We start from the raw sequence: 55,149 nt of genomic DNA, 5'->3' as shown, positions 1-55,149 counted from the left end.
TTTGTTTAGGATGTTGTATTGATAGTATTGTTGACTGCGGTGTCGTCTTTTGTTTTTGTTTGTCGCGCGAAAAATCGCAAAGGTATATGGTTTTTTTTTCCAGGAACAGGCGGCATGAGAAAAAGGAGGCCGTTTCGTTGGATTTGCGATTTGTAAAAGAGACAGGAACAGAATGGCAGCAGCAAGCAGGTGGCGACGCATGGCACGATCCGTGAAAACAATGTGAAATGTTATAACGTCACTATTTGTATCGACAAGGGTGGAATGGGCCTTGCGGCAAGGGCTGGATATGAGAATGGTTCTCATATGAAAATGCAGGACGATCCCCGCTGGCCTCATCATGCTCAACCTCACCCTTGCCGACCTCGATCGCCTGGGCCGCAGCAGCGGCTTCCGCTATCGCCTGCCTGCGTCGGCCGCCGATCTGTCGGGTGAACAGTGCGTGGTGCAGGGCAGGGTGGAGCAGCGTCGCCTGCGCCCGGGCATGACCCTGGCGCTGTCGGACGTGATCGCCCATCAGCCGTTCGAGGCAACCTCGGAATCGCCGCCGGTCTTCTCGGCGATCGTGATGCTGGAGGGACGCGCAGGAGCGCGATTGGCCGGGCAGGCAGTGATCGGCATGAACCCGGGGGGCGGCGCGATGGTGCTGGCCGAGGCAGCACCGATGACCGCGATTCATCCCGCAGGGCAGCGGATGCGCAGCCTGAATGTCTCGTTGGATGCACCCGACGGGATTGACGACCCGATGATCAGTGAGCTGCTGTCCACCGCGCACCGCACCGGTCATCCGCGGTTGCGTGGCTGGCAGGTGCCTGGGCACCTCGAGCACGCCGCCGACCAGCTGCTGTCGGGCAGCTGGCACGGCGCGATGCATGCACTGCTGTGCGAGAGTATCGGCCTGCAGATGCTGGCCCTGGCGCTGGGGTCGCCTGCGCGGGAGGCATCGCCGGACCTGCGTGTTTCAGCACGTGACCGCCGCATGCTGCAGCGGGTGATGGATTGCCTGCAGGCGGCTCCGGCCGCCGACCATTGCCTGGAGGATCTGGCGCGCCTGGCCTGCATGAGCCCAAGCAGCCTGCGCCTGAAGTTCCAGCAGGTGTACCAGTGCTCGGTGTTCGGCTGGCTGCGCGAGCACCGCCTGCAACTGGCCTGCGAGCAGCTGAGGCAGGGCTGCAGCGTGCAGCAGGCCGCGCATCTGGTCGGCTACCGGCATGCCACGAATTTCGCGACCGCATTCCGTGCGCGCTACGGCATCGCGCCCAGCCAGCTGCGCTGACCCCGGATCAGCGCCGGCAGCGCGCATACATCTGCTGCGTTGGGGCATACGTGTGCTCACGCTCAAATGACAATAATTCTCATCCAGCCTTTCCCTCCTGCTGGATCTCCCATGCCCGCCTGTATCCGCCCGCGCGCCCTGGCAACCGCCATCGGCACGACCCTGGCGCTGTTCAATACTGCCCACGGCGCCGAGCGCGCCCCCGCTGCGAAGACCTCGCAGCTGCCCACCGTGCAGGTCACGGCCGACCTCGATGGCAGCACCGAAACCTCGCGTTCCTACACCACCGATTCCATGGGCACGGCGACGGGGCTGTCGCTGACCTCGCGGCAGACGCCGCAGTCGGTCAGCGTCATCACCCGCCAGCAGATCGAGGATCGTGGCCTGCTCAGCACCGCCGATGCGCTGGCCACCGCTCCGGGCATTTCGGTCACGCGCAGTGATGCCAACCGTTACTCATTCTCGGCACGCGGCTTCGATATCGACAACTACCAGTTCGATGGCGTGGTGATGCCGGTGCTGTCGCCATGGAACTTCGGCGAGAACAATCTGGACATGGTGGTGTACGACCGCATCGAGATCGTGCGCGGTGCCAATGGCCTGATGACCGGTGCCGGCAATCCGTCGGCTGCGGTGAACTATGTGCGCAAGCGCCCGCTGCGTGATTTTGCTGCCAGTGGCGGCATCAGCCTCGGCAGCTGGGACGCGCGCCGCGCCTGGGTGGATGTGTCCAGCCCGTTGAGCCGGGAAGGGCGTGTGCGTGGTCGTGTGGTCGCCGCGCAGGCAGAGGGCGACAGCTACACCGCTGGCCTGGACAGCACCGCGAAGACGCTCTACGGCGTGGTCAGCGTGGACCTGGGCGAGGACACTGGATTGATCGCCGGTATCTCTTACCAGGCCAACGACAATCGTGGCTTCGGCAGCGGATTCGCGCTGTTCAATGCCGATGGCACGCGTACCCGCTTCGATCGCTCGGTATCGGCCACCGCGCCGTGGGCACGGATGACCACCGACACCCGCAATGGCTTCTTCGATTTCAACCATCGCTTCGGCAACGACTGGCAGGCGCGCGTGTCCTACAGCCGCTCGCACACCGACATGGAGATGAAGCATCTCTACCGGGGCGGCTATCCCGATTCGGTTACCGGGGCTATGCCCAATGGCAACAGCTTCACTCGTTACGACGGCCCGGTGCGCCGCGAGGCGGTCAGTGTCAGCCTGACCGGTCCCTTCCAGCTGTTCGGCCGCCAGCACACTGCGTCCGTCGGCTGGTCGCGCTCACGCGACGAGATCGCGCTGGGGCAGTACCGCGCGCTGGCGCCGCTGCCACCGTTGGCCAGCTACCTGGACTGGCACGGGCCCGGTACGCCGGAGCCGGTGTGGGCCAGCAGCAAGACCCAGGCCGATGATCTGGACAACCGGCAGAGCGGTGCCTATGCGGTGGTGCGGCTGTCGCTGGCGGATCCGTTGCATGTGATCGTCGGTGGCCGCCTGAGCAACTGGGAGACCGACCAGGTCTACTTCGGCAGCAAGCGCAAGTACCGCTACCGCAACGAGTTCGTACCGTATGCCGGTGTGGTCTGGGACCTCAACGGCTACAGCAGCGTCTACGCCAGCTACACCGGTATCTTCAAGCCGCAGAACAACCGCAATGAATCCGGGCAGATCCTCGACCCGGTCAGCGGCCGCAGCTATGAGCTGGGCCTCAAGGGCAGCTGGCTGCAGGAGCGCTTGAATGCGTCGGCGGCGCTGTTCCGCACCCAGCAGGACAACATCGCCGAGGCCACCGGTGGCCTGGTCGAAGGCAGCACGCAGGCGGCCTACCGCGCGGTGAAGGGCGCAACCGTGGACGGCCTGGAACTGGAACTGGCCGGCGAACCACTGCCGGGCTGGAGCCTGGGCACCAGCTTCACCACCTTCATCGCGCAGGACGCACAGGGCAGGGCGATCAATACCGCCAAGCCGCGCAGCCTGTTCAAGCTGTTCACTACCTGGCGGCTGCCGGGTACCTGGGACCGGCTGACGATCGGCGGTGGCGTGGACTGGCAGAACCGCATGTACCAGACCGCCACCGCGCCCGGAAATCGCCGGGTGCCGGTGGAGCAGCCCAGCTACGCACTGGTGAACCTGATGGCGCGCTACCAGTTCAGTTCCAATGTGTCGGCGGCGGTCAACATCAACAACCTGTTTGACCGCCACTACTACTCGCAGATCGGCTTCTACAACCAGGGCTGGTACGGCGCACCGCGAAACGTGATGTTCACGGTGAAGGTTGGCTACTGAGGATGCCGTCGCGCGGGTCAGGGATCCAGCGGATCCATCGGGTCGATGCGCAGCGATTCGGGAGCCGGCACGAACGGGATCGCGTAGGGCGAGACGCGTGAACCGACCTTGCCCGGAACGTAACCCAGTTCATGGCGGTTGCGCTCGCTGAAGGCGCTGCTGGCGACCGAGTCGATATGCGATGGACTGCTGACCACCAATGCCGGTTGCCGCGGCGGTGCCTGCAGGGCCGCCAGCAACCGGGCTGCATTGCGCAGGTTGGTGGTGGTGTGGCGGGCATACGGCTCGATGATGATCGCATCTGCGGGAATGCCGAAGCGTGCCATCAGCGCTTCGCGCATCTGCGCCGCTTCGACGCTGCGGGTGCCGCGCGGATGTACCGCACCACCGGAGACGATGAGGAAGGGCGCATCACCTGCCGCGTAGCGCTGCGCGGCCGCCTTCAGGCGCAGCTTGCTGCCGGCGCTGAGCGGGGTGGTCAGTTCATCCGGTCCCTGGCCCAGCACGATGATCGCGGTGTATGGATGCGCATTCCAATCGAGCTGCCGCGCACGCGCAAACGGCGCGGCGTTCATCCCCGCGCTGATGGGCTCGAAACGGATCGCATCGAGGCGGTCATTGGCATCGAGCAGGCTTACCGCCACCGCGATGCTGCGATCGAAGGCGGTGTAGGCCGCGCTGGCGTCCACCTCGCTCATCTGCATGGCAATGGCGACGTCGCCGGCCAGTCGCGTGCTGCCCGCTGTGCCGACCGGGCCGTCGATGGCATCGTAGCGGGGCGGCTGGCCCTGGCCATAGACGGAGAGAATGTTGTTGAGGCCCGCCAGCTCCCGTTCGATGGCCTCGGCGTGCGCGGGAGTCGCGGCGGTCAGCAGGCCTGCCTGCGCGGGCGTCCAGCGTGCGGACGCGAGCGTGCAGGTGGCGGTCCGGCAGCGGGCCAGCTGCTGCGTGCGTTCAGCCAGGAGGGCGCGCGCATCACCGGGCAGCGTATCGGGCTTCAACTGCATGAGGGTCGGGAACAAGCGTGCGGCAAGCGCGGCGCTGTCGCGGTCGTCGGCCGCCGCCGCAAGCGGCAGCGCTGCCGTGGAGAGCAGGGCAAGGGACAAGGTAAGTCGTCGATGCATCACCAGCTCCTGCTGACCATCAGGCGGACGTTGCGGCCGAACAGCGGCCGTCCATAGATTGCCTCGGCCGAACCCTGTCCGGCCAGGGCATCGGTGCGGGTGTTGCCTTCGGTGAGTCCCTTTTCATTGGTGAGGTTGTCACCTACCAACTGTGCGCCCCAGTTGCCGCGCTTCCATGAAACGCCGAGGCCCAGGGTCTGGTAGGCAGGCAGCGCTGTCTGGTTGAACAGATCAACATAGGATTTGCCGACCACGTCATAACGCAGCCAGGTCTCGAACTGGTCCTGGCCATGCTGGAAGCTGAAGGTCGGGCGGAGGTTGCCGTAGAGCTTGGGCTCACGAACGATCTGCTTGCCGTTGACGGCAGCCGGGTCGGCGCCGGAATCGTTCTGCAGGCTGTCGTACTGCGGATCGCTGACCGTGATCGAGCCGGCGATGCTGAACCAGTCCAGCGGCCGGAACAGTCCATCCAGTTCGATGCCCTTGGAGACGGCGGTACCGATGAACGGAACCGACTGGTCATTGCGGCCGGTTGTCGGGTTGAAGGCCACGAACGAGGCGTTGAGCGGATCGAACTTCGTGTAGAACGCCGTCAGGTACAGGTAGGACCGGCCGAATCCGGCCTTCAGGCCAAGCTCGTACTGGTCCAGCTGGGTCTGCACGATGGTGGGATCGATCGAGCGTGCCACTGACGAGTTGGGAACGATCTCCATGTGCGAGACGCGGGCGTAAGCACCCACCGAAGGGGTGAAATCGAAGTTCGCACCCACGGTCCAGTTGGTCGCGGACGGATCCAGGCGATGGTTCTGGACGACGCCGGTGAACCGGCGCGTGGTGTTGTCGGCCAGTGTGTTGCGGTCGCCGAGGTCGACCTGGGCGGTCTGCTCTGCGTAGCCTTCATAGCGATAGCGTTCATGGCGGATACCAGCGTCGAGCTTGAAGCGGTCCGTCAGTGCCCACGTGTCATTGGCATACACCGCGAACATGCGGGCATCGACCTTGCCGCGATTCAAGGTAGTTGTGTAACGCAGCGTGCCTTTGTCGGTCACATAGCCCAGCGGGGTGCCATCGTTGCCGTAGGCCACCAGATCCAGCAGGCGTGGCTTGCCGCGCATCTCCATCAGCATGTCCTGGTACAGGCTGAAGGCCGTGGTGCCGAAGAAGGCCGTATATGCGCCGATGTTCAGATCGTGGCTGCCCCAGGCCGTTTCAAACAACCGCGTCGCACTGAAGTCCGCCTGGCCGGAGTAGAAGTCCGAATCTGCGGCCCGGTACTGGGCCGAGATCACCAGGCCGGAGTCGGCATAGGGATCGTAGGCACTCGTTCCGTTGCTGCCGGCCAGGGCGTAGCCCATTCGTGCGACGCCGGCACCGAAGACGGAACGGGCCGCGCCCAGATAGCCGTTGGCAAAGGTGCGTGCGTCGACCGGGTTGGTGGTCGAGTACAGTGCGTCGAAGGTGTTGCGACCCTTGGTGTAGCCGGTTTTCAGCGAGATCGTCCAGTCGCTGGCGGTATTCTCGTACTGGAAGCCGATGTTGCCGAAGCGCATGTGCCGGCCATCGGCCAGGTCGCGGTTCATGCCCTGCAGGACGCCGCCGCCATCGAGGTACTTCAGGTTCACGCTGCGCAGCGACGGCGAGTTCAGCGTACCGTCGAAGTAGTCGATGTACGGGTCCAGCGGAACGCTGGGATTGCGCGGATCGGCGACCGGGATCGGCAGGTAGAACGTATTGTGGTCATCGACGAAGGTACCGCTGACCTTGAACCAGCTGGTGTCGTCGAAGTAGTGCTTGATGTTGCCCCTGATCTGCCCGCCCTTGTCGTTCGGGAAGCCGTTGTCGCGGTAACCATCGTGCTGGCGCAGGAATCCACCGACTGCATAGAAGGTGTCCTTGCCGAGGGCGCCGGACTGGTACATCTCGCCGCGGTACAGCCCGGTGTCACCGACGGTCAGCTGGGCCTTGCCGTGAGTCTCTTCGGAGCCCTCGGCCAGGATGTTGTTGACGATGGCGCCGCCACTGCTCGCATAGATCGGTGCCGGGCCACCACGTACGATCTCCACCCGCTGGTTCATCACGTCGAACCGGTTCATGCCGTCGCCGGAATTGAAGAAGTGGCCATCCAGCTCCTGGTAGAGCGGCAGGCCGTCCTGCTGGAAGGCGATGAAGCCACGATCGGTGGGAATGCCGCGCAGCCGGGTGATGTTCTGCACCTCGCCGCCGGTGGCCTCGACATGGATGCCGGGCACGGACCCGAGCAGGTCGGCGTAGCTTTTCGGTGCGAGCTTCTGCACGTCTTCGCGGCTGAGTGAATTGACCGCGAAGGACGCATCGAAACGGCGCTGGGTGCGTGCCGCACCGGTGACCACCACCGCATCCAGCGTCGCGGCGTCGTTGCTGTCCTTGTTCGGGACGGGGGCGTCCTGCGCAGAAACGTTGCCGTGCAGGGATATCAAGGCCAGGGAGATTCCCAGGACCAGGGGGCTGATGTTCATCGGAGGGCGGCCATGCAGGGAAGGGGGACCGCTGCACGGTAGGTCCGGGCGATGACGGAATTGTTTACTTCGGCGGAAATAAACAATTAAGCGCTGGCATCGGCGCCCAGCTGGTGGATCGGCAGCAGCGCTGCGCCCACCGAGACCGCGGATCCTCCCAGCCTTGACACATGCACCTGCGGCAGGCGCAGGCTGTCCAGCGCACTGCTCCAGCGTGCTGGCTGCTGCAGGTGTTGCCCCAGGGCTTCCAGTACCTGGCGGGGCAGTGAACCGGACAGGATCACTGCGCCGGGATCGAGCCAGGCCACGCCGGTATTGGCCGCTGCGCCCAGCTGGTTGCCCGCGCGTTCGGCCCAGGCGCTGATGATGCCGGCATGGGTGTCCAGGCAGGCCTCCAGCTCGAACAGCGAAGGAATTCCGGCGCCGGCCTCGCGCAACGTGGCCAGCAGGTCGATGCCCGAGGGGCGCGGTGCGTCCATGCGGAACAAGCGACCGATGTCGCCGGCATTGCCAAATTCACCACGCATCACATCACGCCGATGGATCACGCCGCCACCCACGCCGTGGCCGACATACAGCAGCAGCGCCGAGGCGCAGTCGCGGATCAGCCCGCTGTCGTAGTACTCCGCCAACGCCGCCAGGGTTGCATCGTTCTCCACCCAGACCGGGAAGCCGAAGTAGTCTTCGAAGAACTGGTCGTTGTCGATATCGCGCCAGCCATGCAGCCAGTCCACCGCATGCCGGCGTGCCGGACCGGTTTCGACCACGGGCCCGGGGACCGCCACGCCGAGGCCGAGGAAACGGGCGCGCATGAGCCCGGTGCGGCTGGTGAGGCTGCGCAGGCGCTGGTCCACGGCATGCACGAAATCGCGTGGATCCGCGCTGTCGAACGCGGTGGCATCACGGGCGATGACCTGGCCGGCGAAATCCACCAGTGCGATCTCCAGCCAACCCGGATGCACCGTGGCACCGGCGGCATAGCCGCCCCGACCGGACAGCGCCAGTGGCACCGACGGACGGCCACGCTGGCCATCGGACAGCTGTCCCTGTTCCTCGATCACTTCCAGCATCAGCAGTTCCCGCGCCAGGCGGGTCAACGCGCCGTTGTGCATGCCCAGCTGGTGGGCGATGGTGATGCGGGGAACCGCGCCCATCGTGCGCAACAGCCAGATGATGCGCTTGTGGTCAGCCTCCAGTGCGATCAGCGGCTTGCGGCGCAGCCGCGATGTCGGGGCCAGGTTCACGGGCGCAGGTCCTCGGTGCGTGCTGGCGGGATGGGCCAGGCCAATGCGGCCAGCGAAAGCAGGCTGCCGATGGCGACCAGCGAGACCAGGGTGGCCGCGGTGCCCGGATCGCCCGCCTGTATACCGGGCAACACTTCGCCCAGCAGCAAGGAAGAGGCCGCGATGGATAGCTTCATGGTTCCGGTGAGCAGTGCAAAACAGCTGAGGTCATCGTCGCGTCCGCTATGGACGGCATGGCGATGGGCGATCAGCGCGGTGCGTCGCCACAGGACCAGGCCGACGCTGGCCACTGCCGTCCCGTGAATGGCGGCACATGCAATCGCGACAGGCGTGGAGGGGATGACCAGGTACACGCCAACGGCGGCGACGGCCAGCACCGACATCAGCGCGAGCATCCCGGTCTCGCTGTGCAGCCTTGAACGCAGGCGCAGGCAGAGCCAGGGGGCAACTACCATGCCTGCTACCATCGCGAAGGTCAGTGCTGCCCCGTGTTCGGCGAAGGGGAACAGACGCCCGGCCAGGCCTACCAGCGCCGTCTCTGCCGCTGCGGCCAGCAGAATCGGCAGCAGCGCAGGCAGGGGCAGGGCAACAGCACCGGACGTCCTGGTTGCGGAGGGTCGTGGGCGCGTTGCGACGCAGGCCAGGGGAAGCGCAGCGGCCGCGATCAGCACGCCCATGATCATGCAGATCAGCAACGCGTCGCCACTACCCTGGGACGCAGGCGCACCGACCACGCCGAACAGCGCCGAGGCGACGCACAGCTTGGAAATGGGTACCACCACGGCGCGCGTGGAGACATAGCGCATGGCCTCGTCCTCGTCACGAGGCAGCAATGAAGTCAACGCATTCTGCGCCACGTCGTAGACCGCATAGCAGCTACGGAACAGCAACGATGCGACCAGCAATGGCAGGAAGGCGGTCTCGGCTGCGTTGCCCGGGCTGAACAGCAGACAGGCGCTGGCGGCCGTGCCGAGCCCGCCGATGAGCTGCAGGCGCAGGGCGAGGCGCTGCTGGTTGCGCAGGCGGCTGAATACGGCGGCCAGCAGCAGATCGAGCAGGCTGCTGTAGGCCAATGAAATGGCCAGCAGCTGGCCGGTGTGGGCCGCCGACAGCCCCAGCCGGGCGTGCAGGTAGTAGCCCAGCACCAGATCCACGAACGACCAGACCAGGGTGCGGGCAAAGTGGCCGGCGGCATAGAGGTGCCGCGGCGAGGGCTGCGCGTTCAACGCCGTGTACTGGGGAAGAAGAGCCGGAGATGCTGGATCGTTCTACTACCCCTGTGTGACATGGTCCTGACATGGCGCGTGGCCGGGCATTCAGCGAGTGGCTTGCACCGCCTGCCGCAGGCGCGCAGCATTCGCCCTGCTGCCCCATCACGCGTCACGCAGCGCCTTCTTCACTGGAACGGAGCAACGTATGAAGCTGTTGTCCGCTGTGTTGTTGTCTGCGCTTTCGCTACCCGCCGTTCCGGCGCTGGCAGTGGAAGCTTCGCCCTCACCGCTGCTGGGGCGCTGGTCGCTGGATATCGCCACGTCTGCGCTACCCGAAGCGCAGCGCCCGAAGCACGTGGTGCTCGAGTTCAAGGATGCCGGTGCGGGGCGTTGGAGTTCACACGTGGACATCGTCCTGCACGATGGCAAGACCATGAAATCCGACGGCACGTTGGCGCTCGACGGTACGCCGGGGCCCTTGTCCGGCACCTATGGCGCGGACAAGGCCAACCTGAAACTGCCGGCGCCGAACACCCTGGTGATGCAGCTGGTGGACCACGGTACGCCGGCCTCCACCCGCATCTATACCGTGGCGGCCGATCGCACGACGATGACCGAGACCAAGGCGTTCTACGGTCACGACGGTACACCGATCCTGCAGACCAACCTGTTCAAGCGGATACCGTAGCGGCGCCGCCTGCGCCATGCCCACGGGGAGAAATCCGTGGGCATGGCATCGGCAGTCTTACACCGCGGCCGGGTCGCGCTTGCCGGTGTCGATGCCGTACTTGTCGATGGCCTCCTGCATCCGCGAGCGTTCGAAGCGACCGTCGTCGGCCAGCGACTTCAGGGCTGCCAGCACGATGAAGTGGCGATCCACTTCGAAGAACGTGCGCAGCGACTCACGCGTGTCGGAACGGCCGAAGCCATCGGTGCCGAGTGCGGTGAAGCGACGGTCGTTGATGAAGGGACGGATCTGGTCGCCGACGATCTTCATGTAGTCGGTGGCCACCACCACGGGGCCTTCGTGGCCCTGCAGGCGCTGCTGCACGTACGGCACGCGCGGTTCCTCGGCCGGGTGCAGCAGGTTCCAGCGCTCGGCGGCCAGGCCGTCGCGGCGCAGTTCGGTCAGGCTGGTGGCGCTCCAGACATCGCTGGCGATGCCGAAGTCCTGCTGCAGCAGTACTGCCGCGGCTTCCACTTCGCGCAGGATCGAGCCGCTGCCCATCAGCTGCACGCGAGGCTGCGAGGCAGCATCGGCGGCTGCTGGATGCAGCAGATACAGACCCTTCAGGATCCCCGCTTCCACGCCCTCCGGCAGTGCCGGCTGCGGGTAGTTTTCGTTGAGCACGGTGATGTAGTAGTAGATGTCTTCCTGCTCGACGTACATGCGGCGCAGGCCGTCATGGATGATCACCGCCAGCTCGTAGTTGTAGGTCGGGTCGTAGGACACGCAGCTGGGAATCACCGACGACAGCACGTGGCTGTGGCCGTCATCGTGCTGCAGGCCTTCGCCCATCAGCGTGGTGCGGCCCGACGTGGCACCGAGCAGGAAGCCGCGGGTACGCGCATCGGCAGCGGCCCAGGCCAGGTCACCGACGCGCTGCAGGCCGAACATCGAATAGAAGATGTAGAACGGAATCGTCGCCAGGCCGTGGTTGCTGTAGGCGGTGCCGGCGGCGATCCACGAACAGATCGCACCGGATTCATTGATGCCTTCCTGCAGGATCTGGCCGTCCTTGGCTTCCTTGTAATAGCTCAGCTGGCCGGCGTCCTGCGGGGTGTACAGCTGGCCCAGGTAGGAGTGGATGCCGATCTGGCGGAACAGGCCTTCCATGCCGAAGGTGCGCGATTCATCGGGCACGATCGGAATCACCAGCTTGCCCAGTTCCGGGTCCTTCAGCAGGCTGGTGAGGATGCGCACGAAGCCCATGGTGGTGGACTGGCCACGATCGCCGCTGCCCTGCAGCTGGGTGTTGAAGATGGACAGCGGCGGCAGCGGCAGCGGATCGACCTTGGCCAGGCGCGCCGGCAGCTGCCCACCCTGGATGCGGCGGCGCTCGGCGAAGTAGGCCGCTTCGGCGCTGCCCGGTTCCGGGCGCAGATAGGGCATCTCCTCCAGCTGGTCGTCGCTGACCGGCAGGTTGAAGCGGTCGCGGAAGGCGCGCACGGCATCGGCGCTCATCTTCTTCAGCTGGTGGTTGATGTTCTGGCCTTCGCCGGCTTCGCCCATGCCGAAACCCTTGACCGTCTTGGCCAGGATCACCGTCGGCCGGCCGCTGGTGTTCACCGCCTGCTGGTAGGCGGCATACACCTTCTGCGGATCATGGCCACCACGTGCCAGCGCCCAGATGTCGTCGTCGCTCATGTGCGCGACCAGCTCCAGCAGCTCGGGGTAGCGGCCGAAGAAATGCTCGCGCACGTAGGCGCCGCTCTGCGACTTGAAGGTCTGGTAGTCGCCATCCACGCATTCCATCATGCGCTGGCGCAGCAGGCCGCTGTGGTCGCGGGCCAGCAGGTCGTCCCAGCCACTGCCCCAGATCAGCTTGATCACGTTCCAGCCAGCCGCGTGGAAGGTGCCTTCCAGTTCCTGGATGACCTTGGCGTTGCCGCGTACCGGACCGTCCAGGCGCTGCAGGTTGCAGTTGACCACGAACACGATGTTGTCCAGCCGCTCGCGGCCGGCCAGGGAAATTGCCGCCAGCGATTCGGGTTGATCCATCTCGCCGTCGCCGAGGAAGGCCCAGACCTTGCGGCCCTGGTGTTCTTTCAGGCCGCGGTACTCCAGGTAACGCATATAGCGCGCCTGGTAGGCGGCGGTCAGCGGGCCCAGCCCCATCGACACGGTGGGGAACTGCCAGAACTCCGGCATCAGGCGCGGGTGCGGATACGAGGACAGGCCTTCGCGGCCGGCTTCGCGGCGGAAGTTGTCCATCCGTGCCGGATCGATGCGGCCTTCCACGTATGCGCGGCCATAGATGCCCGGCGCCGAATGGCCCTGGATGTAGATCATGTCGCCGTCGAAGGTGTCGGTGCGGCCACGGAAGAAGTGGTCGAAGCCCACGTCGTACATCACCGCTGCCGACTGATAGGTCGCGATGTGGCCACCGACGTTGGAATGCTTGCCGGCACGCAGCACCATCACCATCGCGTTCCAGCGGATCATCGCGTTCAGGCGGCGCTCGATGGCCAGGTCACCCGGGTAGGCCGGCTGGCGCTCGGGCGGGATGGTGTTGACGTAGGCGGTCCAGGCACGGGTATGCAGGTCGCCGTGCTGCTGGGCGTCCAGATCGCTCAGCTGGTCGATCAGGTAGTGCGCGCGTGGCCGGCCGCCGGCCTGCATCACCGCCTCCAGCGATTCACGCCACTCCTGGGTTTCCAGTGGATCGGTATCGAAGGGAATGAGGGCTTGGTTCATGGCTGTCTCCAGAGGGCGCCGGTCGGACTTCTGCCTGGGCGACAACACCGGCAGGGCGCACAGCACTGGAGCGGGGTCGCAACGGCGGGGGCCGTGACGCGAAGGGCGACCGTGGCGGCCACCGAGAAGACAAGCGTAGGCCTGCCCCCCACGCTTCGGTAGGCGGGCGGGGCTTGGGTCTCTGGCAAGCAAGGGTTGGTGCCGCGCGCCGTATCATGGGCCGATGCGCTGGGCGCGGCCGCTGATCAGGCCGGGGACAGCCCAGGCAGGAACACCGGGATGATCGCCACGCCGACACCCAGCAGGCACCAGGCGACGATGGGCAACCAGCGCGCCAGGCGTTGGGCGGGTTCCGGTGCACGACGGCCGCCGATCCACAGCAGCAGCGTGAGCACACCTAGCGCATAGGCGAGGACGACGATCACCGGATGCACATGGATGACCCGGCTGGGCGGCCACATCTGCTGCTGATAGGCGGTGGTGTGGGCGACCAGCAGCAGGAACAGCAGGCTGCTGAGGGTGTTGATGGCGGTGCGTGCGTTGATGGGAGCACTCCTTGTGCGGGCTGCCGGGACATTGCAGGGGCCGCATTCTAGCGGCTGCCTGCCGGTCGTTGAAACGCCACTGTCATCGATGGCGGTCACCCTGCGGGGCTTTCCAGCCTCGGGGTGGTTGGCCGGCCGTGAACAGCGTGAGGATCTGGGAGAAGAGCTACGAACTGCGGCGCCGGCTGCTGCGTGGCTTCTTCCTGCGTCGCGGTTCGGCCAGCGAGGATGCCGAAGACCTGGCGCAGGAGGTCTATCTGCGCCTGCTGCGCAGCACCGGCGAAGATGCCGATGCGGTCGAGAACCCGGAAGCCTACCTGTTCACCGTGGCGGCCAACCTGGCGCGCGAGCATGCGCGCGCGCGGTCGTCGCTGCCGCCGCTGGAAGACGTCGACCTGCTGGCCGAAGTGCTGAAAAGCGAAGAAGACATCGAAGGTGAATTCGAGCGTGCGCAGCGCTGGAATGATATCCGCAGCACCATCGCACGACTGCCGGCGACCACGCGGCGGGTGATGGAGCTGCACTACCGCGACGGGCTGGACTGCCCGGGAATCAGCCAGCAGCTGCAGGTGTCGGTGCACATGGTGCGCAAGCATATCGGCAAGGGTCTGGAGGCCTGCAGGAAGGCGCTGGGCGCCAGGGAGCTCACATGAACCGGAATTCATTGCCCGTGGCCGACGACACGATCGCCTGCGAGGCCATGGACTGGTTCCTGCGCAATCGCGAGGGGGCGTTGGATGAGGCCGGGCGCCTCGCGTTCCTGGACTGGATGAAGCGCTCGCCGGAGCATGTGCGCGCCTACATGCGCGCCCTCGCGTTGCACCGGCAGGTGGGTGAGGCGCTGCAATCGCCGTTGGCTGACGAGGCGGCGGTTCCACCGCGGCAGGTCGCTGCCAAGGTGGTGCCGCTGTTCGGTAGCGTGCACGCGCCGCCGCGCGCTGTGCCGCGTCGCGGCCGTGCGCGCTGGTGGGTGGCGGCTGCCGCAGCCTGTATCGCCCTGCTCGGCGTGGGCCTGGTTCCGCAGGTGATGCCCACCAAGCAGCTTTACAGTGCCGGACAGGGTGAACTTCGCGACCTGGTGCTGCCCGACCAGACCCAGGTGCGGCTCAACGCGGACAGCCGCCTGCGGGTACGCATGGGTTGGTTCAGCCGCAAGGTGGAGCTGCTGCAGGGTGAGGCCACATTCGACATCGCCCGCGACCGCCGTCCGTTCGAGGTGCAGGTGAACGGCCTGGAGATCCGGGACATCGGCACGGTATTCGATGTATCGCGACGGCTGCAGAGCACGCGCATCGGCGTGGTCTCCGGCGAGGTGGAGGTATGGAGCCAGGGTGCGGACGCCCGGCGTCTTGCGCAACTGGGCGAAGGCCGGGTGGTGCAGGTCGACGCGCGCAGCCATGTGGTCGAGTCATTGGACCTGCCATTGTCGATGCTGCTGGATTGGCAGCAGCGCAAGGTGTCCTTCCTGGATGAGCGGCTGGACGAGGTGGCCGCTGCCTTCAACCGGCACAACCAGGTGCAGGTGCGCGTGCTGGACGAAGGCGCGGCATCGGCACGGTTGTCGGGCAGTCTCGATGCGCATCGTATCGGTGCGCTGCAGGCCTTCCTCGAACGCGACCCGCGTTTCGTGGTGAGGCGCGAAGGCGACACCGTGCGGGTTGGCAGTCGCTGAGGCCGACGTGGCCGTTGACTGTCAGAAAAAATTCATCGAATCCGCGTTCTCTACTTCGGTGGATGCGGGCTCTTACTTGGGAGAAGCCGCTGCCGAGCCACGCAGCGGCGCCTGCTGCCTTCTCTCTTCCAAGGACCCGTGATGCGCAACACGCTCTACCTGTCGATCATCCTCGCCCTGTCTCCCTGCAGCGTGCCGCTGGCCTTCGCCGCCGGTGCCGATGGCCTGGAGGCGCGCGTATCCACGCCGATCGCGGCGCAGCCGTTGGCGCGTGCGCTGGAGCAGTTGTCGCGCAGTTCCGGGGTGCAGTTCCTGTACTCGGCCGGCGGTGATGCCCGCATGGCCGGTGCGGTGCCGCGCGGTGCCACCGTCAGGCAGGCGCTGGACGCGCTGCTGGCAGGGACCGGCCTGGGTTACACCGTGGTCGATGGCAATGTCATCGCCATCGATCCGGCACCCGTAAGCAACGCGCCGAAGCCGGCCGCGCCGAAGCCGCGCGAGGCCGAGGCGGTGGTGGCGCCGACCCTGGACACGGTGAAGGTGATTGCCGCACATGAGGTCATCGACCAGAAGAAGTCGTCGCCGGTGATCAAGGATTCGGTGGTGTACGACGAGATGGACAGCTATGGCGACGAGACCCTGGCCGAGAGCCTGATGGCCGCTCCAGGCCTGAGCGCGGTGGAGGATGCCGGTGAGCCACGTTACGTGACCGTGCGCGGCGTACAGGCCAACCTCAACTACACCACCATCGATGGCATCGCGATTGCCAGTGTGGGAGGCAGTGGCTCCGGTGAGCGCATGAACAACCTGCAGCTGATTCCCAGCGACATCGGCACCCGTACCGACATCTACAAGAGCTTCAGTGCGGAGCAGGCACCGGATGCGATCGGCGGCGTGATCGACATCATCAGCCGCAGTGCCTTCGACCGGTCCGGCAAGTACGTGTTTGCCGATGTGGCAGGCATCTATTCCACCGCCGAGACCAACGTCGAGCGCAGCGCAGGCGGCAACCACGAGACCCTGGGCCACTTCGGCAAGAGCGCCAAGATGGTGTTCTCCAACCAGTTCGGCGCCGACCAGGAGTTCGGCATCGTTGCGGTGGCACGCTATGAGCAGCGTTCGCGCAACAGCGTCAAGCGCTGGGTGGAGTCGAACTACTACTACAACGACGCTGGCAAATACCTCACCGACGGTACCACGGGGCCGGACGAGGCCAAGGGCTGGAACGGGCTGCGTGCGCCTGGCAACTTCAGCACCGGCACCTATACCAACTTCATCACCAACTTCGGTGGCTCCGCCAAGCTTGAGTGGAAGCCCTCGGATGATCCGTTCTACGCATCGCTGCTGCTGTACTCGTACCGGTTCTACGAGAACTCGACGATGAACAAGACCGATCTGTACGGCAACGCCAAGTTTCCGATCCGCAACCAGACCGAGGACAGCGGCACCACCCAGATCAACAGCATCTACATCAAGAACCGCCACGACCGCTGGGACCGCAGCAACCGTGGCGCCATCGCCAGCTTCAACTGGGACATGGGCGACCGTTCGCGGCTGACCCTGCGTGGCGGCCATACCGAAGAGACCTTCCACAACAACCAGGTCTACTGGGGTGTGCGCGCCTACCCAAGCGATCTGTTCGTCGACTACGAGAACGACAGCCACGGGTTCCCCAACGCGGTGGCGGTTTCCGATTCCAGCCTGCTGACCAGCTCGGCGTTCAAGCTCAACCCCGCGCAGGCCTATGTCTCCCCGCGCGATGCCAAGGAGAGCATCGACAACCTGCGCGCCGACTTCAGCTACAACATCGACGCCGATGCGCGCGGCTTCGGCCTGGCCGCCGGTGCCGAATACCGCCACCTGAAGATCTGGCAGGACATCGACTTCGACTACTTCAAGAGCAGTGCCACGCTCAACGATTACCTGTATCCGGGTTCGACACTGCTGGGCAGCGTGCCGGGCTTCCCGCTGATCGACAACCGCAAGTGGAACGAGGAACTGCTGCCGAAACTGGGCAGCAACAATGCGGCGTATCCGAATGCCAACTTCACCAGCGACTACAAGTACGTGGAGGACATCACCAATGCCTATGTATCCGCGCACTACGCCTGGGACCGGCTGCTGCTGATCGGCGGCCTGCGCTACGACCACACCCGCTTCGATGCCTACAGCCCGTTCAGTGATGATGGCGGCACTACCTATACCTCCGACTTCCGCAATACGAGTGGTGGCTACAACAACCTGCTGCCTTCGTTGAATGCGACGTTCAAGCTGAGCGAGGACCAGCGCCTGCGCTTCTCCGCCAGCCGCACGCTGGGCCGGCCGACGCCGAGCAACATCGCCCAGGCCACCAGCACCAGCTGTGGCGATGACGAGGAGGGCAGGGGCTTCTGCACCATCAAGCAGGGCAATGCCGACCTGCAGCCACGCCGTTCCACCAACATCGACCTGGCGTGGGACCTGTATTTCAACGGCAACAACGGCCTGGTCTCGGTGGCGCTGTTCGACAAGGTGATCAAGGACGACATCTACACCCTGACCACCTTCGAGAACGTGGGTGATACCCGCTACCGGGTGACCCAGCCGATGAACACTGATGAGTCCAAGCTGCGCGGCGTCGAGTTCGCGGTGGCCAACCGCAACCTGCAATGGGGCCGCCAGCGTTTCGACATGTACTTCAACGCCACGCGGCTGGAAGGCCAGACCAACTACCGCATCAGTGATGGCACCGAGCGCCGCCTGGACCGCCTGCTGTACCAGCCGGACTGGTCGCTCAATGGTTCGGTGATCTGGCGCATGCCGTGGAAGAGCGCGCAGCTGCGCCTGTCCGGCACCTACCGCAGCCGGATGCTGGTCGACTTCGGCGATACCCAGTGGCTGGATTCGTACTACGACCCGTACATGACCTTCAACATGGGCTTCAGCCACAAGGTCAGCAAGCACGTGACGCTGAAGTACGAGGCCAAGAACCTGTTCAACACCCAGCCGACCTACAGCACCGGCCCGAACGGGCGCTTCCGTACCGAGATCGACGACTACGGCCGCTTCTTCTACTTCCACATCATCTACAACTGAGGGCACAGCCGTGGAGACGATCAATCGCAGGCGATTCCTGGCCCTGGCCGGCCTGTCCGCTGCCGGTGCCTGGATGGGCACGGCACACGCGCTGGCCGCGCAGGCCGATGCCACCGCGCTGAACCCGCGCAACCTGCTGGCCAAGCCGCGCTTTGCCAGCACACCCTTCACCCTGGGCGTGGCCTCGGGCGATCCCTCGGCCGATGGCATGGTGCTGTGGACGCGCCTGGTGACCGAACCGCTGGCGTTCGGCGGTGGCATGCCGACCCGGCCGATGCTGGTCGATTGGCAGCTGGCAGCGGACGAAGGCATGCGCAAGGTGGTACGCCAGGGGTCGGCGATGGCGCATCCCGAGCTCGGCCACGCCGTGCACGTGGAGCTGGACGGATTGGTGCCCGGACGGCCCTACTGGTACCGCTTCACGGTAGGCGGCCAGGCCAGTGCGGTTGGTTGCACCCGCACGCTGCCCGCAGCCACGGCCGCGGTGGATCGCGTGCGCTTTGCGGTGGCCGGTTGCCAGCACTACGAAGAAGGCCACTACACCGCGTGGCGGCGCATCGCCGAGGAACCGCTCGATTTCGTCTTCCACTATGGCGATTACATCTACGAAGGCGAAAGCCAGCCGGGCCTGCGGAAGATGAACGGCCAGCCGTTCACCAACCTGCGCAACCACGTCGGCCCGCAGATCTACACGCTGGATGATTACCGCCGCCGCTACGCCCAGTACAAGAGCGATGCCGACCTGCAGGCCGCGCATGCGGCGGCACCGTGGTTCGTCACCTTTGACGACCATGAAGTGGACAACAACTGGGCCGGTGCCGAAGATCAGGACGATACGCCCAGCGAAGTGTTCCTGCTGCGCCGCGCACAGGCGTTCCAGGCTTACTACGAGAACATGCCGCTGCGACGTTCGGCATTCCCGCGCGATGGCCACATGCAGATGTACCGACGTGCACGCTACGGCACGCTGATGGATCTGCACCTGCTCGACACCCGCCAGTACCGCAGCAAGCAGGTGAACATGGCGCTGCGTGAGGAGGTGGAATCGCCGGAGCGCAGCATTGTGGGGGCGAAGCAGGAGCGCTGGCTGTTCGACGGCCTGGCCGATGCCGCACCGCGCTGGCATACCGTCGCCCACCAAGTGGCGCTAGGCAACTACATGCGCGAGAAGGACGGCGTGGTGCAGTCGTCCGACGACCAGTGGTCGGGCTATCTGGACAGCCGCCGGCGCCTGCTTGACCACATCCAGAAGGTGGGCTTCGGCAACGTGGTGACCGCCTGCGGCGACGCGCATCGCCACTATGCCAGCGATCTGGTGCAGGACCACCGTGACTCGGGTGTGGTCTCCAGCGAGTTCCTCGCCACGTCCATCACCTCCGGCGCCGATGGCCAGGGTGTGGACGCGTATGCCAGGAACCAGCTTGCGCACAGCCCCTATCTGAAGGCGACCACCGACAAGCGTGGCTACGTGCTGTGCGATGTCACCCGCGATGCGTGGATCGGCGACATGAAGACGCTGGATACCGTGATGCAGCCGAATGGCGCGGTGCAGAGCTGGAAGCGCTATGCGGTGGAGCACGGCCGGCCGGGGCTGCAGGAGGCCTGATCAGCCCAGCCCCTGTGCAGAGTCGAGCCGTGCTCGACTCTACAGCGGCTGGGTTGCTCAATCGTGCTCGAACCGCAATGGCTCGCTGCCCATCGCCGGGTCACTGGTGCCGGGGCGCCCGTCCTCGGCACGGCCGGCAAGGCGCAGGACATTTTCACCTGCGCTGACCTGTAGGTCATACCAGCCGGCGGTAGGCGTTGCATCCCACGCCAACGAAGTCTCTGCATGCGCCGGCAGTGCCACCGTCTGCTCCGGCATGTGTCCGGCATAGGCGCCCGCCTGCACACGCACTTGCTGCGCGCCGCCACCCAGGTTGCGCAGGTGCAGCCGCAGTTGGCCATCCGTGCGATCAATTGAAGCCTGCAGGGCCGGATCCTTGGCCGCCCCCTGGAAGTGACGGTGGAAGCCGTTTGGGCCCAGCAGCCACAAGTCATAGCGGCCCTGGGCATCGAGCGGCCAGCGCTCGCGCAGCGGCATGCCCGGCAGCAGCGTGTAGCGGCGTGGCACCGCATCCAGCCGCAGCCGGTCGTAGACATGCAGCACCGCCGCCGCACCTTCGCAGGCCAGCGCCAGATCTACGCCGGAGGCGTCGACCGCAGCAATCGATGCCTGCGGCCGATAGGGCAGGGCACGCGCCGGGCGTACGCCGCTTTCCTGCTTCGCTGGCTTCAGTCCGTCCGGCAACGCGGGCACGGTGCGTCCTGGCAGGGCGGCGGCACGCGCGGCTACCGCGCTCACGTCGGGCAGGCCGTGCACGAAAGGACGGGTATCGCGCTGGGCGAAGTCGAAGGCGTTGCTCAGGTCACCGCAGACCGCGCGGCGCCACGGCGAGATGTCCGGTGCCGCCACACCGAAGCGGCGTTCGATCAGCCGTATGACCGAGGTGTGGTCGTACACCTGCGAATCGACCCAGCCACCGCGGCTCCACGGCGAGATCACGTACAGCGGCACACGCGGACCCAGTCCATACGGGCGGCCGCGCAGCTCGGCGGCATCGTACTTCTCGTCTCCCGGTGCCGGATGGCGGTGGTACTCGCCCTCGGTGCTGGCCGAAGACGCACCCGCCCAGCCAGTGCCCACTGGTGAAGGAGGAGCCGGCGGTGGCATGTGGTCGAAGAAGCCGTCGTTCTCGTCGAACATCAGCAGCAGGGCGGTGCGGCTCCACACCTCTGGATCGGCGGTCAGCGCGTCCAGCACGCGTGCGGTATAGGCCGCGCCCTGGGCCGGGCTGGACGGGCCGGGATGCTCGCTGCCAGCCGCGTCGGCGATGATGAAGCTGACCTGCGGCAGGCGCCCACCGGTCACGTCCTGGCGCAGCTGCGCCAGGCCACGCGTGCTGACCCCGCGTGCGCGCAGCTGCGGGTCATGCCCCGGTGCAGCGCGATGGGCCTGGCGGAAGGCCTCGAAGCCGGCCAGCGGATTGTCAGTGAAGTTGTCGGCCATGTCCTGGTAGATCTGCCAGGACACGCCGGCGTTCTGCAGGCGCTCGACATAGCTGGTCCAGCGGTACGACGCTGGGTGCCCGCCCTGTTCGGGGAAGTTGTCGTGCGAGTTGGCGATCACCGGGCCGCCAGCACGCGCGTGTGCATCATTGTGGCCGGTCCACAGGAACACCCGGTTCGGGTTGGTGCCTGCCTGCATCGCGCAGTGGTAGGCGTCGCAGAGGGTGAAGGCATCGGCCAGCGCGAACTGGAACGGCAGGTCGCTGCGCTGGAAGTAACCCATCGAGTGGTTCTGCTTGGCCTTCGGCCAGTGCCCCATGCGCCCATGGTCCCAGGCACGCTGGGCGTCCGGCCAGGTATGCGGCGTGCCCTCCACCCGCATGTAGCCGAAGTGCGCGGCGGTATCCAGCGGGAACGGTGCGATCGCGCGCGTGCCGCTGGCATCGGGCTGCAGCCACAGGCTGCGCGCGCGGCCACCGGCCTGCAGCGCGGCGGCCGGGGCTACGAAGCGGTCGCCGAAACCACGTACACCCGGCAGCGTGCCGAAGTAGTGGTCGAACGAGCGATTCTCCTGCATGAACACCACGATGTGCTGCAGGTCTTCGAGGCTGCGCGTCTGCGCGGCGGGGGCGATCGCTGCGGCCCGGGCGATGCTGGGCAGCAGCGGGGAAAGGCCGGCGGCAACGCCGGCCTGCAACAACCGGCGTCGGCCGATATCAGTCACGGGCTCACTCACAGGTCCACACGGAAGGAGATGCCGACAGTGCGCGGGGCGCCGATGAAGGCGTTGTCGCGGCCGTCCACCCCTGCAAGATACCGCTTGTCGGTGAGGTTGCTCACCACCAGGTTGGCACCCATGCCCTTCAGGCGCGGCGACAGCCCCTGCAGGTCGAAGCCGATGTTGGCATTGAACACGGTGGCCGAGGGCAGCTTGTTGACGTTGGCGGCGTCGAGGTAGCGGGTGCCCAGGTAGCGGCCGGACAGGCCGAAGTTCCAGTTCTCGCCCTGCCAGTCGGCCGACAGCACCAGGGTCTGTTCGGGTTGGCCGATCACCTTGGCACCGTCGACGATGCCGAGCTGCGTATCGCGTGCGGCATCGCCACTGCCCAGGTACTTGGAGCGGTTGTAGGTATAGGCGGCGTTGAGCCGCCAGCCGTTGTCCCAGCCGTAGCCGAACGCGGCTTCCAGGCCGTTGCTTTCCACGCCACCGAAGTTCTCGTAGACACCATCGGTCTCGCCCAGGTAGTCGATGCCGCTGACGAAACCGGCCGGCAGGTAGACGATGCGGTTGTCGAACTTGATGTTGTAAAGCGTGACCGAGGCGGTCAGTGGCCAGCGGCTGATGCGCATGCCCACTTCAATGTTGTCGGCGGTCTCCGGTTCGACATTGCGGAAGCGCTGCGGATCGGTCTCGCCAAGTACGCCGGAAGGAATGGCGGCGAAATTCTGCGAGAAGCCGGCGAACAGCTCCATGCCTTCCACGCCCGGTGCCCAGGTGAAGCCGGTGGACAGCAGTGGATCGGACCTGGAATCGGATTTGACGTGCTCGCTGGCGCCGATCACGCGCCGGCGCGACTGGTCGACGAAGAACTGCTTCACGCCCAGGCGGGCACTGAACGGCCCGAAGCGGGCCACGTCCTCGACGTAGTACATCTGCTCGTCAACCTTGTACTTGTCCTCGAACTGCACCCAGTACGGCTGATGGTCGAAGGCGATGTCCTGGCCGACGTTGAGCAGGCGGTGCCAGTCACGGCGTGCCGAACGGTCCAGCTTCTCCACCCACAGGCCACCACGGATGGTGTTGTCGATCGCACCGAAGGTCTGCCGCCATTCGACGTCGGCGGTCACGCCCATGCGGTCGTTGTCGTAGTGGGTGTGGCGGTAGGACTGCGCGCCCAGCACGTTGCCCGCGTAGCAGTTCGGATCATATTCGGCGGTGAAGCCCAGGCGCGGGTTGCAGCTGGCCAGACGCTGCGCGGCGCTGCCATCGGGATTGACGAAGAAGATCTGGCCACGGTTGCTGCCGCCGTACACGGTTTTGCCACCGAGATATTCCGATTCGGGGCGGCCCGCACCCTCATCGCTGACCTGTGCCAGGTAGGGTGGCAGCCAGTCGCCACGACCTTCCATGCGGTGCCCGTAGGCGGCCACCGAGGCCTTGAACCCGTTGCCGCCGTCAAAGGCCGCACGCAGGTAACCGAAGGTGTTCTCGCGCAGCGCACGCGAGCCGGAACGGTAGTTCTGGTCAAGATACGGAATGCCGGTGAGGGTGCCGACCAGGTTGTCGCGATCCGGATTGGTGGCAAAGCCCTTCGGTGAGACGCTGGTGTATTCCGGCTCGTCGGCATCGTTGTAGGACAGGTAGCCGGTCAGGGTCCAACGGTCCAGTTCGGTGATGAACTTGCCGGCGATGTGGTCGTTGCTGGTCTTGCCGCTGCCATCGATCCAGTCATGCACGCGCGCCGACGAGGCACTGACCCAGGCGCGGGTGTGGCCGCCGAGCAGGCCGGTGTCGTAGCGCACGTAGTACTTGCGCGCCTCGTTGTCGCCGGCGCCGACCACGAAACGCAGGCGGCTGTCCTGCAGCGGATCGCTGGTGAGGAAGTTCAGGGTGCCGCCGAGGGCCTCGTTCGAGCGCGAGGAGATATCGGCAGTGCCCTGGCTGACTTCCACCGTTTCCAGGTCCAGGGTGTCGATGTAGCGGTTGGCCAGCGAGCCGCCGCCATAGCCTGAGCCGCCATTGGGCAGACCGTCGATGGTGGTGCCGATCTGCTGGGTATCACGGTTGGTGACGAAACCGCGCATGCTGATCTGCGTGCCCCACACCGACGAGCCGGTGGCATCGGCCTCGCTGACCACCACGCCAGGTACCTCGTTGAGCGCGTCGTTGACGCTGCTCATCACCGTCTGCCGATTCAGTGTTTCCGCACGCACCGAAGTCTTCGCATAGCTGGTGGCCTGGCCGATCACCTGTACCTGGTCGAGGGTACGCGCATCGCTGCTGCGCGCTTCGCCCGTATCGCCCTGCGGTGCTTCTGCGAGGGCGTCCAGGGCGGGGGCGATCACCAGAGCCAGCAGCGAGACACGGGGAAAACACGCAATCGTTCGCATCGAAACCGGACCTTCAGAGGGAGGAAACCCCGGAGTGTCGGCAGCGCCAATGACATCGGCATGACGTGCCGGCGCAGGAACGATGGCACCGTGTGGGCGGTCACGGCCTTCGGGTATGCTCGGCGCTTCAATGGACCTGAGGTGGTGGCGATGCAGAAGCGATCGAAGATCTGGCTGGGCGGTGCAGCCCTGGTGCTGCTGGCAGGATGCAACCGGACGCCCTCGGATGGAGGAGTGGCACCGCCTGCGCCAGCCACGGCAGACGAGGCCGCAGCAGCGGCCGCCGCCCCAGCCGGTTCAACAGCCGCCGCCGATGGCGCCGCACTCACCGACCGTGAGGGCAAGGCTGTGCCGCTGGTGCCCTTCGACCCAGCCAGCGTGCCGCTGAGCGACGCCCCGCTGGGCAAACTGCCGTTCTTCAGCCTGCCGCAGGGCTATGCGTCGCAGAACGCCCACCCACGCGCCTGGGCGCGCTTCCCGTTCCGGATGGGCAACGGTGTGCATTGGGTGGAAGGCCCGAGCTGGTCGGCACGTATCGTGACCGACGGCGATGGCGCACCGGACAAAGCGTTTTCCGCACTGGAAGTACAGCGCAACTTCGACGGCGTGATCACCGCCGCCGGTGGCCGCAAGGTCTTCGAAGGCGCGCTGCTGCGCGACATCTACTACGGCCCGCAGCTGGAAGGCGAGATCGGAGGTGGTTTCATCGATGCGGTGAACGGTGAGCAGGAGGCACCCACCACGGTGTACGTGCTGCGCCAGGCCAACCGCACCGTGTGGGTGCAGCTGGCAGTGGACAGCAATGGCGCTGGACTGGTGGTCGTGGACGAAGTGCCGTTCAAGGCCACCGCACAGTGGTCGGACAGCTTCCCGCACCTGTCCCTGCCGGCCGGATACCAGGACCGCAACACGTCCCAGCAGCGGGATTTCGATGCCTTCCCGTTCTGGACCGGTGATCACTTCGAACAGGTCGAAGGCCGCACCTTCGCTGCCGATTTCGACAAGGGCGAGCGCGAGTACTCGATGCATGAAGTACGTCGCAACCTGCAGGCGATGATGGCCCAGGTCAACGGCACCAAGGTGTTCGAGGGGCGCATTCCGCACGAGGCGGCCGAGGGCGTGCCGAAGCAGGTGCAGTCGTCCTACGGCAACGCGGCCAGCTACAGCTGGGACAACTACGACACCGTGGTCTACCGCGTCGATCTGGCTGATGGTCGCCAGGTGTGGGTGCACGCGCGCCTGGAATACCTCAGCGCGGGCTGGGTGGTGGCCGAGCGCAAGGGCTTCACCCAGACCGCGGCGCTGCTGCCGGCCGATGCGCTGAAGAAGAAGCTGGACAGCGATGGCCGCGTGGCGATCCAGGTCAACTTCGCCACCGACAAGGCGCAGATCCTGCCGACGTCCGAGCCACAGCTGGCGCAGGTGCTGGACCTGCTGCGTGCCGATCCCTCGCTGAAACTGTCGATCGAAGGTCACACCGACAACAGCGGTGCCGCGGCACGCAACCGCAGCCTGTCGGAGGATCGCGCGGCCTCGGTGGTGGCCGCGCTCACCGCAAAGGGCATCGCCGCCGACCGCCTGCAGGCGGCCGGATTCGGCGCCGACAGGCCGGTGGCTGACAACGGCAGCGAAGAAGGCAAGGCACGCAACCGGCGGGTCGAGCTGGTCAAGCGCTGACCCACGGGGTGCTCAGTACCGCGCGTCCTTGGGTTTCGGGTCGCGCGGCCAGTCCTTGGCCTTGTTGGCGAAGTCCGGGCGGGGCTGGTTGATGAAGTAGCTGGCGATGTCCACCGCATCCTGGTCGGGCATCGCCTGCTGGCCCAGTGGTGGCTCGCGGGTCACCGCCGGTGGCATGTTGTGCTTGACGAAGCCGGCGGCCTTGTACAGGCGCGCCATGCCGGCGCCAATGTTGAAGCTGTGGTCGCCCCACAGCGGCGGGAAAGCGATGTCACCGCTGGCGTCGCGCCGCCCTTCGCCGTTGTCGCCATGGCAGGCGGCGCACTGCACGGCGTACAGCGCCTGGCCGCGGACCGGGTCCGGGGTCAGCGTGCTGTCGATGGGCCCCTCACTGGGGGCGGCCACCTTTGCACCCTCTGGCACAGGACTGCTCAACCACGCCATGTAGTCGAGCATCGCGCGCATCTGCGGCGCATCCTTCGGTAGCGGCTTGCCGTTCATCGAACGCTGCAGGCAGCCATTGATGCGCTCGGTCAGCCCGATCACCTTGCCCGGGCGCGGCATGTAACGCGGATAGGCGCCGCCGCCGGTATTGAAGTAGTGGTTGCCGAACGGTCGCTTGCCCTCGGCCATGTGGCACGAATTGCAGTTCAGATCGTTGCCGACGTTGTCCGGAAGCAGGCGCGCGGTCTCGTTGAGGATGCGGCGGCCGAGCATCACCGATTCTGCATTGCCGAGCCCGGCGATCTCCTCGGCACTCGGGGCGTGGTAGTGCCCGACCACCTTGCCCTGCGCATCGAGGATATCGATCGTGCTGGCCACGGCGGCATCCAGGTCCGGGTACAGATGACGGTAAGCGAGGGTACCGGCGCCGGCCAGCACCACGAGGGTGATCGCACTGCCGATCAGCAGGCGGGAACGCGTGCGCGAACGCTTCATTGTGCGGCCTCCTGCGGAACGTAGTGCACCGGCTTGTCGCGCACCACCCGGCGCATGCGCGCCACGTCGACCTCGCTCACCGCGCTGGCCTGGTTGCCCCAGCTGCTGCGGATGAAGGTCAGGATCTGTGCCAGCTGCGCGTTCGGCAGCTGCTCGAAGCCCGGCATGGTGAAGGCCATGCGGTCATGCGGGGTATGCGGCGTGCGGCCGCCGATCAGGGTCACCTGCACCAGCGAGCTGGGGTCATCGGCGAACACGATCGAGTTGCCGGCCAGGGCCGGATAGACGCGAGGCATGCCGCGCCCGTCGGCACGGTGGCAGGCCTGGCAGTGCTCGGCATAGGCCAGCGAACCGGCAACACGGTAGTCGCCGCTGCGCAGTGCGGCGGTGGTGGTGTCGGTACCGGGGGACCACTGCGCACTGCGGCCCTCACGCGCCGGCAGCTGTTTCAGGTAGCGGGCCATGGCCAGCAGGTCGGTGTCGGACAGGTACTGCGTGCTGTGCTCGACCACGTCGGCCATGCCACCGAAGGCCGCCGATCGATCGGTGCGGCCGGTGCGCAGGAAGTCGACGATCTCGCCCTCGCTCCAGCTGGCCAGGCCGGTCGATTCATTGCGCAGGTTCTTCGCATACCAGCCTTCCAGCACCGAGCCGGACAGGAACTGGCGGCTGCCATCATCGGCCATCGCCTTTTCCTGGAACGCCAACCCGCGTGGCGTGTGGCAGGCGCCGCAGTGGGCCAGGCCTTCCACCAGTTCGGCGCCGCGCTGCTGGCTGGCATCCAGCGACGGATCCGGGTTGAACGTGCGCGGGCGTGCGAACAGCAGCTGCCACCAGGCCAGTGGCCAGCGCATGTTGGCTGGCCACGGAATCGTGCTGTCGGCGTTGTCCTGCTTCACCGGCTGCACCGAGCCCATGAAGTAGGCGTACAGCGCCCTGATTTCGGCATCGCTGGCGATCACGTACGAGGCGTACGGCATTGCCGGATACAACGGCTGCCCGTCGTGACGGATGCCGCGACGTACCGCGCGCTCGAAGTCGGCGTAGTCGTAGGCACCGATACCGGTGTCCGGATCGGGCGTGATGTTGGTCGAGTAGATCGTGCCCATCGGCGTCTGCATGCCAAGGCCACCGGCGAACGGCTTGCCGCCGGGCGCGGTGTGGCAGGCGGCGCAGTCCGCGGCGCGCGACAGATACTGTCCCTGCGTGATCAGCGTCGGATCGTGGATGTCGACCTGCGCCGTCTGTCGCGGTGCGAACCAGTAGGGCGTGGTGCGGGCGATGCCGTAGGCGGCGGCCAGCGTGGCGGCCAGGGCAATGGCGAGCTTGAACGAGGTGCGCATGGCGGCACTGTGGACAAACACGCCGGCGTATTCATTGATCCGGATCAATGACTGAACGGATACAGCTTGTACACCAAGCTGAATCGTTCCTGCGTTGTCATCAAGCCGTCATCCGCGCGCGATAGATGGCCCACGCCCGCGTCGCTAACCTGCCACGCTGTCGCACCTTTTCCCCGATTGCCCATGAAGCGCCTGCTGCTGTTGTTGCTGGCGTGCGCCGGCCTGTGGCTGGCTGCATGCTCGTCCTCGATCAATGCCTCGTCCACCTCGCTCGCCGATCGGCTGATCGCGCCGGGTGGCGTATCGACCCTGCTCGATCGTCCGCGCATTGCCGCGGCCATTGCCGAACTGCCCAATCGCCACGGCTTCGCGCCGGGCCGCGATGGCGTGCCGATCTTCTGGCGTGTGTTCGATCCCGGCGATTACGGCGCGCGTTACCACTACCTGCCGCAACGCCACGAGAACGGTCTGCCGTTGGATACCGGGCTGAGCCTGGCGGTACCGCAACCGTTCCGCGCGCAGGCACCGCGCGGCACCGTGGTGCTGCTGCACGGCTGGATGATGAACGGTGATTCGATGCTGCCGTGGTCGTTGCAGTTGGCCGAATCCGGCTACCGCGTGGTCACGCTCGACCTGCGCAACCATGGTCAGTCCGGTACTGGGCCGTCGGGCTATGGCACCTATGAATCCGACGATGTGGTGGATGTAATCGGCGAGCTGCGCGCACGTGGTGAAGTAACCGGCCCGCTGTACCTGTTCGGCGTGTCCTATGGCGCCGCCACAGCGGTATTCACCGCCGACAAGCTCGGCGACCAGGTGGAAGGCGTGGTGGCGATGGAATCGTTCGCCAATGCCGGTGTAGCGATCCGCACGATGATCCCGCACCTGATGGGACTGCAGCCGGAAGGCCTGAAGGCGCAGGCGGTGGCGTCGTACGCGCGCTGGCGCTACGGCGGCCAGGACATCAACCAGGTGATCGCCGCCGCCAGCCGCCGCATCGACGTCGATCTGGACCGCGTGGATGTAGCGCGCGCGCTGGCCGATACCCACGCCTGCGTGCTGCTGCTGCACGGGCAGGGCGACCAGCACATTCCGGTCAGCCAGGGCCGCGAGCTCGCGCAGGCCAACCCGCGCGCGCACTACATCGAGATGCGTGGCGAGGACCACATCACCCTGCCGCTGCGGCTTGATCTGCTGGCCGGAGTGGTCGATGACTGGATGGCGCGCGACCAGCACCATCCGCAGAGTGCCTGCCCGGCACCCCAGCTGCCGGCCCAGGCCGAGTGGCTGACGCGCAGCTGAGAAAAGGGGACGGAGGGGATTAAGTCGTTTCCCGCACTCCTGGGTTGGAAACGACTTAATCCCCTCCGTCCCCTTTTTCTGTCAGGCCACCCGTCGTGCCAGCGAGCGGGCAGACGCCGCGACGCCCAGCAGCAGCGCGGCCACGCACAGGAAGGCGAAGCCGAGGCTGGTGCCGTGTGCCAGTGCACCGATCGCTGCCGGACCGGCGAGGATGCCGGCGTAACCCAGCGTGGTCACCGCAGTGATGGCGATGCTCTCCGGCATCACCCGCTGTTGGCCGGCCATCGAGAACAGTGCCGGCACGATATTGGCGCAGCCCAGCCCGACCAGCACGTATCCCGCCAGCGCCACCGGGAACGAGGGTACCAGCGTGGCCAATGTGAACCCTGCTGCGGCGGTGATGCCGCCGAAGACCATTGTGCGGGTGCGGCCGAGGCGCTCGACGATGCCGTCGCCGAACAGGCGCATCGCGGTCATCGCCAGGGTGAACAGCGCGAAGCCGGCGCCGGCCTGGTCGCGCGGTACCTGCCGCACTTCGGCCAGGAACACCGCGCTCCAGTCCAGCATCGATCCCTCGGCGAGGAACACCACGAAGGCCAGCACGCCGATGAACAGCACCACGCCGTGCGGCAGTGCCAGCAATGGTCCTTCGTGCAGGATCCGTTGCGGGCGCCAGTGCGGCGCCGACAGCACCGCGACCAGCAGCAGCGCCGCCACCGAAACCAGCGCGGCCAGCCACAGCGGCGTGCCGAGGATCAGCAGGCCGGTCATGCAGCCGGCACCGACAAAGCCACCGATGCTGTAGAAGGCATGGAAGCCGGACATCATCGCGCGCCCGGCGTCGCGCTCGACCGCCACCGCCTGCATGTTCATCGCACAATCGAGTGCACCGACGCCGGCGCCGAACACGAACAGGGCCGCGCCCAGCGCCACCGGCGAGGGCGCCAGCACCAGCAAGGGCAGGGCGCACAGCATCATCGCGCAGGTGATCACCATCACCCGGCGGCAGCCCAGCCGTCCGGTCAGCGCGCCCGCCAACGGCATCGCCAGCAACGAGCCGAGCCCGAGGCACAGCAGCACGGCGCCAAGGCTGGCGTCGGACAGCCCAGCCTTGGCCTTGGCGTAGGGCACCATCGGCGCCCATGCAGCGGTGGCGAATCCGGGAATGAAGAAGGCGGCGCGGGTGGCGTGCTGCTGGGCACGTGGGGATGAAGGCGTCATGCGCGATGCGAAGCTCCAGGGGATGTTCATGAAAACGTTTTCAAGCCAGCTCGGCAAGTGCCATGCGTGACATCGGGCGACGCATACGATTGCAGTGACCCGATCGCGTCACTGGCGATTAACGTCGCCCACGGACAGTGGCTGCACGGTCGGCATCCCGCCGGCCGCTGCCGGAGACCCGTACATGAGCACGACACCGACCATCCTCCTCGTCCATGGATTCTGGGGCGGGGCCGCACACTGGGCCAAGGTGATCCTGGAACTGCATCGCAACGGCCACGACCGTGTGCAGGCGGTGGAACTGCCGCTTACCTCGCTGGCCGACGACGCAGGGCGCACCCGGAAAATGATCCGGCAGATCGACGGGCCGGTGCTGCTGGTCGGCCACTCCTATGGCGGCGCGGTGATCAGCCAGGCCGGCAACGAGGACAACGTGAAGGGCCTGGTCTACATCGCCGCTTTCGCGCCTGATGCCGGCGAGAGCCCCGGTGGCATCACCCAGCAGCACCTGCCGGAGGCGGCGCCGAACCTTGCGCCGGACAGCGATGGCTACCTGTGGCTGCGCGCGGACAAGTTCCATGAGAGCTTCTGCCAGGATCTGAGCGAAGACGAGGGCCGGGTGATGGCGGTGACCCAGAAGGCGCCGCTGGCCAGTACCTTCGGTGATGCGGTCAGCGACCCGGCGTGGAAGCACGCGCCGAGCTGGTACCAGCTGTCCCGCCACGACCGCATGATCGCGCCGGAAAACCAGAAGGCCATGGCCGCAAGGATGCAGCCCAGGCGCCTGCTGGAGCTGGATGCCAGCCATGCCTCGCTGGCGTCGCAGCCGAAGGAAGTGACCGCGCTGATCCTGGAGGCCTGCGCCGCCATCGGCGGCTGATCCCGCGCCAGCACACCGCACGACAGCCGCGGCGCAGGGGAGTACACTCCTGCGCCTGCGGCCATCCGGCCGCGTCCCTCTCTTCCCTCCAGCCGCCGCCAGAGGATCCCACCCTATCGTGGAGGTCCCGCCGTGCTGTCTGTGCCTGTTGTCCATACTCCGTCCCCCTTGCCGCGTCGCCGCGCGTTGCCGCAGGCGCTGGCCCGGGGCCTGCTGATCGCTGCTCTGGGCAGCAGCGGTATTGCTGCTGCGCAGTCCAGTACGGATCCAGCCAAGGATTCCCAGGCCCCTGCATCACAGACCCTGCAGACCGTGCAGGTCACCGCCAACCTGCTCGGGACCATCACCGAGGGCAGCGGCGCCTATACGCCCGGCACCATTGCCACCGCCACCCGCCTGGTGCTGACGCCACGGCAGACCCCGCAGACCATCAGCGTGATCACCCGCGCCCAGATGGATGACTTCGGCCTGCACGGCATCGACGACGTGATGCGGGTGACCCCCGGCATCAGCATCGTCACCTACGACAGCGAACGCACCGAGTACTACGCGCGCGGCTTCGCGATCCAGAACTTCCAGTACGACGGCATTCCGATGTCGCGCAATTCGGCATACTCCGCCGGCAACACGCTCAGCGACACCGCCATCTACGACCGCATCGAAGTGCTCAAGGGCGCGACCGGCCTGCTGACCGGCATGGGCGATCCGGGTGCGACCATCAACCTGGTGCGCAAGAAGCCGGGCAAAGACTTCGCCGGTAGTGCCTCAGTGGGTGTCGGCCGCTGGGACGACTACCGCGCCGAGCTTGATGTGGGTGGCCCGCTGACTGCCGATGGCCGCGTGCGTGGCCGTGCCGTGGGTGCCTGGGAAGACAAGCGCTCCAACCTGGACAACTACCAGCGCACCAGCAAGGTCGGCTATGCCGTGCTGGAAGCCGATCTGGGCGAACGCACGCTGCTGTCGGTCGGTGGCGACGTGATGGACAGCGACCCGAAGGGTTCGACGTGGGGCGGCATTCCGCTGCTGGACAGCGCTGGCAACTTCAACCGCATGCCGCGCTCGTTCAACAATGGTGCGCAATGGGCCGGCTGGCGCCAGTACGTCCGTACCGGTTTCGCCACGTTGGAGCACACGTTCGCCAACGATTGGATTGCCAAGCTGCAGCTCAACCACCAGGTCAACGGCTATGACGCCGCACTGGCCGGAGCCGCCGCCGGCAATCCTGATCCGTTGACCGGCGAGGGCGTCAGCCTGTGGCTCGGCAAGTACGTCGGCAAGACCGTCAGCAATGCCGCCGACTTCTATGTGAGCGGGCATTTCGGCCTGTTCGGCCGCGAGCATGAGCTGGTGGTCGGTGGCAGTGCCTCGCGCAAGCGCTGGACCAATACCGGCTACGGCCCGCAGGCGGGGTTCCCGGATACCGTGCCGGACTACAGAACCTGGAATGGTGACATTGCCGAGCCGCAGTGGCAGCGCACCTATGACAACAATGAAGTAACCCGCGAGAACGGGTTGTACGTGGTCGGCCGTTTCGACGTGGCAGATCCGTTGAAGCTGATCGTCGGCAGCCGCCTGGCCAGTTACCGCTCGCCGGACACGCGCGAGACCGGCGTCTATGTGCCGTATGCCGGCGTGGTCTACGACCTCGGCGAGCATTACTCGGTGTATGCCAGCTACAGCACCATCTTCAAGCCGCAGGGCGAGCGTGACGAGCAGGGCAAGGCCCTGGATCCACTGGAGGGCCGCAGCTACGAGGTTGGCCTGAAGGCTGAGTTCTTCGATGGGCGCCTCAATGCCAGTGCGGCGCTGTTCCAGCTTGATCAGGACAACTTCGCCCAGCCCACCGGCGGCAAGACACCGGCTGGCCAGGATGCCTACCGCGCCTTGATGGGCGTGCGCACCAAGGGTTACGAGCTTGAAATGTCGGGTCAGCTGGCCGAGGGCTGGCAGGTGCAGGGTGGGTTCTCCCACAAGATCGCCCGTCAGGCGGGCACCAAGGTGACCACGCTGGAACCGGAGAACCAGTTCAGCCTGCACACCAGCTACCGCCTGCGTGGCGCCTGGCAGGGGCTGACGCTGGGTGGCGGCGCACGCTGGCAGGATTCGACCTTCGGCGAGATCACCAACCCGGCCACGCGGGCCAAGGTGGTGCATCGCACGCAGCCGTACTGGTTGCTCGATGCGATGGCGCGCTACCAGTTCAACGATCGCCTGTCGGCCACGGTCAACGTCAACAACCTGCTCGACAAGCGTTACTACACGATCTTCAACTGGTACAGCACCTACACCTGGGGCGAGCCGCGCAATGTACGGCTCACCTTGAACTACAAGTTCTGACGCGGATCTTGTAGAGCCGAGCCCACGCTCGGCTGGCTGTCAAACCGCAGCCGAGCATGGGCTCGGCTCTACACATACGCCCGCGATGCCTTTCGGCATCGCGGGCGTTGTGGTTACAGCGGCAGGTCGAACACCAGCACTTCAGCGTCGTTGCCGTTTTCCAGCGTCAGCTGGGCTTCGTCGCTGACCTGCAGCGCATCACCGGCTTCCAGGGTGATGCCGTTGACCTGCAGCTGCCCACGGGCCACCTGCACATAGGCGCCACGACCGTTGCCGAGCGCATGGTGCAGCTTCTGGCCGCCGTCGAGGATGGTGGCGAAGATGCGGGCATCCTGGTGGATGCGCAACGAACCGTCGGCACCGTCCGGCGAAGCGATCAGGCGCAGCTGGCCGCGCTTGGTCTCCGGCGTGAAGTGGGTCTCCTCGTACGACGGCGTGATGTTCTCGGTGTCCGGGAAGATCCAGATCTGCAGGAAGTGCACGGTCTCGTCGGCGGAATGGTTGAACTCGCTGTGGGTGACGCCGCTGCCGGCGCTCATGCGCTGCACGTCGCCGTAGCGCAGCACCGAGCCGGTGCCCATCGAGTCCTTGTGCTCCAGCGCACCGCCCAGCACGTAGGAGATGATTTCCATGTTGCTGTGGCCGTGGGTGCCGAAGCCCTGGCCGCCGATCACCTTGTCTTCGTTGATCACCCGCAGCGGGCCGAAGCTGACGTAGCGCGGGTCGTAGTAGTTGGCGAAGGAGAAGGTATGGCGCGAGGACAGCCAGCCATGCTCGGCCAGGCCACGGGTAGCGCTCTTGCGGATCTGCAGCATGATGGAATCTCCTTGTTCGATGGTTTCGATGGGGCGGGGTGGGCCGGTAGCCGCTGTGTTTCCCCGTTGGAGAGAAGTATCCGCTTGCGCCCGGGGTTTGAAAAACGGATAGTTTTGACAGCCATCATCGAAAAATTCGAATGCTCAAGCTCAGCCTCGATGCCCTGCAGATCCTGGATGCCATCGACCGCCGCGGCTCGTTTGCCGGCGCCGGCAAGGCCCTGCACAAAGTGCCCTCGACCATCTCCTACACCGTGGCCAAGCTGGAGGAGGACCTGGGCGTTCAGCTGTTCGACCGGGTCGGCCCGCGCGCCGAACCGACCGAGGCCGGCCGCGCGCTGCTGGACGAGGGCCGGCACCTGCTGCGCGCCGCCCGCGAGTTGGAACTGCGGGTGCGCCGGGTGGCGTCGGGCTGGGAGACTGAACTGACGCTGGCGGTGGACTCGGTGTTCCCGACCTGGCTGCTCGGTCCGGACATCGCCGCGTTTCGTGAGGCCGAGGCACCGACCCGGCTGCGATTGATCGGCGAGGCCCTGTCCGGCACCTGGGAGGCGTTGCTGGACCGCCGTGCCGACCTGCTGGTCGGCGCGCCGGGCGAGGGCCCCAGTGGCGGTGGTTATGTGGTTGAGCCGCTGGGCACGGTGGAGTTCGTGTTCGCGGTCGCGCCCGATCATCCATTGGCAGCAGTACCGGGTGTGCTCGGTCGCGAGCAGCTGGTCGAGCACTGCGCGATCGCCGTTTCCGATTCGGCGCGACGGCTGCTGCCGCGCACGGTCGGGCTGTTGATGGGGCAGGAGATGCTGACGGTGCCCGACATGGCCAGCAAATTGAAGCTGCAGTGCGAAGGCGTGGGCTTCGGCTTCCTGCCCGAACCGTGCGCGCGCGCTGCGGTGGCGCGCGGCCAGCTGGTGATCCGCGAAGTAGAGGAGCACAAGCCGGAAGAGACCTTCTGGCTGGCCTGGCGCACCGGTGAGGATGGCGCGGCACTGCGCTGGTGGCGCGAGCGCCTGCGCAGGCCAGAGCTGTTGTCGCAGTGGTGGCAGGCAATGGCAAGGGGGTAGGGTTTGGCAGGGCTGCGCCCTGCACCCGCTAGGGGCTGGAGCAACAGCAACAGCAACAGCAACAGCAACAACAGAAGCTGGTTTCCTGAGGGATGGCGGGGTGGGTCCGGTTGCGGGGGCCGCTGCAAGTACGTCCATGTAAGCTCGGTCGCCGCATCCATGCGGCTCACGCCCCCGCAACCGGACCCACCCCGCCTTCGACAGAGTCCCGCTGCTGTTGGTAGGTGTCGACCTTGGTCGACACGGTAGATCCACGCCATGCGTGGATGCTCTTCGATCAATTATCGAAATACTCGAACTCGATGGAGATTCATCCACGCATGGCGTGGATCCATCAGATCGCGGAAATCTGTCAGAGGTGGGGCGGCATGGGCAGGCAGGACCGTTGGCGGCATGGATGCCGCCATCGAGCCCCCATGGGTGAGAGCGCTTTGCTTGCGAAGCATTGCTTCGCAAGCGCCCGAACGCACAGCCGCCAGCGGCTGGGCCGGACCGCGGAGCGGGGTTCACGGCGTCCCCGCACTCCGACACCGCCCCGCCAGCCCACGGAATGCCAGCTTTTGCTGTTGCTGTTGCTGTTGAGGTTGCCGGCCAGCGGCCGGCACTACCAGGGGGCAGGGCGCAGCCCTGCCGAAAAACACGCATAAAAAAACAGCAGGCCGAGGCCTGCTGTTTCGGTGTAATGGTGCGCCCGGAGAGATTCGAACTCCCGACCGCCTGGTTCGTAGCCAGGTACTCTATCCAACTGAGCTACGGGCGCCAATTACATAAACTTGTTGTGCTGACTGTGTATGGTGCGCCCGGAGAGATTCGAACTCCCGACCGCCTGGTTCGTAGCCAGGTACTCTATCCAACTGAGCTACGGGCGCGCGGCACACAATCAACTTACTGCTTAATTTTACTGCATTTTCAGCGGCGGATGCTGAAAACCTGTCGAGTGGTGCGCCCGGAGAGATTCGAACTCCCGACCGCCTGGTTCGTAGCCAGGTACTCTATCCAACTGAGCTACGGGCGCCCTGCGACAGGAGCGGAATTATGCGGATGTCGGCGCGTACCGTCAACAGTTTTGTGAAAATTTTCATCCAACTGAATGAAAAAGCTGTCAGCTACGGCCTCCGGCGCCTTCAGCCACGCGAAATGATCGGCGCGCGTGCCCAGTTCCTGCGCGGACAGCACGCGCAGCTGCGCGTCCACATTCGGCAGCTTCGCCAGCAGCGTCTGCATCGATCCGGTGGGAGCCAACCAGTCGTGCTCCATCAGCACCGCCTGTGCGCTGCCATGCACGCGCGCCATCTGCGCATCGAGGTCTTCGTCCATGCCAGCCGCGGCGTAGTGGTTGTTCAGGCCGACGCGTGCCCAGTCGGCAATCAGTCCGCGCGCTTCGGTGCCACCAAAGCCGAGGCGCCGGCCATGCAGCACGCCCTGGCGCTGCGCGATCCACGGCAGGAAGCGATAGACCAGTGGCAGCAGCCAGCCGCGCGGTGGCGGAAACCCGCGCCAGAACGGTGAGCCGCTGGCGGCCAGCCACAGCCGGTTGAAGTGCTGCGGGTTGCGGCCGGCATGCACGCAGGCCAGCTGCCCGCCCAGGCTATGGCCGCCGATGATCCAGGGCAGGGCGCCGGCGTCGTCATCCGCTGCGGCCAGGACCGCCTGGCTGGTCGGCAGATCCTGTTCGAGTACCTCGCGATAGCCCCAGTCCTGCGTGCGCGACGGGCGCAGCGAACTGCTGCCGTTGCCACGCCACTCGTGCAGGTAGACCGCCACGCCCTTCGCCGCCAGCGTCAATGCCAGTGGCAGGTAGTGGCGCGCGGCCACGCCCAGTGCCGGCAGCCACAGCAGGCGTGCGATGGGATGTGCGGGCACGCAGGCGATCACCTCGTAGCGATGACCGTCGTCGCACTGCACGGCAAGGACGCTCGGCGTCAGGCTCATGCGTGTGGTGCCGCGCCGAAGTGATCGAGCACCAGCACCTCGCTGCGGCCGGGGGCATAGCCCTGCTGCAGTCCGCGTGCGACGTAGTCGATACCGGCTTCGCAGGCGTTGGCCAGGCTCAGTCCGTTGCACAGCTGTGCGGCGATGGCCGAGGCCAGCGTGCAGCCGGTGCCATGAGCATCGAGCGGCAGGCGGGCGTGGATGAATTCTTCGCTGCTGACGCCGTCGAAGTAACGATCGATCACGCGATTGCCCTCAAGCAGGTGGCCACCCTTCAGCAGCACGGCGCCGGCACCGAGGTCGAGCAGGGCGGAGGCCGCCTGTTCGGCGTCATCGCCGTTGCCGATCTTCCGGCCGATCAGGAGTTCTGCTTCCGGCGTATTCGGTGTAACCAGCGTCGCCAGCGGCAGCAGGCGTTCACGCATGGCCTTGAGCGCACTTTCCTCCAGCAGGCGTGCACCGCTGGTGGCGACCATCACCGGGTCCAGTACCACGTGCGGCGGGCGATGCTTTTCCAGTGCATCGGCGACGGCATGGATCACCTCGGCGTTGGCCAGCATGCCGAGTTTCACCGCATGGATGTCGAAGTCATCGAAGCAGGCTTCGATCTGTGCCTGCAGGAAGGCGATCGGTGGCACGTGCACGGCGGTGACGCCACGGGTGTTCTGTGCGGTCAGTGCGGCGAACACGGCCAGGCCATGCACGCGGTGCGCGGCGAAGGCTTTGAGATCGGCAGGGACGCCAGCGCCGCCGCCGGAGTCGGAGCCGGCGATGGTGAGGGCTGAAACGGGAGTGGTCGGGCTCATCGGTTGATTGTGCCGTGGTCCAGCAGGGGAAGGTAGATCCACGCCATGCGTGGATGCCTTTGATTCAATGCCGCCAGCGCGCCCATTGCTGGTACATCACATAGCCCAGCCCGGTCAGGCCGGTCAGCAGGGCGGGGGCGAGCAGGGCGTCGTACTGCCAGCGCATGAACAGCCAGGCGCCGAGGATGCCGCCGGCGAGGAAGCCGCTGATGATCAGGCCGCTGAGGGTCAGCCGTCGTACCTGCAGCGGCAGCCCACGCAGCAGGTGGCCCAGGCCGATGCCGAGGTCGGTGAACATGCCGCTGAGGTGGGTGGTGCGCACCACTGCGCCACTGAAGGTGGTGGCCATCGCGTTCTGCAGGCCGCAGGCCATGGCGGCGGCCAGGGCGCCCCAGATCTGGTGCTGTTCGAACAGCGGAATGGCCACCAGCAGCAGCGCCGATTCCAGTGCCAGCGCCACGCCGTAGCGACGGCCCAGCTGCAGGGCGCTGTCCTGGATCAGCAGGCCGCTGAGCATCGCGCCCAGCGAGAACGCGATCAGCAGTCCCCACAGGTGGCCGACCGCACGCCAGTCACCCTGGGCCAGCGCCATGCCGAGCTGGCTGGTGCTGCCGGTCATGTGGCTGACGGCCTGGTGCTCGAAGCCGAGGAAGCCGACCACGTTGACCATGCCGGCCACGCACGAGAGCGCGACCGCGCCGATCCAGACCCAGGTGGGCAGGCGTATTCCCATCGGCGGGGCCCCTCAGGGCCCGCCGAAGCCGCCGTTGAACTGCAGCTCGCTGAAGGTGTTGCTGGCCGGGTCGAACACCGCGCCCCAGAACTGCGTGCCGCCGTCACAGACGCGGATCGCTTCGCGTGCCGGATTGATGCCGCTGTCGTCGGGCAGGTGGAAGGCGTTGATGTAGATCAGCCGCTTGCCCGCGCTTTCGATGCCGACGTACTGGCGGTCGAAGTCCAGCACCTTCGGTACCTGTGCCTCCAGCGACGACAGCTGTGCTTCCAGCTGATCGATCTGCTGCCGGCTGGGTGCCCAGTAGCCGCTGACCCGTCCGGCCTCGCGGCCGGGGCTGGCGCGCGAGCAGGTGTCGAGCACCTGCGCGGCGATGATCGGGCGGGTGACCACCCAGGACTGGCCGGTACGCTCGGCGGTCGGTACGCTGGCCGGGCCGCGCGTGGTGGTGCAGGCGCCGAGCACGGCTGCGAGGGTGATCGCAGCCGTGGGCAGCAGCAGGCGGGTGCAGCGGTTCACAACACCTCCGAAGCGTAGTCGGCCAGGCGCGAGCGCTCGCCACGGCGCAGGGTGATGTGTGCGCTGTGCGGCCAGTTCTTGAAGCGATCCACCGCGTAGGTCAGGCCCGAGGTGGTCTCGGTCAGGTACGGGGTGTCGATCTGCTCGACGTTGCCCAGGCAGACGATCTTGGTGCCGGGGCCGGCACGGGTGATCAGCGTCTTCATCTGCTTCGGGGTGAGGTTCTGTGCTTCGTCCAGAATCAGGTAGCGCGACAGGAAGGTGCGGCCGCGCATGAAGTTCATCGAGCGGATCTTGATGCGGCTGGCCAGCAGGTCGTTGGTGGCCTGGCGGCCCCAGGTGCCGCCTTCCTGGTTGTGCGTGAGCACTTCCAGGTTGTCGGTCAACGCGCCCATCCACGGCGTCATCTTCTCTTCCTCGGTGCCGGGCAGGAAACCGATGTCCTCGCCGACGCTGACCGTGGCGCGGGTCATGATGATCTCGCGGTAGCGCTGCTGGTCCATCGTCTGCGCCAGGCCGGCAGCCAGCGCCAGCAGGGTCTTGCCGGTGCCGGCGGTGCCCAGCAGCGTGACGAAGTCGATCTCCGGGTCCATCAGTGCATTGAGCGCGAAGTTCTGCTCACGGTTGCGTGCGCTGATGCCCCATACGGCATGGCTGCCATGGCGGAAATCATCGACCAGCGACAGCACCACCTTGCCGTCGCCGACCACGCGGCTGACACGCAGTTCGACCTCGTCTTCGCCGGGCAGGTAGACGTACTGGTTCGGGTACCACTCCTCGCCATCCTGCGCGAGGATTTCGTAATGCGTGCGGCCCTTGTCGCTCCAGCTGCGCAGGTCGTCGCCGTGGCGCTTCCAGAAGTCTTCCGGCAGCTCGGTGGCGCCGGTGTAGAGCAGGCTGAAATCGTCCAGCGCACGGTCGTTCTCGTAGTCCTCGGACACGATGCCGGCGATGGCGGCCTTGATCCGCAGGTTGATGTCCTTGGAAACGAACACCACCGGCAGGTCCGGGGTTTCTTCCTTCAGCGCCAGGATCGCGCCGAGGATGGCATTGTCGGGAATGACCTTGCCAAAGCTCTTGCCCGCGTCGAAATGGCTGGTCTGGAAGCGCAGCTTGCCGGCGCTCTGCTTGCCGCGCAGCTGCAGGCCATTGGGGCGCTGCAGCGGAATGCCGTCGGCCAGGTTGTCCAGGCCGGATTCCTGCACCAGCTCATTGAGGAAGCGGCTCACCTGGCGGGCGTTGCGACTCGCCTCGGAGGTGCCCTTCTTGCCGTTGTCCAGCTCCTCGATCACCTGCATGGGCAGGTAGACGTCGTGCTCCTCGAATTTGAACAGCGCGGTGGGATCGTGCATCAGCACGTTGGTATCCAGCACGTAGATGCGCTTGCCTCGGGTCATCGTCGATTCCTGGTTACGGACAGGGAAAAACCACCACGACCTGCTGCGGGGCAGGGTGATGGCAGACACAGTAGGCAGTGGGACTCACTTGGACTGGGAGGCCTTCAGTTCGGCGAGAACGGCATCGGCATGGCCGGCAACCTTGACCTTGCGCCAGGACTGCACGATGCGGCTGTCGGGGGAAATCAGGAAGGTGCTGCGTTCGATGCCACGTACCTGCTTGCCGTACATGTTCTTCATCTTGATCACGTCGAAGGCGCTGCACAGCGCTTCGTCGCCGTCGCTGACCAGCGGGAAGTTGAAGCCCTGTTTGGCACAGAAATTGTCGTGCGACTTCACCGAGTCGCGCGAGACACCAAGTACCACCGCGCCTGCCTTCTTGAACTTCGGCAGCAGTGCGTTGAAGTCGATGCCTTCGGTGGTGCAGCCGGGGGTGCTGTCCTTGGGATAGAAGTACAGCACCAGCCAGTGGCCGGCGTAGTCGCCGAGAGTGGCCTGTTCGCCACCGGACAGCGCCAGCGGCAGGGAGAGGGTGGTGCTGTCCAGGGTATCGCCGTTGTTCATGAGGTCCTTCTGTCGAGCCTGGGTTCTTTCTACGACAATTGCATGAAACGCCACGCGCCCGTGAGAGGCGCGCGAAGAATCAGAATTTCATCGGATCCATGATCGCGTCCAGGTTCAGGTGGTCGCAGAATTCAAGGAAGTCGTCGCGCAGCGCGGCGATGTGCATGTTGGCCGGCACGCCGATGGTGACCTGCGCGCTGAACATCTCCGCACCGGTCTGCATGGCGCGGTAGCGCGTGCTCTGCAGGTTCTCGATGGTGATGCCCTGGCGGTCGAAGAAATCGGCCAGCTGGAACAGGATGCCCGGCTTGTCGGCGGCGATCACCTCGACGATGTACGGCAGCAGGTTGGACTGCGCCTGCTTGGCGGCGGTGCGGTACCAGACCAGCTTCAGGCCTTCCTCGCGCTCCAGCCGGGTCAGCATCGCCTCCAGCTTGGCCACCGAATCCCACGAGCCGGTGGCCAGGGCGGTGACCGAGACATCGCGGCCGACCGTGGCCAGGCGTGCGTCCACCAGATTGCAGCCGCTGTCGGCGATGCGGCGGGTGACGGACAGCAGGGGGGACTCCGGATGCGTCGTGTAGGCGTTGATCAGGAGGTGGTTTTCGCTCGGCGCGGGGCGCGGGGTGGTGTCGGTCAAGGCGATTCCGGGTAATGCATGCGTTAGTCTGAATGCCCGCCAGAGGCGGGGATCCACCGGTGTCCAGCATACTTGCCCGTGCTTTCGCGCCGCAAGTAACATTCAGGTCAGCCCCGGCCTTTCGTGGCGGGCGTTTTCCCTTCCCAGCCAAGAGCAGCACGTCCTTGTCCCTTTCCGGCCTCATCACCGCGCTGGCGACCCCGTTCCGGGCCGACGGCGCCCTAGATCCCGACGGTTGGCAGCGCCTGCTGCACCTGCAACTGGAAGGTGGCGTCCATGGCGTTGTCGTTGCCGGTTCGACCGGCGAAGCGGCCACCCTCACCGATGCCGAGTACGACCTGCTGCTGGCCAGCGCGGTCGAACGCATCGGCGGCCGCATCCCGGTCATGGCCGGCACCGGCCTGTCCGGTACCGCCAAAACCATTGAACAGACCCGCCGTGCGGCCGCGCTCGGCGCCAGCCACGCGCTGGTGGTCACCCCGCCGTACGTACGGCCGACCCAGGCCGGCCTGATCGCCCACTACCGCGCGGTCGCCGACCAGGGCGGGTTGCCGGTCGTGCTGTACAACGTGCCCGGCCGTACCGGTTGCGACATGCAGCCGGAGACCGTGGCCGAACTGGCCAGCCACCCCAACATCGTCGGCATCAAGGAGGCGGTGGGCGACACCGGCCGGGTGCAGGCGCTGCTCGCCCTGCGCAGCCCGCAGTTCGCCGTGCTCAGCGGCGACGACGGTACGGCGGCGCGCTCGATCCAGGCCGGTATCGATGGCCTGATCTCGGTCGGCTCCAACGTGCTGCCCGGCGCCTATCGCCGGATGTGCGAGCTGGCCGCCGCCCACGACCACGAAGCCACCGGGTCCTGGGATGCGCGCCTGCAGCCGTTCCATGACTTCTGCGGTGTTGAACCGAACCCGATTCCGGTCAAGGCGCTGCTGCGCCGCATCGGCATCGGTCACGACCTGCGCCTGCCGCTGCTGCCGCTGTCGGCGCCGCATCATCCGGCGGCCGATCACCTTGCCGGCGACATCGCCGCCCTCGAAGCCCTTTCCAGCCACTGACCTTCCGTCTTGGTCTGACCCAGGAGATTCACATGCGTCAATCCGTATCCACCGTCCGCGTGCTGTCCTACGCCCTGCTTGCGGTGGCCGTTGCCGCCGGCACCACCGGCTGCTTCAAGCGTGGCGTCAAGGGCGACTACGCCCTGGCCCCGGAAATGCGTCCGCTGGAAGTGCCGCCGGACCTGAACCTGCCCAACGCCACCAGTGACAACAAGGTGCCGACCCTTGCCTCGGCGACCAAGCCGGCGGCCCCGGTGGCTGCGGCCCCGGCCGTGGGCAACACCGGTTTCACCATCGCCGGCGGCAAGGACGAGGCTTTCGCCAAGGTCGGCACCGCGCTGGAAGGCGTGGAAGGCGTGACCATCGCCAGCCGCGCGCAGCTGCTGGGCTCGTACGACGTGGCCTACGAAGGCAGCAACTTCCTGGTCCGCGTGGTCGCCGTCGATGCCGGCGCCTATATCTCCGCGGTCGACCCGCGTGGCCTGCCGGCCACCGCCGAAGCACCGGTGAAGCTGATCGCCGCGCTGAAGGCGAAGCTGGCCCAGTAAGGGCCGGTCGCGTTGGTGCGGGCCCAGGTCCGCACCTGCCCGGGTAGAGGCCGACCCTGGTCGGCGCTTCTGTGCCAACCAAGGTTGGCACCTACCGGATCGCAAGGTTGGCACCTGCCGGACCGCAAGGTTGGCATGCCGGATCCTGCGGTTGGCGCCTACCGGAAAACAGAAAAGGGCGCCCGCGGGCGCCCTTTTCGTTGCCGCCGTGGGCGCTTCTCAGCGCTCCAGCAGCTTCAGCTTGTCCGGCTTGCCGTCCCATTCGCCGGCGTCGGCGGGCGGGTCCTTGCGCACGGTCAGCACCGGCCACTCTTTCGCCAGCTCGGCGTTGAGGGCGACGAAGCTCTCCTGGCCGGCAGGAACATCGTCCTCCGGGAAGATCGCGTTGACCGGGCATTCCGGTTCGCAGAGGGTGCAGTCGATGCACTCATCCGGGTCGATCACCAGGAAGTTCGGGCCTTCGTGGAAGCAATCCACGGGGCATACTTCCACGCAATCGGTGTGTTTGCACTTGATGCAGTTTTCGGTGACGACAAAGGGCATGGGCTGGGGGTGGATCGATTCCTGAACCCGCCAATTCTAGAACAGGTTGGCCCCCGGTGTCGGCGCGGGGCGGAAATCGGGCGTCTGGCAGGCGCGGCCGTGGTGGTCATTGGCGGTGGGGTGAGGCCTGTGCGACGCTGCGGGTCAGCCGGCTGCGTCGGATGGCCGGCCCCCTTCCCAGCAGGATCGCCCATGTCACCAGCCCAGCCCAACATCGCCTCCCATGGCGGTGAGAACACTGCATTCATCGTCCTGATCAGCTGCGTGGCCACGCTCGGTGGATTCCTGTTCGGCTTCGACAGTGGTGTCATCAATGGCACGGTCGATGGCCTGCGCCAGGCCTTCAACTCCAGTGAGGCGGCGCTCGGTTTCGAAGTCGCCTCGATGCTGCTGGGCTGCGCGATCGGTGCCTTCCTGGCCGGCTGGCTGGGTGATCGCCTGGGCCGTCGTGGCGTGCTGATCGCCTCGGCGCTGATGTTCCTGGTCTCGGCGCTGGGCGCCGGTGCCGCTCACGCTTCCTGGCTGTTCATCGCCGCACGCGTGCTCGGCGGCTTCGCGGTGGGCGCGGCCAGCGTGATGTCGCCGGCCTACATTGCCGAGGTGGCCTCGGCGCGCTATCGCGGGCGCTTGGCCACGGTGCAGCAGATGGCGATCATCTGCGGCCTGTTCGCGGCCTTCCTCAGCAATTACCTGCTGGCCCGTGCCGCTGGGGCGTCGACCGAGCCGCTATGGCTGGGCCATGAGGCCTGGCGCTGGATGTTCTGGATGCAGGCGTTGCCGTCCGGGCTGTTCCTGCTGTTGTTGCTGGTGATTCCGGAAAGCCCGCGCTTCCTGGTCCTGAAAGGGCGCCAGCAGCAGGCGAGGGCAGTACTGTCGCGGCTGTACGGCGAGGCCGCAGCAGCGGCCAAGCAGGCCGAGATCGAAGCCAGCCTGGCCCAGGACCAGCACAAGCCGCGCTTCAGTGACCTGCGCGACACGGTCAGCGGCAAGCTGCGGCCGATCCTCTGGGTGGGCATCGGCCTGGCCATGTTCCAGCAGCTGGTCGGCATCAACGTGGTGTTCTACTACGGCGCAGTGCTGTGGCAGGCGGTCGGCTTTTCGGAAAGCGACGCGCTGCTGATCAACGTGCTGTCCGGCGCGCTGAGCATCGGTGCCTGCCTGCTGACGGTGCTGCTGATTGACCGCATCGGGCGCAAGCCGCTGCTGTGGATCGGCTCGGTCGGCATGTCGGTGGCGCTGGTGCTGATGGTGGTCGCGTTCGCCAGTGGCAGCCTGGCCGACGGTCGCCTGCAGTTGTCCGACGGCATGGGCCGGCTGGCACTGGTCGCGGCCAACGTCTACGTGGTGTTCTTCAACATGTCCTGGGGACCGGTGATGTGGGTGATGCTGGGCGAGATGTTCCCCAACCAGATCCGCGGCCCGGCATTGGCCGTTGCCGGTGCCGCGCAGTGGACGTCGAATTTCGCGATCACCGTGACCTTCCCGATGCTGCTGGCCGGCATCGGCCTGGCCGGCGCCTACGGCATCTACGCCGTCGTAGCGATCCTCTCGGTTTTCTTCGTGGTCCGCTACGTAGGCGAGACCAAGGGCAAGGAGCTGGAGCAGATGGAAGGCTGACGGCGGGCCTGCCGCCTCTCGACACATTGCGGGTGGCGGACGCAGGTCTGCGCGTCGGGATTGAATTGGCTGCGGAGGAGCGAGGCTGTTCGTGCCGCCGTCGCGGAAACTGTCAGGAGGGGGCGGGCCACCCTGGCCTGGACCGTTGGCGCCATGGATGGCGCCATCGAGCACCATGGATGGGCTTTTGCGTGTCCAGGCCAGGGTGGCCCGCCCCCTCAAACGCAGGAAAAGGGAGGCGCCAAAGCGACCAACCCGACCGCAATCACTACAATCCTGGAAAACAGAAAAGCCCGCACAAGGCGGGCTTTTTCGGTTCCTGCTGCGGCGACTGGCGCTCCCTAGGGGACTCGAACCCCTGTTTTAGCCTTGAGAGGGCCACGTCCTAACCACTAGACGAAGGGAGCGTAACTGTGTCGCTGCCGAGGCAGGAGCGCTAGTATATGCACCTCGATGCCATTGGGCAATCCCGAAACTTCAACCGGAAGCGCCAACATCATTTCCCCTGCTACATCACCGTTCAGCCTGCGCGTCATCCCGCGCGACCAGCACACGATCTCCCGCAAGGACATCAGCCCGAACGCCCTGCGCGTGCTTTATCGCCTGCGCGATGCCGGCTTCGGCGCCTACCTTGTCGGCGGCGCGGTGCGCGACCTGCTGGTCAATGGCCAACCCAAGGATTTCGACGTGGCCACCGACGCCACGCCCGAACAGGTCAAGCAGCTGTTCCGCAACTGCCGCCTGATCGGCCGCCGGTTCCGCCTCGCCCACGTCGTGTTCGGCCGCGAGATCATCGAAGTCGCCACCTTCCGTGCCAACAGCGATGACGGCAGCGGCGACCGCGAGATGGAAAACGGCATGCTCGTGCGCGACAACGTGTACGGCACCATCGAAGACGACGCCGTCCGCCGCGACTTCACCTGCAACGCCCTGTACTACGCCATCGAGGACTTCTCGGTGCGCGATTACACCGGCGGCTTCGAAGACGTCCAGGCGCGCCTGATGAAGCTGATCGGCGACCCCGAGCAGCGTTATCGCGAAGATCCGGTGCGCATGCTGCGTGCGGTGCGCCTGGCGGCCAAGCTCGGCTTCCAGATCGAAGAGGGTACCGCCGCGCCGATCCCGCACCTGGCCGGCCTGCTCAACGAGGCCGCACCGGCGCGCCTGTTCGAGGAAGTGCTCAAGCTGTTCCTGTCCGGGCACGGCGTGGCCAGCTTCGAGGGCCTTGAGCGTTACGGCCTGTTCGACGTGCTGTTCCCGGAGAGCGCCAAGGCACTGAAGTCCAACCGCACCGGCGCACTGCGCCGCATGCTGGTCGAGGGCCTGGCCAACACCGATGCCCGCGTGGCCAACGACGAACCGGTTTCGCCCGCGTTCCTGTTCGCGCTGCTGCTGTGGCCGGCGTTCTGCCGCGCCCAGGCAACCCTGCTCAAGCAGGGCGTGGCGCCGGAAGAAGCGCAGCGCCGTGCCGCCGACCGCGTTACCGTGCAGCAGCTGAGCACCATCGCGCTGCCGCGCCGCTTCTCGCTGCCGATGCAGGAGATCTGGCTGCTGCAGTCGCGTTTCGGCTCACGCCAGCGCAAGCGCGTATTCCGCACCCTGACCCATCCGCGTTTCCGTGCCGCGTTCGACTTCCTCAGCCTGCGTCAGGTGGCCTCGGCAGAGCACGCCGCCGATGTCGAGTTCTGGCGCGAAGCACAGGCGCAGTCCGGCCGCGAGCTGGAATCGTCGCTGGACGTGATGCACAGCGAAGAGGGTGATGACGAGAGCGGGGCACCGCGCAAGCGCCGCCGTCGCCGCCGTCGTCCGGGCGCCCCGGTCGGTGCGGCTGGCGAGTAAACGATGACCCTTGCCTGGATCGGCCTCGGCGCCAACCTTGGCGACGCGGTCGCCACCGTCGGCGCGGCGATTGCCGCGCTCGACGAGCTGCCCGGTACCCGCCTGCGCCAGGCCTCGAGGCTGTACGCCACGCCGGCCTGGGGCAATGAAGACCAGCCACCGTTCGTCAATGCGGTGGCTGCAGTCGAAACGGATCTGCCAGCCGACGAACTGCTGCAGGCGATGCTGTCGCTGGAGCGGCACTTCGGCCGCGTGCGTGATCCGCAGGTGCACTGGGGGCCACGCGCGCTGGACCTGGACCTGCTGCTGTATGGTGCGCAGGTGCTCGATCAGCCCGGCCTGCAGGTACCGCATCCTTACCTGCACGAGCGTGCCTTCGTGTTGGTGCCGCTGGCCGAAATCGCGCCGGATCTGGCCATTCCCGGCCATGGCAGCGTGCGGGATGCAGTGATGCGGGTGGATGCCTGCCGGATTGCGCCGATAGGGTGATAATGCCCGGGTTATCTCCCCCGGTTATCAGCACATGAGCACCCACGCAGACAGCAAGCCCTGGACCGTTCCCGCCCTGGCCGAGGCCAAGCGCAATGGCCAGAAGCTGGTCATGTTGACCGCCTACGACGCCGGCTTCGCCCGCACTTTCGACGCCAATGGCGTTGACCTGATCCTGATCGGCGATTCGCTGGGCATGGTCGTGCAGGGCCATGATTCGACCCTGCCGGTGACCGTAGCCGACATGGTCTACCACACACGGGCCGTGGCCCGCGTGCTGCAGCGTGCGCTGCTGGTGGCCGACCTGCCGTTCGGCGCCGACGCCACTCCGGAGCGCGCGCTGGATGCTTCGCTGCAGCTGCTGCAGGCCGGTGCCGAGATGGTCAAGATCGAAGGTGCCGGCTTCAAGGTCGACATCATCCGTTACCTGGTCGAGCGCGAGATTCCGGTCTGCGCGCATCTGGGCCTGACCCCGCAGTCGGTGCTGCGCCTGGGCGGCTTCAAGATCCAGGGCCGCGGCGATGCCGCGCGCCAGCTGGTGGAAGATGCCAGGGCCGTGGCCGCTGCCGGCGCCAGTATCATGGTGCTCGAATGCGTGCCGACCCCGGTTGCCGCCGAAGTGACCGCTGCGGTGGAAGTGCCGACCATCGGCATCGGTGCCGGCCCGCAGTGCGACGGCCAGGTGCTGGTGTTGCACGATTTCCTTGGCCTGGACAGTGGCCATCGCCGTCCCAAGTTCGTCAAGGATTTCCTTGCCGAAGGCGGTTCGGTGGCCGGTGCCACCCGCGCCTATGCCGACGCCGTGCGCGACGGCAGCTTCCCCGACGAACAGCACGCCTACGCCCAATGATCCAGACCTTCAACGAGCTCGGCGCACTGCGCGAGCAGATCGCCCAGTGGAAGCGCGAGGGCCTGCGCGTGGCGCTGGTGCCGACCATGGGCAACCTGCACGGTGGCCACCATTCGCTGGTGACCCTGGCCCGCCAGTATGCCGACAAGGTGGTGGCGAGCATCTTCGTCAACCCGACCCAGTTCGGGCCGAATGAAGACTTCAGCCGCTACCCGCGCACGCCCGAGGCCGACGTGGCCGGGCTGGAGCAGGCCGGCTGCGATGCGGTGTGGCTGCCCAGTGTCGAGGCGATGTATCCGCTGGGCGTGGACAAGACCACGCAGATGCACGCGCCCGGCGTCAGTGAAGTGCTGGAAGGCGCCAGCCGACCGGGTCACTTCGATGGCGTCTGCACGGTGGTGGCGCGCCTGTTCCTGCAGGTGCAGCCGGAGGTGGCCGTGTTCGGCCGCAAGGACTACCAGCAGCTGGCGGTGATCCGGCAGATGGTGGCTGAGCTGTCGTTCCCGATCCAGATCGTCGGTGCGGAGATCGTGCGCGACGAGGATGGCCTGGCCAAGAGTTCGCGCAACCAGTACCTGAGCGCCGAACAGCGCCCGGTCGCGACCACCATCCACCGCACCCTGCTGGGCATGCGCGAAGGCTACGTGGCCGGGCAGGCACGTGATCGCATCGAGGCCGACGCCACGGCGGCATTGCAGGCGGCCGGTTTCCAGGTCGACTATGCGGTGCTGCGCACCCCGGAGCTGGCCGAGCCGACCTTCGATGGCGGTGGCCGCGTAGCGCTGATCGCCGCACGCCTGGGCACCACCCGCCTGATCGACAACCTGGAGTTCTGAGCCGCATGCGGCTCCGGGGCGCCCGCAACCGGCGCCTCTCCACTTCCCAGGGACGGGAGACGGGAAATGAAGACCCCCAGCACTGATACCGGCCGTCTTTTCCAGGCCTCGATCCTGGCGGTGCTGGCGGCTGGCATGCTGCCGGCCCAGCTGTTTGGCGGCCTGTTGTTCGCGCTCGAATTCAGGCGTACGCCGATGCCTGCGCTCACGGGTGGTGGGCTGATGTTCGTGCTGGCCGCCTGCAATGCCATCGCGGTGTTGCTGCCGATGGCGCTGATCCTGCAGTCTCAGCAGCGCCTGCGCCGGGCCGGATTCGTGCTGGTCGGCTTCGCACTGGGCGCGCTGGCCATGGCGACCTGCACCTGGCCGGGCGCGGACAATGGTCCGCTGCTGCAGCGCCTGCGCTATGTCGACACCTTCGACGTGATCAGCTACGCCTTGCAGGTGCTGGCTGCGGGCGGCTTCGGGCTGGTCGCCGGGCTGGCCTTCCATACGGTGTTCCGGCTATCCCTGGAGGGCAGTTCCGGGCATGCCGCGGCGTCGCCGCCGGGGGAGGGCGCCTGAACGGCCTTCAGCGTCCTGCTGCAGCCCCCTGACGACGGCCAAGCGGGTGCTAGAATCCGCTCTTTCCTTTGCCGTTGCAGCGCCCCCATGCACCTGTCCCTGCTCAAGACCAAGATCCACCGCGCCACCGTCACCCATTCCGAGCTGAACTACGAAGGCTCGATCGCCATCGATGACAACCTGCTGGCTGCCACCGGCATCCGCGAGTTCGAGCAGGTGCACATCTGGGACGTGACCAACGGTGCGCGCTTCTCGACCTATGCGATCCGCGCCGAAGCCGGCAGCGGCGTTGTCTCGCTCAACGGTGGCGCCGCGCGCCACGTGCAGGTCGGTGACATCATCATCATCGCCGCGTTCGCCAGCATGACCGAGCAGGAAGCGGACAGCTTCAAGCCGAAGCTAGTGTACGTTGATGGCAAGAACCAGATCACCCACACCAACGACACGATCCCGACCCAGGCCGCATGACAACGAACAACGGATTCGACTCGCTGCACTCCCACGCCCAGCGCCTGAAGGGCGCAAGCATTCCCAGCCTGCTCGCCGCCGAACCCGGCCGCGTGCAGGATCTGGCACTGCGGGTCGGTCCGTTGTACGTCAACTTCGCGCGGCAGAAATACGATGCCGCGGCGCTGCAGGCGTTGCTGGCGCTGGCTGCCGAGCGTGATGTCGGTGGCGCCATCGCCCGCCTGTTCCGTGGCGAGCAGGTCAACCTGACCGAAGGCCGCGCCGCGCTGCATACCGCGCTGCGTGGCGATGTGGTCGATGCGCCGGTGGCGGCCGAGGCCTATGCCACCGCGCGCGACATCCGCCAGCGCATGGGCGTGCTGGTGCGCACGCTGGAAGACAGTGGCGTGACCGATGTGGTCAGTGTCGGCATCGGTGGTTCCGACCTTGGCCCGCGCCTGGTCGCCGACGCGCTGCGCCCGGTCACCGGTGCGCGCCTGCGCGTGCATTTCGTCTCGAACGTGGACGGCGCGGCCATGCAGCGTACGCTGGCCACGCTGGATCCGGCGAAGACCGCCGGCATCCTGATCTCCAAGACCTTCGGCACGCAGGAAACCCTGCTCAACGGCCAGATCCTGCACGACTGGCTGGGTGGCAGCGAGCGCCTGTATGCGGTCAGCGCCAACCCGGAACGCGCCGCCAAGGCCTTCGCGATCGCCGCCGATCGCGTGCTGCCGATGTGGGACTGGGTGGGTGGCCGTTATTCGCTGTGGTCGGCCGTTGGTTTCCCGATCGCGCTGGCGATCGGTTTCGAGCGTTTCGAACAGCTGCTGGACGGTGCCGCGCAGATGGATGCGCATGCGCTGGATGCACCGCTGGAGCGCAACCTGCCGGTGCTGCACGGTCTGACCGACATCTGGAACCGCAACCTGCTGGGCCACGCCACGCACGCGGTGATGACCTACGACCAGCGCCTGGCGCTGCTGCCGGCCTACCTGCAGCAGCTGGTGATGGAAAGCCTGGGCAAGCGCGTGCAGCGTGACGGCCAGCCGGTCACCACCGACACCGTGCCGGTATGGTGGGGCGGCGCGGGCACCGATGTGCAGCACAGCTTCTTCCAGGCACTGCACCAGGGCACCAGCATCGTTCCGGCCGACTTCATCGGCTGCGTGCACAACGACGATCCCTACACGATCAATCATCAGGCCCTGCTGGCCAATCTGCTGGCGCAGACCGAAGCGCTGGCCAATGGTCAGAGCAGCGACGACCCGCACCGTGATTACCCGGGCGGCCGCCCGAGCACGCTGATCCTGCTCGACGCGCTGACCCCGCAGGCGCTGGGCGCACTGATCGCCATGTACGAACACGCCGTGTACGTGCAGTCGGTGATCTGGAACATCAATGCCTTCGACCAGTTCGGTGTCGAGCTTGGCAAGCAGCTGGCCAGTGGCCTGCTGCCGGCACTGCAGGGTGAGGATGTGGCGATTGCCGATCCGATGACCCGCGAGATCCTGGCGCAGCTGAAGGGCTGAGGTTCTGGTAGTGCCGGCCGCTGGCCGGCATTCCGGCGATGCGCCCACCGTTCATGAGGTTGCCGGCCAGCGGCCGGCACTACCGGTGGACGGGGTGGCGTCTCACCGGCTCGGATCGCGTTCCGGGCTCGGCCGCTTTGCCAGCTTGCGCTGCAGCGAACGCCGGTGCATGCCGAGCAGGCGCGCTGCCGCGGACACGTTACCGCCGGTCTCGTGCATCGCCTGCTGGATGTGTTCCCACTGCAGGCGGCTGATCGGCGTCATCGCGTCCGGCACTTCCATTTCGCCATCGTCGGCCGGGCCGTCGTCTTCCTCGCCGAGGGCGCGCAGGATCATCGGCACCGTGGCCGGCTTCGGCAGGTAGTCGTCGGCGCCGAGCTTGATCGCCTCCACGGCGGTGGCGATGCTGGCGTAGCCTGTCACCAGCAGGATCCGCATGTCCGCGCGCAGTGCGCGCAGCGGCTGGATCAGGGCCAGGCCGGAATCGCTGCCCAGCTTCAGGTCGATCAGCGCGAACGCCGGCGGGTGCTGGCGGGCCAGAGCCAGTGCACTGGCGGCGTCCTGCGCGGTCTGCGTTTCCAGCCCCTTGCGGGCCAGGCTGCGCTGCAGGGTACGCAGGTACAGCTCGTCGTCGTCGACCAGCAGGCCCAGGGTGGAGTGGTGAAGGCTCATGGGGTGTCCTCGCGTGGGGCCAGCGGCAGGCGGAAGCCGACGCGGCTGCCGGCCCCCTGGGCCGGGCGCATCCACATCTCGCCGTCGAGGCGTTCGATGGTGGCATGGGACAGGGCCAGGCCGACACCCATGCCCTCGCTTTTGCTGCTGCCGAACAGCTTGCCCGGCAGCACCGCGGCACGGGCGTCGAAGCCGTGGCCGTAATCGCGGACTTCGCCGATCAGGTCGTCGCCTTCGATGCGCAGGTCCAGGTCCACGCGTGGCCGGCCGGCCTGTTCGCCGGCATCGGCGGCATTGTTGAGCAGGACCATCAGCAGATGGCCCACGCCCGGGGCCAGTGGCAGCCGCAGCGGCGCATCGTCGTTGCGGTGCAGGTCGATGGTCGGCCGCACCAGGCGCCACTGTTCCAGTACCTGCTGGGCACTGGAGTGGCTGCGCCCCGGCGCATCGGCCGAGGCTGGCGCGGCCAGCGCCAGCACGCGCTCGCGGCACTGCACCAGCAGCTCGCGCAGGGTTTCCATGTCTTCGCGTACTTCGGGCTCTTCGCTGCGCTCGGCGACGTCATCGGCGAGCAGGGTCATGGTCGCCAGCGGCGTGTTCAGTTCATGTGCCACCGAGGCGGCATGGGTGGCCAGGGCGACGATGCCCTCGTTGCGGGCGAAGCGTTCGCGCAGGGCCGACAGTTCCAGTTCGCGCTGGCGCAGCGCCAGCGCCAGGCGGGTGGAGAAGGTCAGCACGACCGCCGCGGAAATCAGGAAATTGGCGACCACGCCCCAGCGGTTGAGGTCTTGCGCGCGGAAATAGCCATCCGGCAGCGACTGGCCGAAGATGCCGCTGGCGGCGTAGCCGAGCAGGCAGGCCAGCGCGACCGCCAGCGCCCAGCGCAGGGGCAGGGCGAACGCGGCCAGTGCGATCAGGATCAGGAACAGTGAACTGAACGGATTGGCCATGCCGCCACTCCAGCCCACCATCCAGGTCAGGATGATCACGTCCACCAGGATGTGGCCGAATGCGGTCAGTGGCGCGGTGTCGGCCGCCTCCGGGCGCAGCTGGGTGTAGATGTTGAACAGGGTCAGCACGGCCACGCCCGCCCACAACGGCAGCTGCGGCAACGGCAGGCCCAGCACCCAGGTGGCAACCAGGATGGTGGCGGCCTGGCCGCCTACGGCAAGCCAGCGCAGGCTGCACAGGGTTCGGAGAAACGGGGCGTCGGGACCGGTCATTCACGCTCATCGTATGCGTTCAGGCGTGACCGCGCCTGCGACAATCGGCCGCAGCTGTGCCGCCGGCTGAATGCGAGTCACCCGGAATGCGGGGGCGGGGGGTGAAATCGCCCACGCCACGCCCTGTCCCTTATACACATCCCCGGGCCCCCCCCTCCTCCCCCTAACCCGCTTTCCGCCATCGGCTTTAGAAAAAAAAACAAGGACGACTAGAAGAATCTACCACCGGATCAATAACAAAAACAAAGGAGTTAAAAGGGGGA

General features: G+C 66.5%; 45 protein-coding genes and 4 tRNA genes. 22 read left to right on the top strand and 27 right to left on the bottom strand.

Annotation, left to right across the window (positions count from 1 at the left end; all coding sequences use genetic code 11):
* A partial coding sequence (locus EKL94_RS22545) for a hypothetical protein (RefSeq protein WP_221767983.1) occupies positions 1–201 on the bottom strand: 201 nt, incomplete at its 3' end.
* Positions 202–340: 139 nt separating this feature from the next.
* On the opposite strand from EKL94_RS22545, the gene EKL94_RS11740 reads away from it, so the two are divergent.
* Together EKL94_RS11740 and fauA are read left to right on the top strand one after the other, a co-directional pair.
* Positions 341–1,276 (top strand): helix-turn-helix transcriptional regulator, encoded by a 936-nt coding sequence (locus EKL94_RS11740; protein WP_126929239.1) that lies wholly within the window; start codon positions 341–343, stop codon positions 1,274–1,276.
* 111 nt (positions 1,277–1,387) lie between these two features.
* Entirely contained in the window at positions 1,388–3,559 is a 2,172-nt protein-coding gene (gene fauA, locus EKL94_RS11735) for a TonB-dependent alcaligin siderophore receptor FauA (RefSeq protein ID WP_126929238.1), read from the top strand.
* Positions 3,560–3,576: 17 nt separating this feature from the next.
* Here the strand turns inward: fauA and EKL94_RS11730 are convergent, their stop codons facing one another.
* From EKL94_RS11730 to EKL94_RS11715, 4 genes are all read right to left on the bottom strand, one after another.
* Positions 3,577–4,683 carry a YdcF family protein gene (locus EKL94_RS11730; RefSeq protein ID WP_126929237.1) on the bottom strand — a complete coding sequence of 369 codons (1,107 nt, stop codon included), beginning with the start codon at positions 4,681–4,683 and terminating at the stop codon, positions 3,577–3,579.
* Positions 4,683–7,178, bottom strand: a complete 2,496-nt coding sequence (locus tag EKL94_RS11725) for a TonB-dependent receptor (protein WP_126929236.1) — start codon at positions 7,176–7,178, stop codon at positions 4,683–4,685. Before EKL94_RS11725 ends, EKL94_RS11730 begins: the two co-directional genes overlap by 1 nt.
* Positions 7,179–7,264: 86 nt before the next feature.
* Positions 7,265–8,422, bottom strand: coding sequence for an ROK family protein (locus tag EKL94_RS11720; RefSeq protein ID WP_126929235.1), 1,158 nt, complete (start codon positions 8,420–8,422; stop codon positions 7,265–7,267).
* Entirely contained in the window at positions 8,419–9,648 is a 1,230-nt protein-coding gene (locus tag EKL94_RS11715) for an MFS transporter (protein ID WP_126929234.1), read from the bottom strand. Before EKL94_RS11715 ends, EKL94_RS11720 begins: the two co-directional genes overlap by 4 nt.
* 190 nt (positions 9,649–9,838) lie before the next feature.
* Between EKL94_RS11715 and EKL94_RS11710 the strand changes: the two genes are divergently transcribed.
* Entirely contained in the window at positions 9,839–10,321 is a 483-nt protein-coding gene (locus tag EKL94_RS11710; RefSeq protein ID WP_126929233.1) for a LuxR family transcriptional regulator, read from the top strand.
* A gap of 57 nt (positions 10,322–10,378) precedes the next feature.
* Here EKL94_RS11710 and aceE read toward each other — a convergent pair whose 3' ends face one another.
* Together aceE and EKL94_RS11700 are read right to left on the bottom strand one after the other, a co-directional pair.
* Positions 10,379–13,051 (bottom strand): pyruvate dehydrogenase (acetyl-transferring), homodimeric type, encoded by a 2,673-nt coding sequence (gene aceE, locus EKL94_RS11705; protein ID WP_126929232.1) that lies wholly within the window; start codon positions 13,049–13,051, stop codon positions 10,379–10,381.
* A 245-nt stretch (positions 13,052–13,296) separates the two neighbouring features.
* Entirely contained in the window at positions 13,297–13,695 is a 399-nt protein-coding gene (locus tag EKL94_RS11700) for a hypothetical protein (RefSeq protein WP_043035001.1), read from the bottom strand.
* Positions 13,696–13,733: 38 nt separating this feature from the next.
* Here EKL94_RS11700 and EKL94_RS11695 point away from each other — a divergent pair, with 38 nt between their 5' ends.
* The 4 genes from EKL94_RS11695 to EKL94_RS11680 all read left to right on the top strand — a co-directional run bounded on the left by EKL94_RS11695 (position 13,734) and on the right by EKL94_RS11680 (position 19,949).
* Complete coding sequence (locus EKL94_RS11695) at positions 13,734–14,249, top strand: RNA polymerase sigma factor (protein ID WP_072166673.1); 516 nt, start codon at positions 13,734–13,736, stop codon at positions 14,247–14,249.
* Positions 14,246–15,268, top strand: a complete 1,023-nt coding sequence (locus EKL94_RS11690) for a FecR family protein (RefSeq protein ID WP_126929231.1) — start codon at positions 14,246–14,248, stop codon at positions 15,266–15,268. Before EKL94_RS11695 ends, EKL94_RS11690 begins: the two co-directional genes overlap by 4 nt.
* Before the next feature lie 141 nt (positions 15,269–15,409).
* Positions 15,410–18,343: a TonB-dependent receptor gene (locus EKL94_RS11685; protein ID WP_126929230.1), complete on the top strand. Its 2,934-nt coding sequence runs from the start codon at positions 15,410–15,412 to the stop codon at positions 18,341–18,343.
* Positions 18,344–18,353: 10 nt separating this feature from the next.
* The gene (locus tag EKL94_RS11680; protein ID WP_126929229.1) at positions 18,354–19,949 is read left to right on the top strand and encodes an alkaline phosphatase D family protein; all 1,596 of its coding nucleotides are present in this window, start codon (positions 18,354–18,356) and stop codon (positions 19,947–19,949) included.
* A gap of 57 nt (positions 19,950–20,006) precedes the next feature.
* Here EKL94_RS11680 and EKL94_RS11675 read toward each other — a convergent pair whose 3' ends face one another.
* Positions 20,007–22,115, bottom strand: coding sequence for a phosphocholine-specific phospholipase C (locus EKL94_RS11675; protein WP_126929228.1), 2,109 nt, complete (start codon positions 22,113–22,115; stop codon positions 20,007–20,009).
* Positions 22,116–22,123: 8 nt separating this feature from the next.
* Positions 22,124–24,502, bottom strand: a complete 2,379-nt coding sequence (locus tag EKL94_RS11670) for a TonB-dependent receptor domain-containing protein (protein ID WP_126929227.1) — start codon at positions 24,500–24,502, stop codon at positions 22,124–22,126.
* Between the two features lie 150 nt (positions 24,503–24,652).
* Here EKL94_RS11670 and EKL94_RS11665 point away from each other — a divergent pair, with 150 nt between their 5' ends.
* Positions 24,653–26,179, top strand: a complete 1,527-nt coding sequence (locus tag EKL94_RS11665) for an OmpA family protein (protein ID WP_126929226.1) — start codon at positions 24,653–24,655, stop codon at positions 26,177–26,179.
* Between the two features lie 12 nt (positions 26,180–26,191).
* On the opposite strand, the gene EKL94_RS11660 is transcribed toward EKL94_RS11665, so the two are convergent.
* Entirely contained in the window at positions 26,192–27,118 is a 927-nt protein-coding gene (locus EKL94_RS11660; RefSeq protein WP_126929225.1) for a c-type cytochrome, read from the bottom strand.
* On the bottom strand, positions 27,115–28,461 hold the full coding sequence (locus EKL94_RS11655; protein ID WP_126929224.1) for a c-type cytochrome: 1,347 nt from the start codon (positions 28,459–28,461) through the stop codon (positions 27,115–27,117). The genes EKL94_RS11660 and EKL94_RS11655 overlap by 4 nt, the downstream gene beginning before the upstream one ends.
* A gap of 183 nt (positions 28,462–28,644) precedes the next feature.
* On the opposite strand from EKL94_RS11655, the gene EKL94_RS11650 reads away from it, so the two are divergent.
* Positions 28,645–29,763 carry an alpha/beta fold hydrolase gene (locus tag EKL94_RS11650; protein WP_126929223.1) on the top strand — a complete coding sequence of 373 codons (1,119 nt, stop codon included), beginning with the start codon at positions 28,645–28,647 and terminating at the stop codon, positions 29,761–29,763.
* 81 nt (positions 29,764–29,844) lie between these two features.
* Here EKL94_RS11650 and EKL94_RS11645 read toward each other — a convergent pair whose 3' ends face one another.
* Entirely contained in the window at positions 29,845–30,984 is a 1,140-nt protein-coding gene (locus EKL94_RS11645; RefSeq protein WP_126929241.1) for an MFS transporter, read from the bottom strand.
* Positions 30,985–31,168: 184 nt separating this feature from the next.
* Here EKL94_RS11645 and EKL94_RS11640 point away from each other — a divergent pair, with 184 nt between their 5' ends.
* Together EKL94_RS11640 and EKL94_RS11635 are read left to right on the top strand one after the other, a co-directional pair.
* Entirely contained in the window at positions 31,169–31,864 is a 696-nt protein-coding gene (locus tag EKL94_RS11640; RefSeq protein WP_126929222.1) for an alpha/beta hydrolase, read from the top strand.
* A 132-nt stretch (positions 31,865–31,996) separates the two neighbouring features.
* On the top strand, positions 31,997–34,201 hold the full coding sequence (locus EKL94_RS11635; protein ID WP_126929221.1) for a TonB-dependent siderophore receptor: 2,205 nt from the start codon (positions 31,997–31,999) through the stop codon (positions 34,199–34,201).
* Positions 34,202–34,314: 113 nt separating this feature from the next.
* On the opposite strand, the gene EKL94_RS11630 is transcribed toward EKL94_RS11635, so the two are convergent.
* Entirely contained in the window at positions 34,315–35,016 is a 702-nt protein-coding gene (locus tag EKL94_RS11630; protein WP_126929220.1) for a pirin family protein, read from the bottom strand.
* A 140-nt stretch (positions 35,017–35,156) separates the two neighbouring features.
* On the opposite strand from EKL94_RS11630, the gene EKL94_RS11625 reads away from it, so the two are divergent.
* Positions 35,157–36,077 carry a LysR family transcriptional regulator gene (locus EKL94_RS11625; protein ID WP_100443621.1) on the top strand — a complete coding sequence of 307 codons (921 nt, stop codon included), beginning with the start codon at positions 35,157–35,159 and terminating at the stop codon, positions 36,075–36,077.
* Between the two features lie 683 nt (positions 36,078–36,760).
* On the opposite strand, the gene EKL94_RS11615 is transcribed toward EKL94_RS11625, so the two are convergent.
* From EKL94_RS11615 to EKL94_RS11570, 10 genes are all read right to left on the bottom strand, one after another.
* A tRNA-Arg gene (locus EKL94_RS11615) sits at positions 36,761–36,837 on the bottom strand.
* A 32-nt stretch (positions 36,838–36,869) separates the two neighbouring features.
* Positions 36,870–36,946 (bottom strand) — tRNA-Arg (locus tag EKL94_RS11610).
* Between the two features lie 69 nt (positions 36,947–37,015).
* Positions 37,016–37,092: transfer RNA gene (locus EKL94_RS11605), tRNA-Arg, on the bottom strand.
* The gene (locus EKL94_RS11600) at positions 37,083–38,009 is read right to left on the bottom strand and encodes an alpha/beta hydrolase family protein (protein WP_126929218.1); all 927 of its coding nucleotides are present in this window, start codon (positions 38,007–38,009) and stop codon (positions 37,083–37,085) included. The genes EKL94_RS11605 and EKL94_RS11600 overlap by 10 nt, the downstream gene beginning before the upstream one ends.
* A complete protein-coding gene (gene thiD / locus EKL94_RS11595; RefSeq protein ID WP_126929217.1) occupies positions 38,006–38,815 on the bottom strand; it encodes a bifunctional hydroxymethylpyrimidine kinase/phosphomethylpyrimidine kinase in 810 nt (269 codons plus the stop codon). The genes EKL94_RS11600 and thiD overlap by 4 nt, the downstream gene beginning before the upstream one ends.
* 64 nt (positions 38,816–38,879) lie before the next feature.
* Positions 38,880–39,548 carry a YoaK family protein gene (locus EKL94_RS11590; RefSeq protein WP_126929216.1) on the bottom strand — a complete coding sequence of 223 codons (669 nt, stop codon included), beginning with the start codon at positions 39,546–39,548 and terminating at the stop codon, positions 38,880–38,882.
* Between the two features lie 12 nt (positions 39,549–39,560).
* Positions 39,561–40,067: a hypothetical protein gene (locus tag EKL94_RS11585; protein ID WP_054171459.1), complete on the bottom strand. Its 507-nt coding sequence runs from the start codon at positions 40,065–40,067 to the stop codon at positions 39,561–39,563.
* Positions 40,064–41,464: a PhoH family protein gene (locus tag EKL94_RS11580; protein WP_010484287.1), complete on the bottom strand. Its 1,401-nt coding sequence runs from the start codon at positions 41,462–41,464 to the stop codon at positions 40,064–40,066. The genes EKL94_RS11585 and EKL94_RS11580 overlap by 4 nt, the downstream gene beginning before the upstream one ends.
* Before the next feature lie 84 nt (positions 41,465–41,548).
* Positions 41,549–42,028, bottom strand: a complete 480-nt coding sequence (locus EKL94_RS11575; RefSeq protein WP_049445310.1) for a peroxiredoxin — start codon at positions 42,026–42,028, stop codon at positions 41,549–41,551.
* 79 nt (positions 42,029–42,107) lie between these two features.
* Entirely contained in the window at positions 42,108–42,668 is a 561-nt protein-coding gene (locus EKL94_RS11570; RefSeq protein ID WP_005409051.1) for a glycine cleavage system transcriptional repressor, read from the bottom strand.
* 164 nt (positions 42,669–42,832) lie between these two features.
* Between EKL94_RS11570 and dapA the strand changes: the two genes are divergently transcribed.
* Together dapA and EKL94_RS11560 are read left to right on the top strand one after the other, a co-directional pair.
* Positions 42,833–43,726 carry a 4-hydroxy-tetrahydrodipicolinate synthase gene (dapA, locus tag EKL94_RS11565; protein ID WP_126929215.1) on the top strand — a complete coding sequence of 298 codons (894 nt, stop codon included), beginning with the start codon at positions 42,833–42,835 and terminating at the stop codon, positions 43,724–43,726.
* Between the two features lie 32 nt (positions 43,727–43,758).
* Positions 43,759–44,274 (top strand): hypothetical protein, encoded by a 516-nt coding sequence (locus EKL94_RS11560; protein ID WP_006432432.1) that lies wholly within the window; start codon positions 43,759–43,761, stop codon positions 44,272–44,274.
* Positions 44,275–44,493: 219 nt separating this feature from the next.
* On the opposite strand, the gene fdxA is transcribed toward EKL94_RS11560, so the two are convergent.
* Complete coding sequence (gene fdxA / locus EKL94_RS11555; protein ID WP_004153066.1) at positions 44,494–44,817, bottom strand: ferredoxin FdxA; 324 nt, start codon at positions 44,815–44,817, stop codon at positions 44,494–44,496.
* Between the two features lie 192 nt (positions 44,818–45,009).
* Between fdxA and EKL94_RS11550 the strand changes: the two genes are divergently transcribed.
* The gene (locus EKL94_RS11550; protein WP_126929214.1) at positions 45,010–46,434 is read left to right on the top strand and encodes a sugar porter family MFS transporter; all 1,425 of its coding nucleotides are present in this window, start codon (positions 45,010–45,012) and stop codon (positions 46,432–46,434) included.
* A 332-nt stretch (positions 46,435–46,766) separates the two neighbouring features.
* On the opposite strand, the gene EKL94_RS11545 is transcribed toward EKL94_RS11550, so the two are convergent.
* A tRNA-Glu gene (locus EKL94_RS11545) sits at positions 46,767–46,841 on the bottom strand.
* Between the two features lie 52 nt (positions 46,842–46,893).
* Between EKL94_RS11545 and pcnB the strand changes: the two genes are divergently transcribed.
* From pcnB to pgi, 7 genes are all read left to right on the top strand, one after another.
* Positions 46,894–48,273, top strand: a complete 1,380-nt coding sequence (pcnB, locus tag EKL94_RS11540) for a polynucleotide adenylyltransferase PcnB (protein WP_126929240.1) — start codon at positions 46,894–46,896, stop codon at positions 48,271–48,273.
* A 3-nt stretch (positions 48,274–48,276) separates the two neighbouring features.
* Positions 48,277–48,762 carry a 2-amino-4-hydroxy-6-hydroxymethyldihydropteridine diphosphokinase gene (folK, locus tag EKL94_RS11535; RefSeq protein WP_126929213.1) on the top strand — a complete coding sequence of 162 codons (486 nt, stop codon included), beginning with the start codon at positions 48,277–48,279 and terminating at the stop codon, positions 48,760–48,762.
* Positions 48,763–48,796: 34 nt separating this feature from the next.
* Positions 48,797–49,612: a 3-methyl-2-oxobutanoate hydroxymethyltransferase gene (panB, locus tag EKL94_RS11530; protein ID WP_033833063.1), complete on the top strand. Its 816-nt coding sequence runs from the start codon at positions 48,797–48,799 to the stop codon at positions 49,610–49,612.
* A complete protein-coding gene (panC, locus tag EKL94_RS11525) occupies positions 49,609–50,448 on the top strand; it encodes a pantoate--beta-alanine ligase (RefSeq protein WP_126929212.1) in 840 nt (279 codons plus the stop codon). The genes panB and panC overlap by 4 nt, the downstream gene beginning before the upstream one ends.
* Before the next feature lie 66 nt (positions 50,449–50,514).
* A complete protein-coding gene (locus tag EKL94_RS11520) occupies positions 50,515–51,012 on the top strand; it encodes a hypothetical protein (protein ID WP_126929211.1) in 498 nt (165 codons plus the stop codon).
* An 87-nt stretch (positions 51,013–51,099) separates the two neighbouring features.
* Complete coding sequence (gene panD / locus EKL94_RS11515; protein WP_005409061.1) at positions 51,100–51,480, top strand: aspartate 1-decarboxylase; 381 nt, start codon at positions 51,100–51,102, stop codon at positions 51,478–51,480.
* Positions 51,477–52,991 carry a glucose-6-phosphate isomerase gene (gene pgi, locus EKL94_RS11510; protein ID WP_126929210.1) on the top strand — a complete coding sequence of 505 codons (1,515 nt, stop codon included), beginning with the start codon at positions 51,477–51,479 and terminating at the stop codon, positions 52,989–52,991. The genes panD and pgi overlap by 4 nt, the downstream gene beginning before the upstream one ends.
* 102 nt (positions 52,992–53,093) lie before the next feature.
* Here pgi and EKL94_RS11505 read toward each other — a convergent pair whose 3' ends face one another.
* Both EKL94_RS11505 and EKL94_RS11500 read right to left on the bottom strand, forming a co-directional pair.
* Positions 53,094–53,663 carry a response regulator transcription factor gene (locus EKL94_RS11505; RefSeq protein ID WP_012510702.1) on the bottom strand — a complete coding sequence of 190 codons (570 nt, stop codon included), beginning with the start codon at positions 53,661–53,663 and terminating at the stop codon, positions 53,094–53,096.
* Positions 53,660–54,886, bottom strand: a complete 1,227-nt coding sequence (locus EKL94_RS11500; protein WP_126929209.1) for an ATP-binding protein — start codon at positions 54,884–54,886, stop codon at positions 53,660–53,662. The genes EKL94_RS11505 and EKL94_RS11500 overlap by 4 nt, the downstream gene beginning before the upstream one ends.
* Between the last annotated feature and the right edge of the window lie 263 nt (positions 54,887–55,149).

This window comes from Stenotrophomonas maltophilia (assembly GCF_003970865.1).
In the GTDB taxonomy this organism is placed as follows: Bacteria; Pseudomonadota; Gammaproteobacteria; order Xanthomonadales; family Xanthomonadaceae; genus Stenotrophomonas; species Stenotrophomonas maltophilia_AR.
This window is presented reverse-complemented; position numbering and strand designations above follow the sequence as displayed.

Bases quoted from the DNA above. Each gene is read 5' to 3' on its own strand.
- panC (WP_126929212.1), top strand. From the start codon at position 49,609: ATGATCCAGACCTTCAACGAGCTCGGCGCACTGCGCGAGCAGATCGCC.
- EKL94_RS11730 (WP_126929237.1), bottom strand. From the start codon at position 4,683: ATGCATCGACGACTTACCTTGTCCCTTGCCCTGCTCTCCACGGCAGCG.
- EKL94_RS11725 (WP_126929236.1), bottom strand. From the start codon at position 7,178: ATGAACATCAGCCCCCTGGTCCTGGGAATCTCCCTGGCCTTGATATCC.
- EKL94_RS11640 (WP_126929222.1), top strand. From the start codon at position 31,169: ATGAGCACGACACCGACCATCCTCCTCGTCCATGGATTCTGGGGCGGG.
- EKL94_RS11670 (WP_126929227.1), bottom strand. From the start codon at position 24,502: ATGCGAACGATTGCGTGTTTTCCCCGTGTCTCGCTGCTGGCTCTGGTG.
- EKL94_RS11600 (WP_126929218.1), bottom strand. From the start codon at position 38,009: ATGAGCCTGACGCCGAGCGTCCTTGCCGTGCAGTGCGACGACGGTCAT.
- EKL94_RS11630 (WP_126929220.1), bottom strand. From the start codon at position 35,016: ATGCTGCAGATCCGCAAGAGCGCTACCCGTGGCCTGGCCGAGCATGGC.
- EKL94_RS11710 (WP_126929233.1), top strand. From the start codon at position 9,839: ATGAAGCTGTTGTCCGCTGTGTTGTTGTCTGCGCTTTCGCTACCCGCC.
- pgi (WP_126929210.1), top strand. From the start codon at position 51,477: ATGACAACGAACAACGGATTCGACTCGCTGCACTCCCACGCCCAGCGC.
- fdxA (WP_004153066.1), bottom strand. From the start codon at position 44,817: ATGCCCTTTGTCGTCACCGAAAACTGCATCAAGTGCAAACACACCGAT.
- EKL94_RS11740 (WP_126929239.1), top strand. From the start codon at position 341: ATGCTCAACCTCACCCTTGCCGACCTCGATCGCCTGGGCCGCAGCAGC.
- EKL94_RS11650 (WP_126929223.1), top strand. From the start codon at position 28,645: ATGAAGCGCCTGCTGCTGTTGTTGCTGGCGTGCGCCGGCCTGTGGCTG.
- EKL94_RS11660 (WP_126929225.1), bottom strand. From the start codon at position 27,118: ATGAAGCGTTCGCGCACGCGTTCCCGCCTGCTGATCGGCAGTGCGATC.
- EKL94_RS11520 (WP_126929211.1), top strand. From the start codon at position 50,515: ATGAAGACCCCCAGCACTGATACCGGCCGTCTTTTCCAGGCCTCGATC.
- thiD (WP_126929217.1), bottom strand. From the start codon at position 38,815: ATGAGCCCGACCACTCCCGTTTCAGCCCTCACCATCGCCGGCTCCGAC.
- EKL94_RS11505 (WP_012510702.1), bottom strand. From the start codon at position 53,663: ATGAGCCTTCACCACTCCACCCTGGGCCTGCTGGTCGACGACGACGAG.
- EKL94_RS11500 (WP_126929209.1), bottom strand. From the start codon at position 54,886: ATGACCGGTCCCGACGCCCCGTTTCTCCGAACCCTGTGCAGCCTGCGC.
- EKL94_RS11665 (WP_126929226.1), top strand. From the start codon at position 24,653: ATGCAGAAGCGATCGAAGATCTGGCTGGGCGGTGCAGCCCTGGTGCTG.
- panD (WP_005409061.1), top strand. From the start codon at position 51,100: ATGCACCTGTCCCTGCTCAAGACCAAGATCCACCGCGCCACCGTCACC.
- EKL94_RS11645 (WP_126929241.1), bottom strand. From the start codon at position 30,984: ATGACGCCTTCATCCCCACGTGCCCAGCAGCACGCCACCCGCGCCGCC.
- EKL94_RS11580 (WP_010484287.1), bottom strand. From the start codon at position 41,464: ATGACCCGAGGCAAGCGCATCTACGTGCTGGATACCAACGTGCTGATG.
- folK (WP_126929213.1), top strand. From the start codon at position 48,277: ATGACCCTTGCCTGGATCGGCCTCGGCGCCAACCTTGGCGACGCGGTC.
- EKL94_RS11690 (WP_126929231.1), top strand. From the start codon at position 14,246: ATGAACCGGAATTCATTGCCCGTGGCCGACGACACGATCGCCTGCGAG.
- fauA (WP_126929238.1), top strand. From the start codon at position 1,388: ATGCCCGCCTGTATCCGCCCGCGCGCCCTGGCAACCGCCATCGGCACG.
- EKL94_RS11560 (WP_006432432.1), top strand. From the start codon at position 43,759: ATGCGTCAATCCGTATCCACCGTCCGCGTGCTGTCCTACGCCCTGCTT.
- aceE (WP_126929232.1), bottom strand. From the start codon at position 13,051: ATGAACCAAGCCCTCATTCCCTTCGATACCGATCCACTGGAAACCCAG.
- EKL94_RS11655 (WP_126929224.1), bottom strand. From the start codon at position 28,461: ATGCGCACCTCGTTCAAGCTCGCCATTGCCCTGGCCGCCACGCTGGCC.
- EKL94_RS11685 (WP_126929230.1), top strand. From the start codon at position 15,410: ATGCGCAACACGCTCTACCTGTCGATCATCCTCGCCCTGTCTCCCTGC.
- EKL94_RS11575 (WP_049445310.1), bottom strand. From the start codon at position 42,028: ATGAACAACGGCGATACCCTGGACAGCACCACCCTCTCCCTGCCGCTG.
- EKL94_RS11550 (WP_126929214.1), top strand. From the start codon at position 45,010: ATGTCACCAGCCCAGCCCAACATCGCCTCCCATGGCGGTGAGAACACT.
- panB (WP_033833063.1), top strand. From the start codon at position 48,797: ATGAGCACCCACGCAGACAGCAAGCCCTGGACCGTTCCCGCCCTGGCC.
- EKL94_RS11590 (WP_126929216.1), bottom strand. From the start codon at position 39,548: ATGGGAATACGCCTGCCCACCTGGGTCTGGATCGGCGCGGTCGCGCTC.
- EKL94_RS11625 (WP_100443621.1), top strand. From the start codon at position 35,157: ATGCTCAAGCTCAGCCTCGATGCCCTGCAGATCCTGGATGCCATCGAC.